The organism is Exiguobacterium sp. s161 (genome assembly GCF_018619045.1).
Lineage (GTDB): Bacteria > Bacillota > Bacilli > Exiguobacteriales > Exiguobacteriaceae > Exiguobacterium_A > Exiguobacterium_A indicum.
Genome location: NZ_JACSNH010000002.1, coordinates 55,838 through 111,345, shown reverse-complemented (window position 1 = coordinate 111,345; position 55,508 = coordinate 55,838). Strand labels below are relative to the sequence as shown.

The window sequence follows — 55,508 nt, the reverse complement described above, 5'->3', positions numbered from 1 at the left end:
CGTCAAAACGAAGAAACCAATCGCGAATGCCATCGGGAAGACGTATTTATGATCGTACGTCGCAGCGACCTGATAACTGAGTGTTGCCACTAAAAAGCCGAAGAACGTCAACGGTCCAATCAATGCCGTCGACATCGACATCAGGAGTGAAATCAAAATCAAGAAGTAGATGACACTGCCGCGATGATTGACACCGAACGATGTCGCGACCTCTTTTCCGAGTGCAACGACGTTGAGTCGTCCGGACGAAAAGTAGAGCAACAGACCAACGACGAGGACGACCGGAATGACGATCGGGAAGTAAGCTGCGTCGGCATTCGTGACCGAACCGAACAGGCGCGCTTGTAAGATGTCGAACTCGGACGGTGCAAGCATCTTTCGCATGAATGACGATAGCGAGTTGAGACCAGTACCGAGAATGATTCCGACGAGTAACATCAATTGCAAGTTCGCATACTTACCAGACAATAACCAGCCGTATAACAAGAGGCTCATCGCGAGCATGATCGCGACCTGTGTCAAAAAGGCGCTCGTGCCGGTAAAGCCAACGAGTGCTCCCGCACCGAAGAAAAAGATCATCGATGTCTGGATCGTCGAGTAAAGGGCATCAAAACCAAGCAGGGACGGTGTGATGATCCGGTTGCTCGTGATCGAATGAAAGGCGACGGTCGCGAGACTTTGGCAAATTGCTGCAATCGCCATCGTGATGACTGCCGTGATCCGGCGTTCGACGACCGGCCAAAAGGACGGAGAATCAACTGGAACCGGATTATTGTAGAGCAAGAGACCAATCGTGCTGAACACCCCGCCGCTAAGGAACAGGATGAGGAGAATCCAGTAGCGGCGCTCGAGTCGTTTCGACTGAAAGGCAGACGCCCGGCGATTGGTTTCACGTGTAACGTTCGGTTGAATTCGTGTATGTTCCTGTTGTCTAATCGCGGTACTCATCTGACACCTCCAGTCTTCCGTCGACGTAACAGAATGATGATGAAGACGGCTGCCCCGACCGTTCCGAGAATCAACGAGACCGGTAGTTCAAACGGACGGATGATCGTGCGTGAAATCAGATCACTGATTAAAATCGTTGCCATCCCAATCAGACAGACCCACGGCAAATTACTACGGAGATCGTCACCGCGAAACATCGAGACGATGTTCGGAACGATCAAGCCGAGGAAGGGCAGATTGCCAATGACAGTCGCGACGACACCGACGGATAGGGCAATCAGCCCGGTCGCGATCAGCATCAACCGATTGTAGTTGACGCCAAGACTCTTCGCAATGTCTTCGCCAAGCCCAACGAGCGTCAAGCGACTCGCAAGGAAGAAGATACAGACCGTGACTCCGATGATGATCCAGAGATACTCGTAGCGACCGATCTGAACGGATGCGAACGAGCCGACGAACCATCCTTCGATTGCTTGGCTGGCACGGAAAAACAACCCGAGGAACGTCGAAATCGCGGAGATGACGGCTCCGAGCATCAGACCGATGATTGGAACGATCAACGATGACCGTAATCGGACCGAACGGAGAAACCAGAAGAAGACCATCGTTCCGATGAATGCAAAAAGAATAGCACCGCTCATCCGCATCATCAACGACGGTGCCGGAACGAGTAAGTAAACGGCTAACAGTCCGAGTCCCGCCCATTCGATCGTTCCCGTCGTCGTCGGTTCAACGAGGCGGTTTTGCGTGATCAGTTGCATGACGAGTCCAGCCATTGCCATCGCAGCACCCGTCAGCATCAAGGCGAGTGTCCGTGGAACACGTGTGATCCAGAACATATCGAAATCGTTCACGGCACTCCGCAGTTCGTAGACGCCTGTGAAGAGGGACGCCGTCGCGAGCGCTAAGACGAGACATAAGGTTAAGACGAACGGCTTCGTCCAAACGACAGAAAAGGAAGGTCGAGCGGGTGGCTCAACTCTTCCATTCATTTGTTGCTGTGCGTGTGCCATTACTTTTCGAGCGCTTTCGCGATGTCAGTGAAGAATTCCGAGTACGTCTGAATCGATTCATTCAAGTACGTGTCTTTTGGTGCGTAAACGATGTTGTCGTCTTTGATTGCTTTTGTTTTCTGCAGGGCAGGCGCACGGTCGATGACATCTTGCGCCGGTACGGCACCTTCAGCGTTTCCAAGTGGTGCGTCGCGGTCAAGGACGAGTAACCAGTCCGGGTTACTTTGAGCGATCGCTTCGACCGAGACTTCATCACCTTGGTCGTTGCCCGATTTTTGTTTGACTTCGAGGGCTGGTTTCCAGTCGAACAGATCATACATCGGTCCGAAGACACGTCCACTCATCGGAGCTGAGAATCCGATATCGCCGCCTGAGGCGATGACCGACATGACGCTGTCCTGTCCGTTATACGATTTTTTAACGTCTTTGATCGATTGCTCAAGCGTCGTCACGAGCTGGTCCGCTTCTTGTTTTTTATCGAAGATCTGTCCGAGTGTCTCAGTCGTATCTTCAAGTCCTTTGACGAGTAACTCACCTGGCGTACCGGAGTCTTCCGGTAAAGCGATGTCAAGATCGATGACAGCGGCGTTCGGGACGAGTTTTTTGATGTCTTCGTAATGATCAGCGAAACGCTGGCCGACGATGACGACGTCTGGATTGACACCAGCAATCGCTTCGAGGTTCGGTTCGAAGTGCATGCCGACATCGACGATATCCTTGTCTTTTGCGTATGGTGATTCAGCCGGGAGCAGTCCGACTGGTGCTGCTGCGAGTTCGACGTTCCATGCGGCAAGCGTCTCGAACGTTCGGTTGTCGAGTGCGACGACCTTCTTCGGATCGACCGGGACGTTGACCGTTCCGTGTGCGTCCTTGATTTTGACTGTCTTCGGTGCTTCTGCGTCCTTCTTCGTGTCTGCTTCTCCTGCGTTCCCGCATGCCGCCAATAAGACAGCAAGCGAACTCACGACGAGTGGTGTTTTCCATTTCCCCATGATGATTCAGCTCCTCTTGTTCAATTTGATAAACATGGATCACGGATTGAGTAGCAGATGGATTATGTATACCTACGTGATTAATCTGTTCTCAATAAGTGATAATGATTATCATTGTCATGTTCACCGAGAATGATAGCAGACGATTTTGGAAGACGCAACGCTAATTTCCAGCCAAATGGCTGTCTGAATTTTTACCTTCTATAAACTATACGAAAATAAAAAAATGATAATCTTTCTCATTTAGGACTGGAAGTAGGAACATTGGACGCTTTTGACGAAAAGAGGTTTAGGTGACTGAAAAAAGAGAAAGTGGTAATAAATGTAACCTTTTCGTTTTTTAAATCAGAGACGCTACAGAAGATGACTTCGAAATGAGGTGCTGTATGAATCAACCATTTGAAGAATTGAAGATGTATCAAAATTTTGATGAATTGGCTGATGATGTCCTCGATTTCGCGAAAGAGATTCTACCCGAGCAGATGCTGTATTTATCAGCAATCGAAGCAGGACAACAACGGATGCTGAAGATTGCGAACGCTAAGGTGGATATCCCAATGGTCGAAGGCATGCAGATTGAATTGAACCAATCGTTATGTAAACTGATTGATTTCGAGACGAAACAGCCGGTCGTCCTCGAAGATATTCCGAACGCGGAACAACTCGGCGACTGGCGAAAAGGTCTGGAGGAGGCTCACGTCCGTTCCTACTTGGGTATTCCAATCGTCTTAACGAGCGGGGAGACGTTCGGTACGTTATGTGCGATCAATAATCGGGTTAGCTTGTATGACCAAAAGAACATCCAGTTATTGCAACGAATCGTCCGACTCTTCTTGTACTATTTGGAGCTCGAGCGTCATGCTTGGAAAGACGCGTTGACAGGACTGCACAATCGGAGGTACTTAACGAAACAGTTCGAGGAGCATCCCGGGCAGACAGGGGCCGTCTTCTTCCTTGATCTCGATGGCTTTAAGCAGGTCAACGACGTCTATGGACACGAGACGGGGGACATCGTCCTGCAAGAAGTCGCACAACGTTTGCGACAGTTCGTCCGCGAACAGGAGGATGCGATAGCCGTGCGACTAGGCGGCGATGAGTTCATTTTGCATTTCGGACATGCTGATTCGAGGGAGTGCTGGGAACGACTTGCGGAGCAGATCGTCACCGAGTTAAGTGAGTGGAAAACGGACTACCGGGTGTCGACGAGCATCGGGATCGTGATGTATGACGGTGAGTACCGTCCAGAGTTGCAAGCCTTGTTACAACAGGCAGATGCCGCGCTATATGCCGCTAAGTCGTTAGGAAAGAATACGTATCAGTTCTATGAGATGGCGAAGAAATGAACGAATATCAAAAGACCTGACGCTTCTGAATCTCTTCAGAAACGATCAGGTCTTTTTAGTTGCCATGAAGACGATAGACGATCCGAATGATGTCCTTTTTCGGAAGCTCGGGGTACTTGAGACATAACTGTTCGACACATGTCACAGGATCTTCCTCTTCTAACAAGCGGGTGGCTTCTTGGACGATTGGCTCATGTTGTGCGCTGACTTCAGAAGACGAAGCAGTCGAATCGCTCGATTGATGAATCAGGTAAAACAATACCGTATGTACAGATACCAGCACGACTTTTGTCGCAAGCGAGATTGTAATGGACTCCACGTATAGATCCATCCAAAGTAAGACGCTCAAACTGACGGAACCGTTCACGACAGCAAACAGTATGTTCGAGAAACGACGCTTGAACAGTCCGCCAAGCGCACGCATCATCCCGTCGAAGACGACGCTGACGACCAAGCTAGCGAGATAGAAACATACGAGAAATACTAGACAACCAACGAACGAGTCGTAGGACACATCTCCGACGTAGAAAATCAGTCCATCGATCATCAGTAAAGGGAACACTAAGAGCAGACTGAGCAAAATAAGCGAGACGGAGGAAACCAGTCGTGACATCCTATCATCCTTTCCGTGCAATTGATTTCGTTAGACAAGAAATGCAGCATACAAACTAGGATACCGTTTAACACAGTTGATTACAATTATTTACAAACAAGAGGCGTACACAGAATGTTACTCAGTTAAGCGTGGAAATCCTGTCAAAAAGCGCCTATACGTCCAGTTAACATCTGGATTATCCATTGACAATCCTTCCCTTTCCCTCATACAATTGAAAATGATTATCAATACAAGTTGGGAGTTCTGCCTACCATGAACGTTAACCGTAAAAAATTACTGATTTCTACCGTCTCGATCCTGTCTTTGACATCTTTATTGATCGGCTGCTCGAACCCGGGCGAGTCGACAGGAGAGCGAAAAGATAAAGATACATTGACGCTCGCGTGGCCACGCGACGTCGGAACGATGAACCCGCACGTTTATAACCCATCACAACTGTTCGCACAGTCAATGATCTATGAACCACTCGTCCACTACGGAGAAGGTGGAAAGCTCGAGCCATACTTAGCCTCGTCTTGGAAGATTTCTGAAGACGGAAAAACGTATACGTTCACGCTCCGTGACGGCATCAAGTTCTCGGACGGTTCGACATTCGACGCAGCGATCGTCAAAAAGAACTTTGACGCGATCCTCAAACAAAAAGCCTTACATAGCTGGCTTGGCTTCATCACGAAAATCGAGAAGACGGAAGCCGTCGATGCGAAGACGTTTCGCCTGACATTATCTGAAGCCTATTACCCGACGATTCAAGAGCTCGCGGTCGTCCGCCCGGTCCGTTTCCTCGGAGAAGCGGGATTCCCGGAAAACGGCGATACGTCGAAGGGTGTCAAAAAAGAAGTCGGAACAGGTCCATGGATGCTCGACGAATACAAACCGGATCAGTATGCGACGTTTAAGGTCAACAAGAACTACTGGGGTCCGAAACCGAACATCGATTACATCAAGGTCGACATCATCCCGGATGCAGAGACACGTGTCTTAGCACTCGAAAAAGGACAAGTTGATCTGATTTACGGTGAAGGGGCGATCAGCATCGATGCCTTCAATCAGTTGAAGACGGATAAATCCTACAAAACAGAGATGTCCGAACCAGTCGCGACGCGTCTCCTCGTCTTGAATACGAAAAATAAGCGTCTGTCTGACGAACGCGTCCGCCAGGCGCTCCAGCACGGGTTTGATAAAGCCGCTCTCGTCGAAGGGATCACGTCGGGAATAGAAGCACCGGCTGACTACCTGTTGCCACCGAACATGCCGTACACGTCGAACCTGAAAGTGAAGCAACGGGATTATGACGTCAAGGAAGCAAATCGTCTCCTTGATGAAGCAGGTTGGAAACTGCCGAAGGGTGAAACGATCCGCGTCAAGGATGGTCAACCGCTGCAAATCGGGATGATGTATGATGCGGCCGAGCAGGTCCAAAAGGCGATGGCCGAAACGTTGCAGTCGGAATGGTCGAAAATCGGCGTCGAGCTGAAGACGGAAGCTGTCGAACTGCCGGATCAAGTCCAGCGTTTCAAAGACAACCGATTTGACATCAACTTCTACAGTAACTTCGGTGCACCGTATGATCCACATACGTTCGTGAACCTGATTGATACGGATGGCTTCGGCTTCAAAGAAGCGATTTCGGCTTATCCGAATAAAAAACAACTCTTACAAGAAATCAAAGATGTCTTAAAAACGACAGACGAGACGAAACGTCAGAAGATGTACGCTGACATTCTGCCATCACTCCAAGATCAAGGGGCATTGATTCCGATTTCGTACTTGAAGAAGATGGCAATCTATCAGTCGGACGTGACGAACTTCCAGTTCCCGGCGAACCGGGATGAGAGTCCATTTGCTCGGATCGGCATTAAGTAAAGGAGGGATGACATGGGGGTCTTCCTCGTCAAACGCATATTATCCGTCATCCCGATTTTGTTACTGGCGGTCTTGATTCTGACAGTGTTGATTCATTTGTCACCGGTTGATCCGGCACAAGCCTATCTATCCGCTGCTCATATCCAACCGACGGATGAACTACTCGCTGCCAAACGAGCAGAATTCGGACTCGATCAACCGTTCTACAAACAATACTTCGATGCCGTCATCCGCTTGGCGCAGCTCGATTTCGGAACATCGTATCTTTCCGGAAAACCGGTCCTTGAAGATGTCTTGCTCCGCTTACCACCGACGGTCGAGTTGGCATTAACGAGTCTACTGCTCGCACTCGTCATCAGCATCCCGCTCGGGTTCCTTGCCGGGATCAAGAAGAATGGCTTCTTTGACCATCTCAGTCGGGCAATTGCCTTCATCGGGGCTTCGATTCCGTCGTTTTGGCTCGGGTATCTGTTCATCTTCTTCTTTGCCGTAAAGCTGGATTGGTTCCCGGTCGGGGGGACGGGAAGTGTGATGCACTTGATCTTACCGGCATTGACGCTCGCCTTTCCGTTGATTGCCTTGTATACACGATTGCTCCGTGGCAGTGTGATTGAAGCATTGAATGAACCGTACGTCTTGTTTGCCCGTACACGTGGCTTAAAGGAAGGACGAATTCTTGGGAAACACGTTCTCCGGATGGCGATTCCACCGATGATCACGGGTCTTGGGATGAACCTCGGGAAGTTGCTGACGGGAACGATCATCGTCGAGACCGTCTTCTCGTGGCCAGGCTTCGGTCGCTACTTCATCGAAGCGATCTTTGATCGGGATATGCCGGTCATCCAAGGCTACGTCTTTCTCGCGGCCCTCGTCTTCATCGGTAGCAGTTTGCTCGTCGACATCATTCAAGCCGTGCTCGATCCACGCCTAGCGAAAAAAGGAGGGACGGTATGAATACTCCACTTCCAGCAACGATGATCCGGTCGCGGTATACGCCGCTTCTTTATCTCTGTGCCCTCGTCTTAATCGGTATGGCAGGCATTACGTTATTCGCGCCATGGATCGCGCCGCATGATCCGAACCTCGTCGACTTGACGCAAAAGCTCCATGGTCCGTCGTCAGCCTATCCGCTCGGAACCGACCAGCTCGGACGCTGTCTCTTATCGCGCTTGATTTACGGTGCGCGGATTTCACTCGGCTGTGCCGTGTTGATTTTCATCGCCTCGCTCGCAATCGGACTGTTCGTCGGAACACTTGCCGGTTACCGTGGCGGCTGGGTCGACCAACTCTTGATGCGACTGTGTGACGGTGTGATGGCATTTCCGAGTTTGATTCTCGTCCTCGGGCTCGTCGGTATCTTCGGTCCAGGTCTTAAGCAAGTCATCATCGCCTTGATGCTCGTCCAGTGGGTCTACTACGCGCGGATGTTCCGCGGAATGGTCATGACGCTGAAGACGGAAGCGTTCATCGCTGCTGCTCGCGTCAACGGTTCGTCTTCGTGGAAAATCATCCGGACGCACATCCTGCCGAACATCTTACCACCGCTGCTCGTCATCGGAACGCTTGAGATGGGCTGGGCGATCATGGATATCTCGGCGATGTCGTTCCTCGGGCTTGGTGTTCAGTCACCAACTGCCGAGTGGGGAGCGATGATTCACGAAGGAAAATCGTACATCCGGACGAATCCGGAATTGATGATTTATCCGGGACTTGCGATCATGCTCGTCATCATCAGCTTTAACCTAGTAGGAGAACAGTTAGCAGAACGATTCGGTGTATCAAAAACGATGAAATGAGAGGAGGTGCCCGTATCGAACCGATCTTAGCTGTCGACGGTCTGACCGTCCGTACGAAACAACAAGTAACATTGATCGAAGGGGTGACGTTCTCAATTCAAGCTGGACAGATTCTTGGTCTTGTCGGAGAGAGTGGTTGCGGAAAAACGGTGACGAGTCTCGCCTTGATGCGTCTGCTTAATCCACAGACAACAGACGTCACTGGCGATATTCGACTGAACGGAACATCAATTCAATCCTTATCAGAACGCGCAGTGCGAACGATTCGGGGCGGTGAGGTTGCGTTCATCATGCAAAATCCGATGAGTGCCTTCACACCGGTCTACTCGATCGGGCACCAAATGATCGAGACGATTCAGACCCATACACGTTGTTCAAAACGTGAAGCAAAACAACAAGCGATGACGGCACTCGAAGAAGTCAATCTGACGGACGCCGCCCGGTTGCTCAAAGCTTATCCATTCGAACTGAGTGGGGGAATGTTGCAACTGATCATGATCGCCTTAGCCGTTGCCCTGCGCCCAAGCGTCTTGATTGCCGACGAACCGACGACGGCACTCGATGTCTTTAATCAAAAGACGGTTCTTGAATTACTCGAACGGATGCGGGCGACTTACGGAACGGCGATGTTACTCATCTCGCATGATCTCGGTGTGATCGCCGAACTCGCAGACGATGTCCTCGTCATGCAGCAAGGACGGATCGTTGAGCGAGCAGATGTTTTTGAATTGTTTGATCGACCGCAACATCCGTATACTCAGTCACTTCTTGCACAGCATCTAGGAAGGGAGGCGTTCGGATGAGTCTCTTGCAGATCGATCAAGTCTCACACGTCTATAAACGCCGGTTTCAACCTGCAAAGACCGTCTTACACGATGTCTCATTGACGCTTGAAGCGGGACGCTGTCTCGGATTGCTCGGGTCGAGTGGTGCCGGGAAAAGTACGCTCGGACGATTGTTGCTCGGACTCGAACGCCCAACGACCGGAACGATTTGGTTCAATGGTGTCGATCGCCACGCGACAAAACGACCATTTCAAGGTGACGTCCAAGTCGTCTTCCAGGACTCGTTTGCTGCGGTCAATCCGAAGCTGACAGCGGCTGATATCATTGCGGAACCGCTTGATAATTTCATTCGTTTAAAGGGTGAAGCACGGCAACAGCGTCTCGTCACGCTAATTGAACAAGTCGGGCTCAAGGCGACGGATCTGACGAAATATCCGGCGCAGTTCAGTGGCGGGCAACTTCAGCGAATCGCGATTGCGCGAGCGATTGCTGCTGAACCACGTCTGATCGTGTTAGACGAAGCAGTCAGTAGCCTCGACATGGTCAACAAACGATTGATTCTCGCATTGTTAGCTGACTTGAAGCGGCTACACGGGTTAACATATGTCTTCATCACCCATGACATTAAAGCTGCCGAGCAACTTTGCGACAGCTTCGCGATCTTAGAGCAAGGACGCCTCGTCGGGCATTACCCGAGTCTAGTTGCATTTGATGCTGCGACGGATCCTGCCGTCGAACGGATGCGCCAAGCAAAGCTTGCCGTGCATCCAAGGCAACGAACGATTCGCAAGACACAACCAAACAAAGGATAACGGACGGCTGAACGGCTCCGTTATCCTTTTTTGTTGTAGAGGAGGGTCAGTAAGCCGTTTTTCGGAACCGAAGTGCTGACCAGCCGAGTATGAGAAGAATCCAAATGAGACAAGAAATGATTCCGATTAGATGGGACGAAGAAAAAAACGACGTGTGCGATGGGAGCGACAGTAGCGCGCCAGGCGTGAAAAATAATACATCTGGCATTAATGAAGGAAGTGCAACAAGTAGTAAGGAAACGACGAGCGACAGGATACCAATCGGAACAGCACGTCGCAAGAAAGTGCTGATCAGTAGCGTCAGACTGACGACGAACAACGTCCAAAGACTAAAATCGAGAATGATACGTAGCGCAAGCAGCGGCGAAAGGGATCCGAACCAATAGACGGTCAAACAGTAGGACGTAAGGGCACCAATCAGCATCCCGAATAGACTGATCATCCCGTGACTGAACCATTTCGACAGGAGATAGACATTCCGAGAGACAGGACGCGTCAAAATGAAATCCTGCATGCCGGTTTGTCGGTCTGAAGCGAGCAGCCCCATGAAGCTCATGATCAGGACGATCAAGCCAAGCTGATTGAATTGCCCATAGATCGTTGCGCTGAAGACGTCAAGCGATTGTGGAACAGGACGATTCGGATCGACGATGATTCCGTCCGCACTTCCGACATGTGCAAGCAAGACATCCATATACATCAACAGCAATGGTTGCGTCACGCCGAGCGCAATGAAGAATAACGGTAGCCAGACGATCTTCCATTCTTTCCATGCTTCCAACCACTCGGTCCATGTCAGCGTATAAAACGTCCTCATACGTCTGCCACCATGTCGAGGAACCGTTCCTCGAGTCCGATCGGTTGATAGGCAATCGAAGCAATCGACCATCCTAGCTGAATCAGAGTGGTCGCTAACTGTGAGAGGTCAAGCGGCTGCTGTGCGGAGAACTGATAGCAGCATGGGTTGATTCGATCAATCTCGACTCGTGGAAATAGTGTAGCAGAAAACGAAGGGGCAGCTGTAAGTGTCTCGACTTGAATCCGATATTGATCCACGTTGCGTTGATTATCGAGCGGACCCAGCAATTTTCCGTGTTTAATGACGAGGAAGCGATCGCAACACGTCTTTGCGTCTTCTAAGAGGTGCGTTGAGACGATGATCGTCATCCGTTTCTTTAAGCGGAGGATCAATTGATTGATATCATGTCGACCACTCGGATCAAGGGCAGAAGCTGGTTCATCTAGAATCAAAAATGTCGGTTCATGTAAGATGGCTTGGGCGATTCCGAGACGTTGGCGCATGCCGCCGGACAGGCGTTCGATGATTTCTGTTTGTTGATCGTAGAGTCCAACTTCATGTAGAACGTCCGGAATCCGCTTATTTAACGTTGCGCGATCAAGCCCCGACAAGCGTCCGAAAAAACGTAATGATTGTTCGCACGTCATCCAAGGCTTAAAGTCGGTCTGTTGTGATAAGTAGCCGATTGATTGCTGCTGTTGACGGATGGAGCGCGAAGACATCGTGATCGAACCACGGTCACTCTCGATCATGCCGCTCAGACATTTCAGGAGTGTCGTCTTTCCGGCACCATTCGGACCAATCAGTCCAAGACATTCATGTTCGTGAATCGTAAAGGAAATATCGTCTAGGATAAGACGTCGTTGAAGTGAAAGCTGGAGATGAGAAATCTGAATCATGCTGTCATCCTCCTTCCGAGGACGAAGTAGAGAATCGAGCCGATCGGCTGGACGAGGAGAATGATCAATAACCAAGTAGTCGGTGTCGCGATCCGGTCCTTCCGTCTAAACCAATCGATACAGGCGCAGCTGAGTAGAATCAGGTTGATGGAGATGTAAATCAATAATAGGGGCAGGAATCGTTCCCAGTCGATTTGTGATAAGGCAGAGAAATCTGTGTTCATGAAAAACCCTCCTTTTCTATTACCATTATCAATAATGAAAATAGAAAAGTCAATGCCATAGACGAATCATCGTTAGTTCTCAATCAGTTAGAGCTATGATAAACTTCTCTTATCAAAATTTTCCAAATGCGATTTGAATCAAATCGTTTAGATGAAAGGCGAACTATCAAACGAATCATGATGTCGAGGAGGATTATATGCAGATTTATCAATTCAAAAAAGAGGTTGGTAAGAAGATCACGAAATTCGATTCGAACTTCGTGATGTCACGGATCATGCAGACGGAAAAAGTGACGCACATCGGATGCATTCATTTAGAAAAGGATGGCGTGGTCGGTTATCACCAGGCGGTCGTGCCGCAACTTTTGTTAATCGTAGAGGGTGAAGGATGGGTGAGAGGAGAAACGGATTATTACATAAATGTTCAGCGTGGGGAAGCCGTATTTTGGGATCAAGGAGAATGGCACGAAACGAAGACGGATACGGGTTTAACGGCGATTGTAATCGAAAGTGAAGAACTCGATACGTCAGCACTCGTTTCCAAATGACGAAACCAAGTGGGATACATAAAAAAAGCTATCTCAAAAGAAGAATGATTTGTTTTCTCACGCCCTTTCCTCAGGCGAGGCACAAGCCAGTTTTCCTGCTTCATTCAAGCAGGAAAGCGGGTCTTGTTTGTCTCTGACAGCGCAAAAATGCGCTTTTCCTATAGGAGTGGCGTGTAAAGCATCATTCTTTTATCTTTGTAGAGACTAAAGTTTACGTCAGCCTCTATTCTTATTCCATACACCATTTTTCTAATTCTTCGAGGCATAGATGTAACCGAGCAGTGATCATTTCTCGATTCCCCATCTGTTGCGTTGTTTTATGAGTGAGTTGAGGCTGATGTAGAATGTCGTAGTGCTCATACGCTTCTTGCAATATCCATAATGTATATTCATCCAGTAATCGTCGAGTTTGAATGGTGCGTTCGTCTCCAACCACGTTAAAGCAATATCCACTTATGAATCCGTCAGCGATTTCGTTTAGAACATTACTTTTTTCTTGATACGCTTGATTTATGTATCGTGGAGCATTTGAAAAGGCTGGTAACAAAAATTTGTAACAAAAAACGAAGTAAGCCGCATATTTCAAATCAAAGTCCAATCTTGGAAACGGGTCAATGATTGCAATGTGTTCATCACTTAAAATTAAATTTTCTGGTGTTACATCTTGATTCACGAGAGAGATGTTTTGAACCTGAGTTCGTCTATTCTCAATTAAAGCATGAATATGTTTATCGACTTTTTCTTTATCAAAGCAAAGACTAGAGTGAATGAGAGCATTTAAGGCGGTTAAGACGTGTTCATTTTCTTCCTGCCATAATTCATCCCTGTTTTTTGAATCGCTACCTCGTAAAGTTTCCCCTTGCCAGTGCAGTTCCCCGAAACCAACAATAGAGGTTTTCTGGTTGTGTATATTGTGATAAATTCTCCCTAATTTCTTACCGTAAGAATGGGCTTTATTCTGATCGAGTAACAATAAATCCGTTCCACGACCCATGAACGTTTCTACTGTAAATACTGTGTCATCTTCAATGAAATACTGATAAAAGTCAGGACAGACATTTTGATCACTTGTATTGGCGTGTAAATAGTAAGCTTTCGTAGACTCATACTCTGTAGTCAGCTCTTGTTCATTAATCTGTTGCAACTCCCCATAAGCTTCATTCTTTTTTATGCGAATCACAAGGTCTTGATCATCTACTCTCTTTAACTTATATACAGTGTGCCAAGCTCCTTCACCAATCTTTAGAATCTGTTCTGCTTTTACGTTCAACGTATCCAGCACAATTGCATCAAGATTTTCTTTGATCCGTTTCATGGGGTCTATTTTCTCTCCCTCGCAATGTTGTCTCGTTTCATTTTGGTGAAAATACGCTTCTAGAAACTGAGCGTGTTTACGGCAAGATGACGAGTGAGACGGTCCGTTCAGTTGCCTGGTCTTCTGTCTCTAGGTGATGATATTTTTCGAGCAGTGTCCGCATGTCCTGTTGAAAATCATTGAAGGTATCATCTGTCAGGTGCAATTTCGCGATTGAGAACGTCGAGTGGTCCTGACCTTGCGTTTGAACGGTCTGTTCGAAGTACGTCTGGTACTGCTGCAAGACGTACATGAAGTAGAACGAGACGAAGTTCACTTTTTCATCGTACGTCGCACTGTTCCAGTCTGCTTCGCTGATTTGATAGCCGCTTGTGTTCAAGGCATAGATCTTCTCTTCGACTTTTCCAACACGCTGGACGGCGACGACCTTCAACAACTGATCGTCCATCATCGCATTGACTTGCCGGTACAAAGTAGACTGCGGTACATCCGTTAAACGTTGATTCAGTTGCATGATTGATAAGCCGTCTTCGAGATCAATCAATTCGAGCGCAATCTTAAACCGGACATGATTTTTGAATAAGTTAAAGTTCACGTCGTGTCCCACTCCTTCATCCAATCGTTTCTAAAACTATCTTATCATGCTTTTGGAAACATTCTTAAAAATGATAATGAAAAAAGAGGAAATGTGATGCGTCTCTTGAATGATTTATACTAGAACATCATAAAGAAAGGAGTCATCATATGAAAAATACAAGTTATCGCTACGGTACATATGCACTCATTACAAGCTTTTTCTTATTCTTCGTCGTCCAGATGTTCCGAGCGTATATTGAATTATCTCCAGAATTTCTAGGAGAAAACCTTGGTGAGTATTACTTAACATATTTCCCGATGAGTGCATTGATCCTTGGACTCGTACTACTTATCCACGGCTGGTGGAATGAAGATGAGAAAAAACAGCGTGAAAAGCTAGCTTCAAAAAATCAGCAAGAATCGAATGAATCGGTGTGACATCATACCGTTGATAAAAAAAGACCGACAACGTATTTTCGTTGCCGGTCTTTTTTGTTTCATATGCCTTATTTCGTAAAACGTTTAATCGCGAACGGTCCGATTGGTTCAGTCGTCGATCGTTCCATGATCAATTCACTGAGTACTTTTCCGACTAAGCTGCTGAACTTGAATCCGTGACCGGAAAAGCCGGCGGCGATCGCGATGTGCGGATAGTCCGGATGCAAATCGATGATGAAGTCCTCATCTGGCGTCATCGTATAGAGACACGTTTTGCCGTGAGCTAAAGTATCGATTGAGGGCATGAACGTATTCGTGAACTGTCGTAAATCAGTCAGATCACCCGTCTCTTGACCGAATGGACGGCGTGGTTGATTCGGATCAACGGGAATCCCACCGTCGTGGCGTCCGATTTTCAGGCCGGTTTGAGCGATGCTTGGAAAACCGTAATAATAACCGGCGGGTGTATCAAAGGCGAAGGCAGGGAACACCGCGTCGTTAAATACCTCTTCCGCTGCTTCGAACCAGGCGAACGTCTTGCGGACCGGTCGCAGCGGTAAGGAGAGTCCAGTCTGTTCCAGTAACGGACCAGACCAGGCACCAGCTGCGACGATCAACGCGTCAGCCGAATAGGTGTCTGATCCGACGGTCACGTCAACGCCAGTGGCGTGGGCAGTGAGCGTCGTCACTTTCGCATTCGTCCGAATGTCGACGCCGTTCGCGACAGCAAGATCGCGATACGCTTCAATACAATCCTCGCACTTCAATACACCAGACGTCGGTTCAAAACAACCGATATACTCGTCGGGCATTGTTAAGCCGGACCAGCGCGTTCTCATTTCCTCAGCCGTCAGAATCTCAAGCGGTAGATTGTATTGCGCTGCACTCCTGATGATCGTCTGCATCGAACGGGACGAGCGGTGACCAGCGTTTAAGACTCCGGTGTTCAGAAACAGGCTCCGACCGCTGATCTGTTCCAACTCGTACCATAAGCGTTGTGCGGCTAACGCGAGCGGTACGTAGGCTTCACCTTCCCCGTACGCATGGCGAATAATTCGTGTCTCCCCGTGGTGGCTCGCTTGATCGTGCGGCGGATTGTGAGCATCTAATAGTAAGATGTTTTGATCGGTCCGTGAGAGATAGTAGCCGGCTGCCATTCCCATGGATCCGGCACCGACGATGATGACATCATAATGGGTCATGTGACTCGACTCCTTCATAATGTAAGTTCACACCAGTATAGAGTGATAACCAGAAAAGAACAAATGAAAGATTAAATCTCGAAGCGACGGGCTTCTTGTTCTAAGTGTTCTGTCCGCTCGTTCAAATCACCGACGAGCGTATGCAGCGTCGTGATCGTCGCGATCATCTGTTCAGATGCAGCGGCAACTTCCTCGTTACTCGCCGTATGTTCTTCCGCGACAGCGGCAATTTCCGTCAAGGCATTGCGAATGAACCGTTCTGCCTGCAAGACGTCTTCCATCTGTTGGGTCATCTGCTGTGTTGCCGTTGAGACGTGCGTGACTTGATCCGTCAACCGTTCGAACGTCGTATCTGTATCGAGAACGATCTGTTCACCGGCTGCAGTTGCTTCGACCGTCGTCTTGAAGCTATGTTGCATCTGCTGCGCACTGGCTTCAATCGACGTGACGATTGTTGCGATCTCACTGACACTGCTAGCGACATGGCTTGAGAGATTCTTGACCTCGGTCGCGACGACAGCGAATCCTTTTCCTTGTTCACCAGCTCGTGCCGCTTCAATCGCGGCATTAAGCGCGAGTAGATTCGTTTGCTCGGAGATACCGCGGATGATACCGACGAGCGTTTGGATATCCGATGATTGCTGTTTCAGTAGATCAATCTGTTCAGCAGACTGCGTGACGTGCTGATGAATGTGGCGCATCTGTTCGACGGAAGCGGACATTTGATCTCGTCCGACTCGTGTCAGTGTTGCCATCTGCTCCGTCGTTCCTTGAATTTCGACACCAGACTGATTGGTCGTTTCGATCAATGCTGCGAACCGATTCATCTCGTCATTCAACGAAAGCGTGACTTGGGTCTGACTTTCGGTCCCGGTCGCGATTTCCGACATCGTATGAGCGATTTGTTCGGAACCGTCGAGTACTTCCGACGTACTTTGGTCGATCGATTGACTCGTCGTCGAGACGAGAGTGGCCGTCTGTTTGATGTCGACAATCATCGTCCGCAGCATCTCGTTCATATCACGAATCGAGATCGCAAGTGCATAGATTTCGTCTCTCGAAGCAATCGTCAAATCGGTCAACGTCTGTTTTGCCTGATCCAGTCGCCCCTCGGCAATCAAGGCAGCGACTTTCTGTAACGTCTCGAGCGGACGTAATTTTCGACCGAGGACGAAGTAGAGCAAGACGAGTGTGATCGTTAACAGAAGAAGTAAAAGTCCAATGAAAATCGGTGCATTTTGTTTTAATAATTCTGTTGTGAGCGCATCGACTTCCTTCGCAGCGATGTCGACGCCAAGAATGCCGATGATTTGACCAGACGCATCCTTTAACGGAACGTAGACACTCATATACTGTCCATTTACAGGATCATCAATGATGTCCGTCGCGTGTGTTCCACCATTTAATACGTCCTTCATGTCAGTAACTTTTGCGCCACTCGCCGGTTCATTAATCTTTGCGGCATCTTTCTTAGGGAGACCGTCAATCAGCAAACGGACCTTATTTTGGTCGATGTGTGCTGTGTATGCATACAGGAGTCCGTTTTGCTTACGTAATGTATCAAGTTCATTTCGTAACGTTTCATATTGCTCAGACGTGATAGGCGATTGTAGAAATTCGCTGTAAGCCGCCGTGTCGAATGTCTTGCTGATGCGTAGCGCATCCTTTTCGGCGGTCGCTTTTAGCGTTGAGACTGCAGTTTGTTTCGTATTGAAGTATAAGGTCAGACTACTAAAAACAAAAAAGGCAATCAAAATCAAACTGATCATTACTAAAAGACGTGTTCGGATGGAATGGTTCTTGGTTGTGTTTTTCACATGCAACCGTCCTTTCAACTCATATTTTCTATCTGTAATTCATTTATCGGTCGTTAAAATACATATTAAACAGGACCTTTTGACGATTTTTTTATAAAAGGTCGTAAGAAAAACCGTTTTTTCTTAAAAAAGGATTTATTAAGAATGATTCAGGGCAAATAGTAGATAAAAAAATACAAGTTGAGGGAAGAGGGATTGAGATGGAAAGTGAAGTCGATCATCGAATCAAGGCAAGACATGTATATGAAAATGAATTACGAAGACACGCGGTCAGCACAAAAAAAACTACATTTCGATTGATGACATGTCTACGTTGCCAATCGAAGATTCTGTTGAAACAGGGACATCAGGATAGCCATCAATGTGACGCGAACTAAAAAATCCCGCTCTTAGGAGCGAGATTGAACAAAGTGTTAGGTAGGAAAAGCAACGGCTAGAATGACAAAAACAATCATGAGCACTTGTTTTTCGGTCGTTCACGTTAGGATTTCATAGGCAACACATAGCGTAATAATAATTGTTGGATACAGGCAAGTAGCGTTCCGATTGTCAACGGAGCAAGAATCAAACCGATTCCGATGATAATCAGACCAGGCGCGTCGTCAATCTGACCAATATAGAAAAAGACGGGAAAGAGACATGCCGTTAAAATGGCGACGATATAAAAAGACAATTTCATTGATTGAATGGAAGCTGTGATGAGCGGAAAAGCCGGAGGAGCCATCGACATATATCGAAGGATGCGGAGCGCATGGAATAAAATCAAAAGAGTCGGGATGAAGATAAGGTATGCGGTCAATAGAACACTGTAGCCAGGTCGCTCGAGTAACAAGTTTTTCGTGATACCATGCCAGACAAGTGGGATACCAAGACCAGCTAAACCGAACAGACTGAAGATGATACCAAAGACGATAAAGCGTAAAAACCGGACTTGCCAGACGAAATGATTCACGATATCAACTCCTTTCGAGGCAACAAACGTTTCTTTTAGTATACTGCATCCCCCGAGAGGCTAGTAGAAAATTCAAGTGAAGAGGCAACCGCACTTTAAAATAGTGTCATTAAGATGAAATAGATTAAGGAAATGGAGGTCACGTGATGAAACGAGAGCAACATGTCACGCCACATCCTAAAGGTGGCTATCAAGTGAAAGCTGCTGGTGCGACTCGAGCAACAAAGCGATTTGCTACACAGAAAGAAGCGATTGCAGAAGGGCGTCGGATTGCGAAAAAACAGAAGACGGAGCTTGTCATTCATAACAAAGAAGGGCAGATTCGCGAAAAAGATTCCTACGGACACGATCCATTTCCACCACGAGGTTGAGCTATCATATACGACACGTTCTGGTTATGAGAGCGTGTCTTTTTAATGATTTTTATGTCAAAAGTTTTTGACATAATGATGGAAGTTCATTACAGTAAATATGTAAAAAGAATTTGACACGTCGTGGAGGGATGAACGTGAGAAACCACATCAAGGAACGACGTCTAACGGCAAAATTATCGCAACAAGAACTGGCTGACCGTTGTCAGGTTAGTCGGCAGACGATTAATGCGATTGAAAACAACAAGTATGATCCGACTTTACAATTAGCGTTTAATATCGCCAAAGTCTTGCAGACACAAGTCGATCATCTGTTCATTTCAGAACAGGAGGAATGGGATGTCTAAGAAAAAAACGGTTTTATTTTTAGTAACGCTCGTGATACTTGCGAGTCTTACAGTCATCAGTATGATCATCGAAAATAATGTAACGTTCTTCTCGATTGTTCAATTGGCGATTCTATTGATCATGTTCTTCTCGTATTTTACGTGGGCACGATCAGGAGAAGACGAGCGTCCTGTGCCAGAAGATGAGCTCGGCAAAAAGATTACGACGGAAAGCGGCTTCGTTAGCTACAAAATCCTGATTGTCCTGATTTTTGGATTCATCTGTCTCGATTACTTTTTACATGAATCAGCGAATCTGTTATTGATCGTTTTGTTCGCAATCGGACTGACACTGTTGCCGATCATTGAATTTTTATAAGCAAGATCTTATCGATAAAACGGTATAAAAGTCGTTTAGACGGATTTACCCATCTAAACGACTTTTGATATTTCACAGATTATCTTTTTAAGACGACCAATCACTCCGCAAAATCGAGTACATATACAAATCATCGAACTGACCACGCGAGTTTTCATATTGACGAAGCAACCCTTCACGTTGGAATCCGAGCCGTTCAAGCAATCGTTGCGAAGCGGTGTTTGCTGGTAGGACAAGTGCTTCGATCCGGTTGAGCGAAAGTTCTGTAAAGCCATATTCGATGACCGCAAGCGCTGCTTCCTTCGCGATGCCTTGTCCCTGATAGGCAGGGCTCAACTCAAACCCAAGTTCTGCTCGCTGATGGCGTTCCGCTTGATTCAAGAAACCGCAACTGCCGATGATGACATCGTCTTCTTGTAACGCGATCCCGAACCGGATGCCCGTGCCATCGCGATGAATCGAAGCGTACCAGTCAATCTCTTCAAGCGCATCTGCTTCTGATTGAAAGGGGTCGAGCCCCATCTGTTTGACGACGTGTTCGTCTGATAAATAGGCGAGGACACTCGTAGCATCTTCGGGTAACACTTCGCGTAAGACGAGACGGTCCGTTTTAAGCGTTGGGAAAGTATGTAACATTCAAAAAAACTCCTTTGCAAGAAAATGTATAAAGCTGTTGTGCAGTCTTTAAGTCATATGGTAATATTCTCCACAACAAGAGCATATCATTTCGTTGACGAGAAAGAGTAATGATTGTCCCTCTGCCTTACAGAAAACCGGGATTGCTGAGAGCCGGTAGCCAGATCAATCATGAAGATCCTCTCTGAGAAGTCACGCTGAACCATTCAGTAAGCGTGACCGGGTGTCCACCGTTACATGGAATGCACATGATAGTGTGCAACTAAGTGCTGTCGAGAACGAGTATTCTCGACGGAATATGGGTGGTATCGCGGTGAAGTCCGTCCCTGTCAAAGGGGGCGGACTTTTTTGTATTCTCTTAGTTACTGACAAAGGAGCGAACAAGAGATGACGTCACAAAACCAAGCAGAAACCGTACAACAACGCGAGGAGCGTGTCCGAAACAGATGGAAACAAGACCAGGTCTTCGCACGATCGATTGAACAACGCACGGAAGCGGAATTCGTATTCTACGAAGGACCTCCGACTGCGAACGGATTACCCCACGTCGGTCATGCGCTCGGACGAACCGTCAAGGATACCGTCGCCCGCTATAAGACGATGAAAGGGTTTCGGGTCGAGCGAAAAGCAGGCTGGGATACACATGGACTACCGGTCGAACTCGGTGTCGAGAAACAACTCGGCATTTCCGGCAAACAAGCGATCGAAGACTATGGTGTTGAAGCATTCATCGCACGCTGTAAGGAAAGTGTCTTCTCCTATGAAACACAGTGGCGTGCCTTCACGGAAAAACTCGGCTACTGGGTCGACATGGATGACCCTTACGTGACGATGGAGGACGAGTATATCGAAAGCGTCTGGCATATTCTCGGGACGATCCATGACAAAGGATGGTTGACGAAGGGACATCGTGTATCACCGTATTGTCCGAGCTGTCAGACGTCACTCAGTTCCCATGAAGTCGCGCAAGGCTATCAGGACGTGACGGACTTATCGGCGACGGTCAAACTCCCGATCGTCGGCATGGAACAGACATTTCTACTAGCGTGGACGACGACACCGTGGACGTTACCGGCAAACGTCGCGGTGGCGGTTCATCCGGAATTGACGTATGTCACAGTAGCGTTCGAAGGCGAGCGATTCATTGTCGCTAAAGCGTTAGTCGCTGAACTGTTCTCGGAATCCGTCGAGGTCGTATCCGAACAGCTCGGTGCGGAACTCGTCGGTTTGCGTTATGAACCACCGTTTGATTTCGTGACGCCAGAGAATGGTCATACGGTCGTCGGGGCGTCCTTCGTCCAAGCAACGAGCGGAACCGGACTTGTCCATCTTGCTCCAGCATACGGGGAAGAAGATTACCGGGTCGTCCGGGAAAACGGTCTGTCGTTCGTTAACGTCGTCGATGCTGCTGGGTGTTACACGGATGCCGTTCCACCACTCATTGGTCGATTCGTCAAGGAGTCAGACGTCGCGATCATCCAGCTGCTCGCTGAACGGGGACGCTTGTTTGCGAAAAAACGCTATACGCACAGCTATCCGCATTGTTGGCGATGTGACTCACCACTGCTCTATTACGCACAAGACAACTGGTTCATCGAGACGACGCCCGTCAAGGAACAACTCCTTGCGAACAATGCTTCTGTGACGTGGTACCCCGATCACGTCAAGGAAGGGCGGTTCGGAAAGTTCCTCGAGCAACTCGTCGACTGGAACATCAGTCGTAATCGCTACTGGGGTACACCACTGAACGTCTGGGAGTGTGAAGCGTGTGACACGACGTTCGTTCCAAAAAACAAGGCTGACTTGTTGCACCGGACGACGACATCGACGGAATCCGTCGAGTTGCATAAACCATACGTTGATGCGTTATCGGTCTCGTGTCCGACGTGTCAGGGAGTGATGCACCGGACACCAGAAGTCATCGATGTCTGGTTTGATAGCGGAGCGATGCCGTTCGCGCAACAGCATTATCCGTCACGGACGCAGACGCTTAACCGCTATCCAGCCGATGTCGTCATCGAAGGCATCGATCAGACGCGGGGCTGGTTCTACAGCTTGCAAGCGATCTCGACACTCTTCACGGGACAGTCTGCCTATAAGCGTGTCCTCGCACTCGGGCACGTCCTCGCTGAGAACGGGCAGAAGATGTCGAAGAGTCGTGGAAATGCCCTCGATCCGGTGGCGTTAATCGAAGCATATGGTGCTGATAGCTTACGCTGGGCGCTACTCGTCGACAGCAGTCCGTGGAGTGCGAAACGGTTTGCTGAGCGGATCGTCCAAGAAGCAAAATCAAAACTAGTCGATACGCTGGATCATGCCGTCCAGTTTTATCTGACGTATGCCGAACTGGATGGATTTGATGGCTCACGTCCGCAAAAACGGACGCGTCTCGACGAATGGTTGCTCTCGCGTGTCCATCAGACGACGCAAGACGTGACGGATGCGATGGACGATTATCAATTGACTCAAGCAGCACGGAGTCTTGCGCAACTCGTCGATGAGATCAGTAACTGGTACATCCGCCGTTCTCGAGAACGTTTCTGGCAAGCTGATTGGTCGCAAGAGAAACAAGCCGCGTATACGACACTCCACTTCGCACTTTCGACGACGGCACGACTACTCGCTCCGTTCACGCCGTACCTTGCTGATGATGTTTATCAGCGATTAACAGGAATGAGCGTGCATGTAGCGGATTATCCGGTTGCCGATCGATCGATGCTCCGATCTGATCTGGAATACGAAATGGCACAGGTTGTCTCTGTCGTCGAGTTAGGACGACAAGTACGTAATACGCACGCCTTAAAAGTCAAACAACCGCTTGCTAGCCTAAGCGTCCAATCGAGCGAAACCTTTTCGTGGGCGGACTATACGGCAATCATTCAAGAGGAACTGAATGTAAAAGACGTCCAAATCGTTCCGACGACGCAAGCGACGACACGGTTCCGTCTGAAACTGAACTTCCGCGCAGCCGGAGCGAAATTCGCACAGCAAGCGAACGCGATCCACCAATGGCTACAACAATTGTCTGCACAGGAGACTTCCGACTTGCTCGAGACCGGAAAATTGATCTACCGGACCACATCAGGCGATGAAGTCGAAGTGCGTCAAGCGGACGTCATCGTCGAACCTATCGTCCAGACGGGCTTTGCTGCTGCGACGAATGGTGGACTCACCGTGACGCTCGATACGCGAATCACGGAAGCACTGGAGCAGGAACGCTGGATGCGGGAGCTCGTCCGCTATATCCAGTCGGAACGAAAGGCACAAGCGTTATCGCGGGACGCCCGAATCGATCTCGTCTTGTCGGTCGATGCGACGTTCCAACCGATCGTCGAGACGTTTGAGCCTTTGTTATTCAAACATCTTGCCTTATCCTCCGTGCGAACTGAACCGCTACAAGGAACAGTGGATGTTCAGCTAGGCGGACACGATGTCGGTGTCTCGTTCACATCAACGAAAGAATATTGTTAAGGAGAAGAACATGATTGCATTAGAAGCATTAAAAGGTCGACTCGTCGACGGTTTGTTACAGATCCAAAAAGAAGAAGGATATGTTGCCCGAGAACGTTTTATCTTTAACCGAGGAGCGACGGACGAACAGCTCGCGCTGTTACCTGCGTGGACGGCAGACGACTATCAGACGTTCTTACGTCAACATAACGGGGCGAAGCTGTCCAGCACGAAACGTTATCCTACAACGATGGATTCGAACTCTTTTCGATCGAGGATTGCCTGACGTATAGCGAGATGTGGGAATGTCCCGAAAACTTCTTAGCGATCGGTGCAGGACCAGACGGGGAGTGGATCGTCTACGAGATGAATCGCCCGGCAGGAAATCGGATCTGGAGTGGAGAATTTCTTAATTTCGAGGAATGGGAAGAAGACGCAATGCCGTTTGGCTTCGAGCGATGGCTCGACTACTTGATCGTCGCGCAAGGCACGCCATTTTGGGAATGGTTCCGGTAAGAGAGGAAGAGGTTCAGTGGATATTCAATTAAAGGTAGCGTCTCTTACAGACGCTCCGAAGCTTCACACGCTTCAACTCGAGGCGTTTTCAGAGACGCTCGAGCGGTATCAGGATTTTGCAACGAATCCGGCGAACGAATCGATCGATCGTGTCATTCACCGGATCACGCATCCAAGTATTACGTTTCATCAAATCATCGTCGACGATGTCGTCGTCGGCGGGATTTGTGTCGTTGCGAAAGCACCGAGTCGCTACGCGATCAGTCCGATGTTCTTAGATCCAGCCCGTCAAGGTGAAGGGATCGCCCAACGCGCATTACAGCTCGTTGAAGCAGCTTATCCGACTGCAACGATATGGGAACTGCGGACGATTCGCGAAGAGACACGTAACTGTTATTTCTATGAGAAGATGGGCTATCGATTGACCGGTGTCAGTCAACCGCTCAATGAACGGGCGACACTCGTTTCTTATCAAAAATTGGTTTCGGAATGAGCGGGTTTTGTCGGAAGGAAGAACCACCACAGATTCGTCAAAAAAGCGGCAAGAACGGCAAAATTAAACAGATAAAGGCAAAAGAAGAAGACGAACTCGCCGATGTCCTCAAGGTTAGCTAACGGATTATCGACCAGGTATGATTCGTGACTAACGCCTAAGATGAACAAAGGAAAGAAGACATAGAAGTATCGTTTCCAAAAGAATGACGCACGACCTGTTTGAGACATAAGAGCACCTCCTGAAGGAATAGCACGCTTCTTCCAGTCAGAAGAAGCGTGTGTTCGTTTACGATAAAGAGGGTGTACCGACGACTTCGACGTGACGCGTGACCGTATCAAACAGACGTGTCCGCGTATCGTTATGAGACAACAGCAACGGTTCACCGGTCTCGTCATAGATGAAGGCAATCGGAATCGAAAAACCACAGTTGCGGTACGAACCATCGGCATGACTCGTTCCGATCATGAGTGCTCGTTGCGCCTGACTGATGATACGCGCTTCACCGGACCACTCAACGTATTGTTCCTCGCTGAACATGCCGACGCCAATCGGGTTAAAGATGAGATCAAGTCCGGATTCCTCGCGTAGTCCGTCTTTTCCTAAGAAGATTTCACGGCAGAGGACGTATCCATAGCGGAACGACCCGTCGTTTGCTGTTGATGGTGTATAAAGCGGTCCAGCTTCTGGTGTTTTTGCGCGATCAAGAAGAATCGTACCAGTCGCATCAATAATGACGGCGCGATCGAGATTCGTCGTATCTTTGTAACCGAGGACAACGGCTGTCCTGAATTGTTTGGCAAGATGTTGTACGCGATCGAGTTCTGCGATCGTGCAGTATCCTTCCGGATAGACGATCAGATCGACTTCAGGATAAGCGGCAATCTCGCGTTCGAATTGTGCGAGCCCGGTCTCGCGTTTCGGTTGAGCGATTAGTAATTTCATCTAAACATCCTCTCATGTATAAAAATATCTGAAAAATCAGACTTTTATATCGTCATGATTTTACCATTAGTGGTAAAATAAAGCACATCACTTTTTGATAAATTTTACTGCAAATGAAGGAAGGTCATCAGCTTGAACATTTCAAAAACCATTCTTGTGACACGCCATCTACCGGCGATGAAGGCTTTTTACATAAACCAGATCGGATTTCCGCTCGTCTCGGAAACGAATGAGTCGTTTACGATGCAAATCGGTACCGATCAGCTGACATATCAACTGACGGACGATGTTGATACGCAGTACCATATGGCGTTCAACATTCCGGAAAACGTCTTCCAACAAGGTAAAGCGTGGCTCGTAGAGCGGACACCACTCTTGATCGAAGACGGACAGGATGAGATTTATTTTGACTTCACGGATTCGCATTCCTGCTATTTTTATGATTCAGATGAAAATGTCTTGGAACTGATCGCGCGGCATCAAATCAATCCATCTAAAGCGAAATTGACGTTTGATGTATACGACATCCTCGGAATCGGTGAGATGAGTCTGACGGTGAAAGATGTGCTTGAAGTGGGTGAGCAGTTAGCAGAAATCGGCGTTCTCGAGCGACGGGAACGTCCGCTCAATGGCGCGTCACTCAACTTCCTCGGACCGGTCGTGGATGGAACGCATATTTTGCTCGTCCCAGAAGGACGGAGATGGTTGTTCTCACCGAAGACGGCGAAGATCAGTCCGATCGAGATGGAACTCGACGGCAGACATCGGGTCCGGCTTGATGCAGCGGGTATTTGGCATCAAAGTACCGTTTCTTCATAATTCATTATTCTAAAAAGTGAGGGAAGTAAGATGAACAAAGCGGTGAATGCGAGTATCGCGTTCGGATTATTGTTGTTCGTATGTGGTTTCTTTTTTCTGTTTGGCTATTTGACCCGGTCGATGCCGATTCAGCAAGGCGGTGACCCGGTCATCTTACCGGTCGCAGCACTCCTCGTTCTCCTACCATTCGTGATCCGTGAAGGCATGCGCGTTTTGACGTATGTCTCACTGACACGTCGACAGGTCGGAGTACTCATCTTACTTGCAATCAGTGGAATCATACTAAGTAGTTGGATTGAGATGCAGCAGAATGTGGCACTGATCGATTTCCGTTCCATCTTTACGATTCATACGTACGTACTTTTTGTTTCGGGCATCATCTTGTTGTGTCTCCTATTGACGGGACTCAAACGGATGCGCGTCCGAACGAAAGTGATTTAAATGGAAAAGGACTGAATGACATGGGATATATCACAGAATTACGCAAACTCGTCGGCACACGACCACTCGTCATGGCAGGGGCGTGTGTCATCGTCGTCAACGATAAACAAGAAGTCTTATTACAACTTCGGCAAGATAATGGTTGCTGGGGACTCGCTGGTGGAGCGCTTGAGATCGGGGAGACGCTCGTAGAAACAGCAAAACGAGAATTAAGGGAAGAGACCGGTCTTGAAGCGGAGCATCTCAAATTATTGAACGTCTATTCGGGTGATGCGTTTTACTATAAGTATCCGCATGGGGATGAAGTCTATAATGTGATTTCGGCATTTCTGTGTACAGCTTATACGGGTGAAGTGGTTCGGGATCCGTCAGAAGTCGCAGAATTACGCTTTTTCGCTATGGATCAGCTACCAGAAAACCTCAATCCACCGGAACGACCGATCTTGATGGAGTATGTTCAAAAACAACGGACAGCACATCACCTCTCCATTGGAAGCAAAGGATAAAAAACAAAAAATCTTGAATGAACTGTTCATTCAAGATTTTTTGTTGCACTGGGACGCGTTTCAGCATGTAGCATCAAGAGGACACGAAAAGGGGGAAACGCGATGCGATGCTTTGCGATTGATTTAGATGGAACGTTATTGAATAAGGAATACGGGATTTCGGCGGGAAATCAGGTAGCCATCAAGAAACGGCAAGCCCAAGGAGATGTCGTCACCATCGTCACCGGACGAGCTGCCTTTGATGCGCGACGGATTCTAGCGCAACATGGACTGAATTGTCCGGTCATTGGTGCGAACGGGGCAGAGATCGAGGTGGGACAAGATAGACAGTATTTTTTGAACCGTTCCAGCAGTCGAACGATTTGGGAGATCGTACGATCTACAAACGTATTCATACATATTTATCTACAAGACAACATCTTGTTACCGCGCTTTTCGCTTGCTGCTCTTCAAGGCGGAGATCGTGCGTTTCAAGAAGCGATTCAGGCTCAATTAACGCAATACGGTGTTGAGGAAGTTGACGAAATCGCAATCGATCAACTGGACGTCATCAAATTCATGTTCGTCTCACCTGACAGATGGCGACTCGAACACCTCGAGCAACACCTCCTTCAGCTGAAGATCTGTTCCGTGACACGTTCAGGTGCCAATAACTTAGAAGTCATGGCAAACGGCGTGACGAAAGGGACCGCCCTTCAAGACATCGCGAGAGCATACGGGATGACACTCGAGGACATCATTGCGATCGGTGACAATCAAAACGATCTACCGATGTTCGAAGTGGCGGGAACATCGATTGCCATGGGAAACGCTGAAGCGTCTGTCAAAAGCAGAGCGACATACCTCACCAGTGATCATGACGAGGACGGTGTAGCGGAGGCATTAAACGACTTAGAACGATGGGAACAAACGAAGGAGGAACAGCATGGCGAACATCTCGGACATCGCTAAACAAGCGGGCGTCTCGAAATCGACGGTATCCCGTGTCTTAAACGGTCATAAGCATGTATCAAAAGAAAAGCGACGGATCATCTTAGACGTGATGGAGCGACTGGAATATAGTCCAAACGGAAATGCGATCAACCTCTCACGCGGTAAGACGAATACGATTGGTGTCCTCGTGCCGCGTGTCGGTCATCCGTTTTTTCATCAATTAATCGAGGGGATCGGTCAAGTGTGCATGGAACGAAACCATACACTCCTTGTCATCCAGACGGAACACGATCCAGCAAAAGAAGAAGTGAGTATGCAATACCTTCGCGATAAGCGGATTGACGGATTGATCATTGGCGCAATCAATCAGCCGCAGTTACTTAAAACGATGCGGACGCTTGGACCAGTCGTTGCATGCGAAGACCATCAGGGTATCGTGCCGTCGATCTCTTTTAATCATGGAAAAGCAATGACGATGTTGCTACAACATGTTGAAGAACGAGGAGCAAAAACAGTCGGTCTCTGTCTTGGAAATCCAGATAGCGGAGTCGGAAGAGTCAGACGGAAGACGTTCGATCAATATCTCAAGGCGTCTACGCTCCGTCATGAAATTCAATGGTACGCTGATCAGTGCTACTCTTTCGAAGACGGACAAGCACTGGCAGGTCAGCTTCTAACGATAGACTTGCCAGACGCCATCATCGTCGGGAACGACGAAGTCGCAGCGGGTCTCATCCATCAATTTCTCAAGGATGGCATTCGAGTACCAGAGGATATCGCGATTACGGGATTTGATGATGTACCAATTGCCAGAGCGCTTGAAATAACAACGATCCGACAACCGGTTGTAAAGCTTGGAAGACTGGCAGCAGAACAATTGTTGAATGACGCGCTGAATCAGAGTGAAAGCGCTAGTTCTTTACTGGAACCTTCTTTGATGATTCGACAAACGACATAAGAGATTGGGGTTATACAGATGAATAAGGAAAAAACCGGTGCGACCGCTAACGTGATGACGATCTCTGACGAACGAGTCCGTAAGTACTTTCAAGCATCGATTGAAAAACAACGGATCACTCAGGAATTTCGCATACTCGAAGAACTTGAGCGGACGGCCATCCCGACACCAAACGTATACACCGTTGCATTAGAAGATTCGCCGTTCATCGAGATGCAACGGATCGACGGTAGGGAAATGGTAGAGTTGTTTGACCCTTCCCGAATAACGGATTTACTTAATGCTTTCGCAACGTTACATCAAAAAATCCATCAGCAACAATCGCGTGTAGCTCCAGAATGGTACGATGTCACCGAGCACAAAATACTTCATCTATCACTAGAGTTACGCTTGAAGGCGGAACGATTACTCCAAACACTTTACGTTCCGCAACAGCAAGGATTGCTCCACGGGGACTTCCATTTCCAGAACATCCTCGTGACAGCAGATGACACGTTCGTCGTCATTGATTGGCATGATGCGACGATAGGACCACCGATCGCGGATGTCGCGCGGACATTGCTCTTACTGCGGACAGCGGGTGAAATAACTGTACCGGACGAGGTGCGACGATATGTCTGTCGCGAATGCCTCGCCCGCTATCAAGCTGTTTCGGCAATTCAGCTATCGAACCTTGCAGACTGGTTACGACTCATGGCCATTCTTAGGACGCTTGAGCAAATCCCGAGTGCAGAACAAAGGCAGTTAAAGGAATTGATCAGTCATCCAGACCTAGGCGCTTATTTTTTTAATACTTAAAGTATATACAAGTAGGAGGAACACCATTCATGAGAACCATCCTCTCGATCCAAGGCGGCATGGCATCAGAGAAGACGACATTAGCGCGAGCGCTTGAAGACGCTTACCCGGAGTTGCATGTCTATTATGAAAATCCATATCCGATCGTTCAAAAACGAAAAGAGCTCGGATTAGACATCCATACCGAAGACGGATTCGTTGAGAATCAGCGCCTGTTCATTCAAGCGGAAATCGAACGATTTCGCCACTTTCCAGATGGACACATCATATTAGATCGTGGTCCGGAGGATCTTGAATTCTACACGCTTCATTATCCACAGATACATGGGCATGACTGGGATATGGAATCTCGTTTAAAGACGGAACTTGAAGCATTAAGAGAATGTCGATCCGACCAGATTATTTATTTACAGGCATTAAACCATCTCTTACGAGAGCGGCGCGACGCTGATCAAGAAAGAACTCGTCAATCTTTTGAACAGCATCAACCGCTTTGGGCGCTCGAAGAGAAATGGTATGAACAATTTTCGGTATATCCGATTGATACGACAGCAAAAACGTCGGAACAAGTCCGACAAGCAGCGATGCAGTTACTTGCGTTTGGAAAATTCATATAAAAAAATTTGTTCACTAGGTAAAATCATCTTGGCGCTGCTCAAGATGGTTTTTTCGCTTTCCTGAAGCCGGTTGTTGTAAAATGAACTAACGACAGAGTTGATAAAGGGGCGAACCGACATGGGGAAGCGATCCATTCAAGATGCAGCCTTTCTAGGGAAGAAGAAGCAGGTCATGCGCTGTATCGAACGAGGGGATGATCTGAATGAGTGGGATGAAGAAGGATTCGCGGCACTACACTGGGCAATCCAGGAAGGACACATCGCGATCGTCGCATTGTTGCTCGACCACGGAGCAGACATCAATCTACCCAATCAAGATGGAATGACGCCGCTACACATCGCATTGTATGACCGGAAATCTGAGATTGCTTTATTATTAATGAAGCGCGGCGCCTATTTAGATTTAACAGGTGATGGATTTACAGCACTACATCTAATATCAGGTCGGTCTGGCAATAAAAAAATCCTGCGTCAATTGGCTCAGGATATGGAATTATTACACGAACGAACTGAAGAGGGTGAGGGAATGACGCCTCTACACATTGCTGCTCAGGCAGGGAAGGCAAAAAAAGTCACCTTATTGCTTGAAGCGGGAGCGGAAATCGAAGCAGAGGGACCAGAGGGCATCACACCACTGTATGTAGCAGTTGAAAATAATCATCCGAAAGCCGTTAAGGCGTTACTCAAAGCAGGAGCGGATCATGAGACAAGTCCATCAGAGGACGGGGAGACGGTATTGACGCTAGCTAGCGCGAAGGGATACGAACGCATCGTCCGCATATTACTTTCTTATGGAGCAAATCCGCTTCACCGCGACGCTGCAGGGAGTTCCGCACGCGATCTAGCTCTTGCGAACGAGCATCATCAAATTGCGGAGATTTTACGCCAAAAAGAGATCGATGCGTTGTCTGAGGAAAAGAATAAGTGAACGATGGACGATTAAACAGGAAACATCTGAGGATGCTTCCTGTTTTTATTTTTAAAGGATTTTCAAATTGCTTTGTCAAAATAGAGATTAAGAGAACACTTATTCGTCATTGAAAGGAAGGATGTATCGTGAACACAATCGATTGGACAGTATGGAATTTAAACGAAGTGAGAAGAAGAAGCGTCAAAGTCTGGCAGTCGATTCCTGAAGATAAACTGAACTGGAAACCGGATGAGAATGCCATGACGTGTTTCGAAATGATCCGTCATGTGTTAGATAGCGAGTATTATTATTACTTAGCGTTACAGAATCGAGGCAGTTTATCGTCGTATGAGTCCCCGTATGAAGCACGCGACTTCGTATCCGTGCAAGCGGAATTAGACTTTGCGGCGGTCTATCGTGAGGAATTCATGACATATGTCGAGCAACTACCGGAATCAGATTTAGCGACGGTTCAGATCAACCGTTCCGAATCGGGATATGTGCGTTCGCTTGGAGATATGTTGCTACGAATTGCTTATCATGAAGCGGTACATACGGGACAGTTACTCGATTACCTGAGAACAGCAGATATCGAGCGTGTACGAGTATGGGATTGATATGGATGGATACGAAAATAATGTTTCTGATAAAAAATAGAGGAGAACAATGAAATGATTGGAATCAGTATCGCAACCAAATGGGAGTTCGACGCAACACTTGCGTATTTTCGTGTCTCGCCCGAAGAAAGAATTGCCTATCCGTATGGTGAATATTTCACGCGAGAGATGAATGGAAAAACGCTCTTATTTTATAGCACCGGCGTTCGAAAAGTAAACGGTATCGGTGCGAATCAATATATGATCCTCCGCTTTCCATTGACGAAGGTCATCGTTGCTGGAACGTGTGCCGGGATTGATCCGAGGTACGACGTACTTGATATCATCGTTCCAGATCGTGCTGTTCAATATGATTGCACGGTTAAAGAGATTGAACCACTGATCAAACCCTCGTTCGTCGTCAATCTCGATGTATCGAAGTATGGTAACGACTTTCATCTCGGAACGATTGGAACGGCAGATCGGGCTGTCGTCATGTGGCGCGACTATATCGAACTGCGGGATAACGGATTGACGATTGCCGATACGGAAGCGGGGGCAATCGCGTACATCTGTCAGAAAAACGGAATCGAATGTATCATCATCAAAGGGATCTCCGATTTTCCGACCGAAGAGAAGGAAGAAAATGCTGTTGAGGCAAACGTTGAACAGATGCGGATTTACATCGCGAATACGCCGAAAGTCATGACAAAAATTTTTTCCGATTATATGGCACGATTCATCTAAAAAAACGCAGATTATCTGTTCGATGACGAACGAATAATCTGCGTTTTCACATGTAATGCTTTCGTTTGTACAGCTTATGTTTGATCCACGTCCAAATACGAGTTGCTAAATAGAGATCAGCAATTGCACCGATCGCCATTGTGATCAACATGAGGATGCCACTCATATCAAAAGTAAGTAAGGGTTCGAAATGCGTAAAGATGACAACTAACACAAGTGGAATCGTGGTACCGATTCAGATGGAAGTGCCTTCCACATCCGAATGATCCCTTCTTACAATGATTTGTTTAAGTATATTAAATAATAAGTAGGGAAAATGGAGATATAGAATAGAAAATGGAATGGATTGATGGAATTCGGAACAAAACGACGTTCATAAATCCGGACGTACGGTTAATCGACTATTTTTTTGCGCCACCTAATCCAATAAAGGTAATAAACAAACCAACTGTGAGAGCGATAGCAAGTACGATGTTTTGATATAGACCAGCTGGAAAAAAATCAACGATGAAGAGTAGTAAAAATAGTGATGCAACAATCAATCGCGCATCTCGTACGGAAGAATCTAACGTGCGCCATTTGATGAAAAGTAAGATGTACGCTAAAGGTGCAAATAAGTAAGAAATAATAAAGAAGGGGATTCTTCTTAGATAATAAGGTGATTTTTCTTCCTTATCTTCCATTTTTATCACTCCAAAAACGTATTTTTTTGACTTAACTATAGAATAGATCAATTAAAAGTCATGCAACGGAACGCTGCAGACTACTTACATCGGTTTCTAACGTAATCTTTCATCTGGGCACTTCTTTTCCGTATTTTCTAATCTTCTTGTGACAGTATAGTTCGATGACATCGTATTTTTGAAAAAGGGTCGATGATTCTCTTCTTTGAGGAGAGTCATCGACTCTTTTTGATATAAACAAGTAAAAATTGGGCTAGTCTGATGAAAGTTACTTGATTCCAATGTTCTCAAGGTATTTTTTTTCAGAGTCATCGATTTTACGGCTGATTTGTTTCGTGTATCTCTTCCGCGCGTAAGTTGATCCGTCTTTCTGATAAATGGCTCTTTCTCCTCTAGCTGATTGGTCGTAATAGATTTCAATGAGACCTTGATCCTCATAAACGATGGCGCCCGTTTCACCGGTGTTTCGCTTTAGTTGTCGATCAACCTGTTGCTTCTTCAAGTACTGATTTTCAGATTTGAAGACTTGATTGATAGCTACATCATATTTCTGTTTTGCTTTCTCGCTCGTCGTATTACCGTCTTGATCGTAATCACTACATCCTGCTAGGAAGACGATCGAAAAAAGGAGGAAAGCTGAACGTTTCATTTTCAAGTGCGAACACCTCCGAAGTACACGTTTTTATACTACCGATAGTGTACATCAAGGAAATACTTCATACGTAGCGTACTTGAGAAATAGGGAAGTGCCTTAGGACAGGTACATTATATTTCAACACCTAAGCGCCGCTTTTTAAAACGATATACTATGTAAATCTTCGATGAGAATCTCATCCTTGAATCTCGAATAATGACTGATCACTGTGTCCATTCGATTCCACCCATAAAGAAAGAATAAGTACCGTATAGAGCGTAATAACGCTGACATAAAAGATCTTAAATTTTGAATTGTAATCAAAATAGAATATATCAACTGTATTTGATTTAAATTAATAGCGATTACGCTGATAAGAATTAATTAGAAAGAAGAGGAGTTTAATGATAAATAAAAATTCCCATAAATGGTTATGACTTTTATAATGAAGTAGAGAAATTGATTTTTTAAGAAAACAGCTATTTAGGAGAAATTATAAATTTCATTGACTTATTACCTAAAGGATTGTGTGACAATATGCAACTCATCAAACCAATGAACGGTCAGAATCATTTTTGGCTGTTTGAAAAGGATGGACGGACACTCTACACGTTTCACGGCATCATGGGAGAGAGATTGACAGAACCAATGAGCGAGCAAAAGTTCTCGCGCTTTTTTAATCTGGATGCCTACATTCGAGAACTCGTAGCTGAGAAAGAAAAAGACGGATACTCCGTCGTTCAAGAAGCGGATTACTACGAAGTTGTCGTCGAGATCTTTTGTCAGGATACAGAGTATGATGTCATCTTTGAGCATCGTTTGAGCATTGAAGAAGACCTCAATGAATTTCTTTTTGAAATCGGCAATGGGTATTTTTTTGAAGATGAGTATGGTCCAGAAGCGATTGAATTCGTCCTTCATATCTTGGAGCCGTCTTATATCGTTGAACCCGTCATTGATTATTTTAAAAAGCAGTATGGCGTGACGCGGCTTCGGATGGGACAGGCAAAAGTTCATTATGGCAGACGATTGACCGGACTTTATCCCGCAGGAAAGAACTTTAACCGAAAAAATTAAAGACAAAAATGTATAAGAAGGAGTCACATAGATGACATATCAAATCGGTTTACCAGGCGTTACTGAAGAGAGATTACAAGAGGTAGAAGCAGAACTTGGCTTTAAGCTTCCGAAAGAACTACGAAATAGGTACAAGCACGAAAATAAATTCAGCATCGGCGAATGGGAGTTTCATCCGATCAAGGACGAGCAGTATATCAAGCGGACATGGGACGACCTTGTTCGTGTTAATACGACGGATGCGGAGGACTACCCATCCGGTTTCTTACGAATCGCACGTGACGGAACAGGTGACGAATTCGGATATCAGCTTCCGGACACAGAGACAATTGTCTTATGGGATCATGAGGAACAAGAGCTGTTTCCGATAGCACCGACACTTAAAATGTTTATAAATAAGGAACAGAGTGCGGAACAAGCAGAACTTTTCTTAGAGACGGTTCTTGAAACGGGAGCTGACTATGGTCTATCAAAATTTGAACAGTCGGGCTGGACCAATTGTCCGTCGAATCAAGAGGAATCGGATGTATTGTTATTCTTTTCGTCGAAATCAGCGGCGAAAGCGCTACAGACGAAGGAATGGGCGGACTATCACTTGATTCGCTTGGATTTAGATCTATTCATGGATGGCTGGTTACCGAACATGATTGACGACGGTCTGTATTGTGGCTTGGATTGGGGACCGGAGCTCGTCGGACTTGAGCTGGATCCAGAAGATGTCCTAGCAGATCTGGATGGTTCACATGATTCGGACGCTTCGTAAACAAGTCGATGGAATGACGTCCGTCTGGCTCATCTATCGCGATGGACGAAAATTGTATACGTATCACGGTGTTATGAACGAGATTCATCAGGACGATATGAAACAAGCGATGGAAGAGCGCTACTTGTTCCGATATCAAGCGAAACGTCGGATGGATACGTGGATTTCGGAAAAACAGGCAGAAGGATACATATTCGAGGACGTATTCAGACTGACACCGAACCGCAAGAAAAGACAGACGTTCAAGCGTCGAATGATAGGACTCGCGTCTCTGCTGATTAGTGTCGGTTTGTTTCTGGTAGTGATGCCTTTTCTCGTCTCTCCAATTATCATCGCAGTGCTTGCGTTACTTCAAATGGGAATGGTCTTTTTCAGTAAAGACTATTTACCGGGCTGGCTACGCACGGTTTGTTTCATCAGTTGCTGTGTCATGAACGTTGAATACCAAGAGGGACTATATGCTGGTCTCGCGATTGGAACGGGTACACTCCTGTTGTTTTATGTCCAAAACAGATACAATCAAACGGATTTTCTAGCGGAACAGCCGAACCATGCTTCTATTTAAAACCTCTACAGAAGACCAATTCAATTGATAAGGATGATAATTAAATGATTGTCACGCTCAGTAAACAAGTGGATGGCATCATCTATTTCTGGGTCATGTACCGGGATGGTCGAACAATCCAGATGTATCACGGTGTCACCGAACAATGGAAACTCGATCAGGATGTCAGTGATTCAATTGAAGAACGATATACATTTCGGCGTCAAGCTAAACGACGACTGAAGGAATTGATTGCTAAGAAACAGGCTGAAGGATACAGGCAGGATGATATTTACGGGATGCAACCCGGACGGAAAGAGCGTGAGAAATTTCGCCGCCGGACGTCGTGGCTCGCTTATCTTCTTCTGGGTCTCGGTCTGTTCCAGTTCGTGACACCGTTCACTATATTACCGTTTGTTGTATTAGGTATCGGTATCACTCTGATGTTCTTAGCGTTTATTAGTAAAAATCAGTTTCCGATGTGGCTACGTGTCATCTGTTTCGTCGATTATTTCTTAATGCATGTCAGTTTTCGGCAAGAGCAGTATATCCCGCATCTATTTCCGGTTCTGTCGATTGGAACGGGTTTACTCCTCTGGTTTCATCTTCGAAAAACGAGACAACAAATGAAAGTGGAGCAATGACATTTTATAAGGAGATGAAAGATGTCGCTTCTAGATAAGTTTCTACAAGAACCTGCCGTTTCTGAGGTACCACGTTTACATAGTGCTCTTCTTGCGAAAGAACGAGGCTTGCGCAAAGCGTGGTTGTTACATATGGAGGGGTTCATTGAAGAAGCGGATACATGGTACTTCGAACGACAGCGGACGTTTGTGAGTTGGTTATTGACTACCTGTGAAGGAGAGGCAGACGCTTCGGTCATCTTGATTCATCCACTAAAAGAACGCTTCCTAAAACCAATCTTGAATCAATGGATGAAAGAGTTGCCGGATGACGTCCGATCGTATCGCTGGTATGGTCTTTTCTTTGATGAAGATGACCGTTTCATCTACTTACAAGAGGCGATTACACGTGGAGGAAGACGGGAGCAGTTAGCGATCGAGACGATGATTGATCATCACTTGTATGGACTTTGGTATTCTTTCCACCATCTCGATGATGATTTGTATTTAGGAGAAATAGAAGAGGACGCAGCAACCTTATCAGTTGCTTGGTTACTAATCGAGCAACTCGAAGATGCGGTTTTGAAATCGGAATGTATTAACGAATGGCAGAAGATGAATCAAACCTTAACGGATTGGACTCGTTTCCGGCAAGAGCAAACCACCGGATTCATGGAGTGGCGCATGCAACAAGAATCAAGGGTTGAGTTTGATTAATCCAATGGCATTACCAAGTTAGAGATGTCCTCTCCGTTATATTTAAGAAAGAGGTATTTAACATGAAAAAACTAGGCACGTTTACAAGTCACAAAGGGAATCTGATTGTCTCGGATCCGGCTTTCCTTGAGTCGGATGTAGAATACAACGTGACAATTCCAGTTGAACAAGGTTCGATTTGGACGGTCTTCTATGACGAAGATGAGTTCGAATCAATCAATTTGCTTTACCTAACAATGAATGAAGAAACGAAGATGGCTCCATCCGATTTCGAGCCGTTATCCGATCTAGTCGTCGTCGATTCAGCGCAGCTCGTCGTCATGAACACAGCGGATTACGGGAGACGGGAAGCCATCGACTGGGAGATTCGAAATACGTTGGAGTTCGACGACGAGATCGACCCGTTCTATATCGCGATCTCAGACGAAATGATGGAAGACGAGATCTTTCTGTTTCCGTTCGGTGTCGCCGTTCAATTAATGGGGGATGGACACTATGAAGTCCTCATCCGGCGGGAAGACGATAACGTGACAGGGATTGCGATCGTCCTCTGAGAACATGAGGCTTTTGAAGAACACGATGACGAGGAAGACGTGTCACTAGAAGACGTTGAAGTTCCAAGACTGAATCATCAGAACACAGCTTTACCAGACGATGTCTTTCTTACGAATATCCTTCAGGCGATGCGACTCTTTTATGTGAACGATCAAAAATTCTTGAAATACAGCATTCCAATCGAAGGTGAGAAGGTGGAGCACAAGCTGTATTTGTATGATTATTCATCCTCCATCCAAAACTATCAAGTGTCCGTTGAGAGTCCTTGTCCGGAAACCCGTATTCAAGCATTCGAGACCGATCATTTCGCGATTCCGGAGTGGTATAAAAATATTTTGCGAGTCTGTAACGGTGTGCGTTTTACCGAAGAGTTGAACTTATACGGTATACCGCTGACGAGCTGGAATGGGTTATCGCATGAGATCCAATACAATCTCTCGGTTAGTCTTGATGAATACGCGTTAACCGAGTTCGATGCAATCCGCGACAAATACTTCTTTTTTGGTTCGTCGTTTAGACAGGACGAATACTATGCAGTATTAAAAGAGCGTCCAGACGAAGCTGTCTATTGTTTCGACTATAGAACGTTAAAACTCAAACCGAAGGCAACGACTTTCCAAGATATCGTCCGTGATGCGTGGCGCGCGTGTAATTTGAAAGCACTCCATAAAAGAATGTAAGGATGATCTCATGAAAATAATCTATTCCCGTGAAGACTTACTCGCACTCGAAGATCCCTTTGAATATGAGGTGGGATTGCCAATCCGCATCAGAGAACTGCCGGCTTCCGTCATCGAAGAGGAGGTGCCGGATAGCCGCGAACAATTGGATCGCTTTTTGAAAGAGGGTTATACCTTGGTCATTCAAAAACCGCGAATTCCAAACCCTCTCGTATTCGCAGGGTTATCCGTGATAGCGGAGAACACGGTCATGAAATTATATGTCTATGAGGCGAATCATTGTGAGGATGCGTTATGGGATGTTCTATCCGAGAATGAATACAATCAGCACTGGGCATCCTTTTTACTGAAAAAAATCGAAGGTGTCAGATTCGAATTGCCTTATACGTATGAAGCTCAAAGTTCGCTGAAACTGTCTAATCTCAAAACAAATGAACTCGTACATCTACGATTTGAAACCAATCAAAGCGTGACGTGTCAGTGGGAATGAAAAAGGAGATGCTCCATGAAAACGTATCTTGAAGAACATAGCGATGCGACACGCATCTTTCCATGGCTTGCGGATGCGAATTCATCGATTCGTTGTTTATGTGTAGTCGGTGAGATGCTTTTGTTTCAAGAAGAGATCGTCCAATTCAAACAAATCAGTAGTGAGATGTTCCGGGATGAGCTAGCGAAAAAGCATGCGCTGAGCACATATCGCTTTTATGTAGTAGTGTGTGTTAGAAATCAGTTTCAGTCCAAAAGAATCTTTGATTACTACAAGCTGTGGCGTCTAATCGAACGAGAAGAGATGCTCGAGGGCTTCACCACTCGAATGGAAGTACCGGTTCAAGTGGGCAAAGAACCGTACTACGTTGGGATTGCTGAATTTGGCATCGAACAGCTCACAACAGCCATCGAGATGATTAGTGATTCTCCAGCTATGTATACCATTATTTGTGCGAATCATGATCGACCGTCACACTGTCAGGAGTTACTTGATCAGGTGCTCGACATCGGCTTAACAGGATGTGGAGGTTTGCCAGTCGTCGAGATGGTCACGACACTGACCGCACAAGGTTATGCCATCTGCACATGGGGAAGTTCGAGTGAAGAACAGGAACTCCAGTGTTTTTATACGGCAGCCTTCTTATAACAATGTAGAAAGAAGGAATTCGATGAGTCTGCGTGGCGTATCGTTTGAAATCCCGAATGAACCGGGACGTGTCTTGCTCGACATATTAAGTGCGATCGAGATGAAGGCGTATGACTGGCTTCTTCGTAACTTTGATTTTCCGATCCAAACCATGGATGGGGACTTGTATGACAGTTTAGAAGAGTTTTCAATCGATCGGATAGCGACAGGACATGAACTAGCGAAATGGCTAAAAGGACCAAGCAATTACCTGATTTTTGCTGAATTGTTTGCATTTCAAAGTGGTCAGACTGAAGAAGTGGGAACGACGTATGAGTGGTTTCAGGAAAGCAATTGTCAAATCGCGATTTTGGTGTATGACTGCACGTACGTCGATATCTATTGTAAGGAGCAGCACGTATCTGAAGCGTTTTATGAGAATGCGATGAAACGTGGGTATACCGGAATCGAATGGGTGACCGATGACAATGATCCTCGGACCCGTTTGTCGGTATGGTCAGAATAAGTCACTGTTCAGACGAACAGATGTAAACGGCAAGCGTTCAAGATGAGAGATATGAACTACGAAGTGTTGATAAAAGGAGAGAAAAATCATGAATCAAGAGATGGAAGAATTCGTTCAAGCGGTCCATCGGACGGTCGTTCAGGACGGTATGGCAGATTATAAGGACATCTATGAAGAAGAAGTCGATCCAAACGTCAATGACTATACGGCCTGCATCGCGTTTTACCAACAGGCGAGCGAAGCGGATCAAAAACGAATTAGACAGATGATGGAACAGACGATCATCGATACGGTTTCCCATGTATTTAGTATCATCGATGGGAGTTCAGGACTAAATGGATCTGCGCTTGAAGCGAAACTGGCACTTGTCCGAGTCGACGAAGCAGGAGATCCGGTCGAGACCGTAGAGACAGATGGTGCATTGCAAGATACGTTTTTAGGATACATAGAAGATCATGACTTGAACGCATTGTGATGGAGGGAGCGGGAACCACTCATGATCCAACTGACAAAACAAAGCGGCTCGAATACACTCTACCAAACAATCTATACGGAGGAACGTCTCATCGTTCAACATCAAGGAATCGTTGGAGCGTGGGTGAAAGCAGAAAACGTAAAGCAAATGCGCGTTTCGCGCTTCAAACGATTAGGTGTACAGATTTTGCAGCTGATCGAGAAGTTTGAACGTCAAGGCTATCTCGAGCTGAACGAGACCGATTATACGGAACTGATCGTTCAATTTTCTTATGAGAAAGGTCAGGAAGAAGCAGCGCTCGAGCACCGTCACATGATGGAAGAAGTAATCAATGATGGTTTGCTTCATACGGGGAACGGCTACTGCGAAGGGGGAGATATCGGCAGTGGTACAACGAATATCTTTTATCGTGTCCTTGATGTCGAGGCAGCCGTTACACTAATTTTTGAAGAAATGAAAGCACGCGATGTACAAGACGCACCAAAAATTGCAGTACAAGAAGGAGCAGCGTACACCGTTCTATATCCTCAAGGAGCGACGTTCGATTTGATTGGTGAAGGTAAACCATGGAGTTGGATTCCGATGACGCAAGCGGAGGACGAGAAGATATGGCACGTCATTGATCAACAATTTCAATTCGCACCCAGTACGACAGTTTTCCCCTCATACTATGCCCCGAGTCCGTTCATTACATACGAAGTGGATTATGAGAAAAGCGAAGAAATCGAGCAAACGCTAAAGCATATTCTGACCGAGCTGACCGTTGAAGGAGAACGCGTCATGGCACTCGATTGGAATCATCAAGGATACTGGATCGACCCAAGACGCCCGTTTCTTCGAAATGAAGAAGGAGACTGGATGATTCCAGCAGTTCCAGATGGCGATTATTCCTTTTTCATCGCTCGTGATTTCCGTTGGGGGTACCTCGGTCACCCGTGGGAGGGTAGCATCACGTTATTTGGAGAAGATCTGATTTCTGCGTTCCAAGGGACTGAGAGTTTTTTGAATGAAATCCGAAGAGGATAAAAGGAGGACCGGAAGTGAGAAAACCATACGACGAGTATCACGGAACCGCATTATGGCAGGTCATCTCGGAGACAATCAATGAATTAGTCGACAATGATGATCTCGAAGAACGGACGACGCATGAACATACCGTGGGCTATCTCTGTAGCAAACTAGAAGGTTTGGTGAAAGATGAAAAATAAGAATAGGATGCTACTTGACCGAAACGAGTGGATCGATGTGTTCCGGGAACTGCTACCACGCGACGATTGGCAAGACCTCGTCCGTCTTCAAGTAAGTCAGTATTCGTATCCATTTGAAGTAAAGTTACTGGAACGACCACTCAAGCAGAATCTACACATCGACGATTTTTCAGATTGGACGGTCCGATCTCACCTGATTATGACCGACGACTCACAGCTTGAAAGATTTCTCGAACACCTTGTCATCGAACAGCAGGAAATGGCGACTGAAGCAGAAGTGACGCTTATCATCCAAAAACAAGGACAAGGAATCGTCCGAGTCACGAACGATTGTGTCTCGATGTATGGAGTCGCGTATGAGGAGCTTGATGACGTTGGAACAGAGTATGAGAACTTTTTCGATGCAGTTTTACCGAATGCCTCGTTTCCAGTCGAGGTCGTCTTTTGTGGTCGGGATGTTTTAGAAAATGACGATTCGATTCACGTGTTGACGTTGCACGACTCCAATTGGCAAGCGGTATTTGAAGAATGTTTATTGCATTTGCTGAATCGAAAAGAATTCACGCCAGGATTTTTTTCGAGAGATGCACGTCCCGCACGGCAAACGCTTGAAGACTTCATGTCTGAATTCTCGTTATTGATGCCCTATAACTTCATCGTGACCCGCGATGCAACGAATCGATTTGGCATGCTCGATCACTTTTGTACGAATGGAAAGATCGCTCATTTTGGAAAGATAGACAATGGAAAGACGTCTTTCAATTAATGATGTAAACATCACACAGAAGGAGGAAGCATAATGAGCTTAGCATCATATATTTGTATGGAGAGACAAATTCCTGAACAGTATCTCAATTTAGATGAAAAAGGTGAAACCGTTCCTTTATATATCGGCCCCTGTTTTGCGGATCAAGACTGTCTGTATGAAGTAAAAACGAAGCATTTTCATAAATGGTATGTATATGAAATTTCGAGTCACTGGGGCATCGAGATCGTTGAACCTTTTGATTCCGAAATTGCACTGGAATCGAAAGAAAAGCTGCGTTATTTGTTTACGCTCATGAGTGACTTCTTAGATGAGGGCGAATCGTTTGAATTGTATACCTGTTGGATTGGGGAAGAGTCCGATCCGCAAGTGAAAAGTATGACGGTATCATTGGCACTTGATCAGTTAGAAGACATTGAGATTCCTGAAAGAACGCATATTTTGATCACGAAACAGAGTGAAAACTAAGAAGCCGCTGATTCATAGCGGCTTTGGTTTAAAAGGTTCACTTTGAAGTTTGAAATGACAAAAGTAAGACGGTGGTTAATTAAAAAAAGAGAGTAGTGCCAGTAATCGAATAGAAGCACTGTTTCCAGAAGATGAAATCGAGCGGTAATAAAGTGATTGAGGGAGGAGTGGCATCGTGATATATGTCTATTTTGAGAAGCATATGAATCACGCACAAGTGTTTAAGGATAGATACTTGTACGTTGATCGACCAGAACGTATCGACTTCATCTATTCAATGGGTTGTCTACCGGATATGGAAACTAAAAGAGACTATCAAGGCGATTCAAATCAAGTCTTAAAACAATTTTTGACGCGTCTCAATCGCTACCCGATTTTCGTCACGTTCGGTGGAGGTTTTACGGACGAGGAGGTCGAGCCGTTTTTTCAAAAGCACGATCTATCGTATACAAAAGTTCGACCGTACAAGAACCTATACTATAGCGTTCATGTGCATGATGCGACCGAACTGGAGTTATTGTTAGATGAGACCTATTGGTATGGGGCTCTGAACGAAGACTTCTTTATATCGTTTACGAATCTCCTGACGTTTGAGCGGAGAATGGTCAAAGGATGGTTTTTCAAAAAAGAACGTACCGTTCCCGTCATTCGTGCGACGAAAGAGATGTCGTTCATCACGATGGAGCATGATTTCATGGGCTATTACCTGTTTTCGAATGAAGCCTGTTTTAATACCGAGGACAAGGTGAAAGCCATCTTTCCTGACGATGGTACCATTGAATTCTATTGATGAAACAAGCAGTTCAATTATGTAGATGGATCTAGCAGAATACGTGGAGGAATTTTTATGTTGTATATCTATCTCGATGAACATACGAATCATGCAAAAGTGGTCAAAGACCACTATCTCGATATTGATCCACAAGGTGCTGTTAAGTCGATTTATTCGATGGGATGTATTCCGAATGACGAGAAACGTGACTATCAACATGACTCCAATGAAGTACTGAAGCATTTTTTGACGCGTCTGAATCGCTTTCCACTATTCGTTACGTTCGGCGGTGGTTTTACCAATGAAGAGGTGGAACCATTTTTTCAGAAGGAAAACCTATACTATACAAAGGTTCAACCAGATAAGAGCAGTCCTTATTATAGCGTTCAGGTAAACTACATAAGCGAACTTGAGCGTCTGCTGGACGAAACGTATTGGTATGCAGCTGAAAACAATTTTTACTTCATATCTTTTACGAATCTCTTGACGTTTGAGCGGAAAATGGTCAAAGGATGGTTTTTCAAAAAAAAACGTATCGTTCCTGTCATTCGTGCGACAAAAGAGATGTCATTCATCACGATGGAGCATGATTTCATGGGCTACTATCTGTTTTCAAATGAAGCCTGTTTTGATAGTGAGGACAAGGTAAAAGCGTTTCTTCCAAAAGGAGAAAGCATCGATTACTATGAGTGATATCTGCACGGATGATATAAAGGAGGACGATCATGTTTGGGATTAGTACGAGTCTAAAAGAAGTGCCAGAAAACGAAAAGGAGATTCTCCTATTTCCGAGTAACGTCCAACGCTTTTTGAAAGAAGACTTCGCAAGGACATCTAATCGTTGCGATCTCTTAATTAATCTCGATCCTTACGGCGATAAGTTGTTCTCAGCAAGAGAAGTGAACGAGTTAATCGGAATTTGCGAGCTGCTTATTCAACGATATTGTATACCAAAGGAAGCGTGGATAATGAATCAAGCGAATCATAATGCGAATGAGCCGTGGATGATACATCAGTCAGATAAACGAATCATGGAACTACATCAATTTTTAGAATTGTTGAAGCGGATGTGCATCGCGTCTGTCAATCAGAATACGTTGGTTTGTTTTTGGGGCGATTGATTGAACGATTGAGGAGTCGCGCTAATAAAGTAAAAATGAGGGATTAAGAAGTGATTAAGAAACTGAAAATATTAGGAATTATACTAGGTACATGTCTTGCGTTATACGTAGCGTGGTATGTCTATCGTTTCATATTTGTCGAAGATATCAGTATGGTTCCAAAAGAAGAGTATATCTCGAAAAGTATTTCGCCAGATAAGGCGTATACGATTCGTTTTTACCGCGCAAATGGTGGGGCGACAGTAGATTTTGCTATGCTTGGCATCATGGAGAACAAGGACGGAGAAAAGCGTAGAATGTACTGGGAATATCCTTGTCGCGAAATAAAAGAAGTGAAGTGGACGAAGGATACAGTGACAATCAATGGCACAAAAATTAAGGTATGGAGTCAAGTGTATGACTTCAGAGAAGGGATATATGAGGCAGAATAGGGCTCCCGTCTCTTTGACGTGAACTATTCATGCAAAACGCGCTCCTGAACGCGTTTGATGAAGAATGATTTTTACTCTTTTGTTCTTTATCCATATTTTCATTTCTTTTGTACTCAATCTATCGTATATAGATCACTACATATATTCATGGAACGTATTTTTCCTGGTAAAGAGCCAAATCGTGAACTACCTCTCTGCAGGATATTTTCTCCTTCTGCCAACCTCCCGAAAAGAGTACTTGGATAGGACGGTTGTTCCAGAATCCATTCTATCTGTAAGTGAATGTATCTGTACTCACTATCCTGATACGAGTATCTTATGGGGAGATTCGGAAGAAAAGAAGCGCTATATAGAGCAACCCGGTCTTTCTCTTAACACATTTCAGTTTCTCAAACAATGGAACGTTAAATGCCGTTACCGTGACGATATTTGCATCCGTTCAACACTTTCTCGGATCGTCCCTTTGGTAACCTAGAACTTAATAAGAAGCTCACGATTAAAATGAGATTTATACCGAAGTAATTGCTTGTCTTCATTTATATACCTTGTCAACAACGATTAATATTCAAGCATCACGCGATCCAATTGATGCAAGTACAGTTTGGTAGTAAGAAAAATAACAAATGAAAAGCCGAACAGTAAATAAAGTGGTGATTGATATGTTAAGACACTCAATGTTGCTAGTAGAATAAATGAAAACAATAAAATGTATCCATAGCGTACTAGACTAAAAAGGGCTAGCTTAAGGGCATCCCTTTTTTTCAAGTCGTAATGCGAGAGAATCGGAAATAAGAAAACGGAAATAGCCAAGAAGAACAGACTGACGATTGACAGACTCGTAAATAAGAAGGTCTGTCCTGTCTCTAAGTGACGAATGATTAAAAAATCAAAAAGTAAAAACAGTAAGATGAAGGTCCACAAAATGCCGAATTTAAAATGGGATTGCATCGCTTCTTTAAAAAAACGAATGTAGGCTCGAAAAACACTGTAATCTTGATGAACTGACCACTGTCTTGTGACGGCAGTTAGTGCATAAAGAGCTGGGAAAATCGTGATGACTGGTAAAAGGGTGATAAAAAAAATGAAGTTCAACTGTACGAGTCCAGTAGTGAATTCAAGTAGCTGGAATAGTTTGTTTTGTTCATGTCTTAAGTTCATAAGTACCTCCCCCGAAGTTCTGCTCAAAAATTAACTAGATTTAGATTCGAGACGATTAAATGGTGCTGTTGAGTTACGAATAATTAATTCCGGTTCATAAATGTGAGATGGAGGGGCTTCTTTTTTTTCCACCGCTGCAATAATCCGTTCTGCTGCAGCGCGTCCAAGTTCTTGTTTCGGGTGAATGATCGAAGTCAATTTCACTTCCGTTGCCACTGCAAGTACGGAATCATCATAACCCACTAGAGAGACATCTCGAGGAACAGATAGATGTAGCTTCCGTAACTGATCCAAGACACTTAATGCCAATTGATCATTGTAACAAACCACAGCACTTGGTCGATGCTTTCCATTTTCAAAGAGACATCCAATCGAATCATAAAAACTTGGAATTAACTCTTCCGTTGTATAGGTAATGATTAATTCTGGCTCTAAAGGAATGTTGTATTCACGAAACGCACGAAGGAATCCACGCATTCGATAAACACCCTGTAAATCATCCGTCTTAAACAAGCCTATGATCCGTTCATGACCAAGGTTGATTAGATGTTCCGCTGCTAAAAATCCACCTCTTTCGTCATCCATCATAAGATGAGGAGGCATTAGTTGAGAGTAATATTGGTTGATCATCAAATAGGGAATGTTTTGCTGCTCAAGTTCTAGATAGTATTTGATGTTCGGATTATAGTTACTACTTTTCGTAGGTTCAACAATTAATCCATCAATTTGACGATCTAACATCATTTCGAGGCATTGACGTTCTTTGTCTACATCATTGTTTGTGCACGAAAGTGTCAGCGTGTACCCTTTTGAAGCTAAATGCGATTCAATTCCTCGAATGATAGATGGAAAGATGTAATCAGACATATACGTTGTAATGACACCGATGTTTTTTCCATTATTAGCACGTTCAGTTATCTCAGCTTCTAGTGTAGGAAGTACTTGGGAGCAGTAAGTTCCTGATCCTTGTTCGCGGTACAGGTATCCTTCATTTACAAGTTCTCCAACTGCTTGACGAATCGTGTGGCGACTAACTTTAAAGGATTGTACAAGCTCACTTTCAGGAGGAATTTTTTCGCCCGGACGTACTGTGCCATCTTTAATCCAATCGAGAATATGATCTTTAACGATACTATATTTTGTCCGTTGTGCCATGAGGCGTCCCTGCTTTCTTTCTTGTAACAGCAAACTTATCCGTACAAGATGTGATAGTACTTACATATTAGCAAATATTTGTCCGGTTTGCTATGGAATTAAGAGAAAACCAAAAGATATACTAATTAAATGTACGTACAAAAAAGAAATAAATGACAAAAAATCGAATTGACATGTCCGAATGTGTGTAATAGACTCAAATTGTGCAGAAAACGCTTTCATTGTTCATTTAACTCGTTTTAATTGTCTTTCTTATAGCGTTGTGTGGGCTTCGCTATAAAAAACATTGTTTTTACTTAAATAAATATGTACGTACATCTTAATTCCGCTTTGACACTGAAAACTAAATCAATGGAGGAATTCACAATGAACATTAAATCAAAGAAAATGTTTGCGCTAACCATGACTGCCTTGATGACTACATCGATAGCATTAGCTGGTTGTTCGGGAGATGGCAAAAGTGCTGACGGGAAAGTCGAACTCACATTCATGTTTCGCGGGAATCCTGAAGAATTAAAAGCGTACAAAGCAACAGTAAAACGATTTGAAGAAGCCAATAAAGACGTTAAAGTGACAATGGTACAAACAGCTCCAGATCAATATGATACGAAATTAAAATCTGCAATTGCAGGACGGAAAGTGCCAGATGTCTTCTTTTATAATCCGGCTCAAGTCAAAGCTTACGTGAACTCAGGTGTACTACTAGATATTACAAAGAACGTCGAAGGATCGAAAGACATCCAGTTAGAAGACATCTGGAAAAAAGGGGTCGATAAGTACCGCTATGATGGAAAGGTACTTGGCAAAGGGGCTATATATGGTCTACCCAAAGATTTAGGACCATTTGCGCTTGGCTATAATAAAACGATGTTCGAGAAAGCGAAGGTACCGCTTCCGGATAAGGACAAACCGTACACATGGGACGAATTCATTAAAGTAGCTAAAAAGTTAACGAAAGATACGAATGGCGATGGAAAAATGGATCAGTACGGTACAGGATTTAATGTGAACTGGGCATTGCAACCGTTCGTTTGGAGCAACGGAGCAGATTGGATCAACGAAGAGGGAACGAAAGTAACGATTGACGATCCAAAATTCATCGAAGCTCTCCAATTTTTCGTAGACCAGCAATTAAAGCATAAAATCACTCCATCAATCGGAGAATCTCAAACACTCGATACCTATCAACGCTGGATGAAAGGACAACTTGCGTTTTTCCCTGTTGGTCCTTGGGATATGGCAGCTTTTAAAGATCAATTGAAGTTTGAGTATGACCTTCTTCCGTGGCCAGCGGGATCAACAGGTAAACCAGCAGGGTGGGTCGGCTCACTCGGGATTGGTGTAGGATCAACGACGCAACATCAAAAAGAAGCAACAGAACTAGCCATGTACTTATCTGCTAACCAAGAAGGGCAACAAGCTTTAGTGGATGCGCAAGTTCAGTTACCAAACAGCATGGAAATCGCAAAAACTTGGGTGGAGGACACATCAATCAAGCCTGCCAACAAACAGGAATTCCTTGATTTGATTAATGATTATGGACGTGGTCTCCCGGCAGAAAAAACGTATACTGCTGAATGGTATGACGAGTTTTTCAAAAACATCCAGCCTGTACTCGATGGAAAAACATCAGTTGAAGACTATGTAAAAAAAGAGCAACCGAAAATGCAAAAGTTGCTAGATGATGCCATCGCACAAGAGAAACAGGCGAACTAACTAGAGATGATGATTTAGGTGGCGTAAGTTGCCACCTGAATCTCTAGCGTAGAAAGGATGGAATACAATGAAGACAAAACCAATTTCCAAGTTATATCGTACGGAGCAACGGTATGCCTATCTATTCGTTGCGGCTCCGGTGATTGGGTTCTTTCTATTTGCGTTAATTCCGTTAATGTATTCCTTCTATGGTGCATTTACGAACTGGAACGGACTCGGACAAATGAAGTTCATCGGACTAGAAAATTTTATTAATGTGTTTCAAGATGAGTATTTTTATAAAGCCATGTACAACACGCTGTTCATGATGATCGGAATTCCAATTGGCATCGTATTAGCACTTCTCCTTGCCCTCGCGTTGAATCGAGGGATTTTTGGTACTAATACGTTCCGCGTCATCTATTACATTCCCGTTATCTCTTCCATCGCGGCTGTCTCGATTTTGTGGCAGTGGGCATATAACGGTGATTATGGTTTGGTGAATCAGTTCTTGGACTTGATTGGTATTGATGGTCCGAACTGGCTCCAAAATGCCAATACCGTTAAGCCGGCATTGATCGTTATGGCGATTTGGAAAGGTCTTGGCTATACGATGCTCTTGTATTTGGCAGCCTTGCAGAGTGTACCGCGTTCGTATTATGAAGCAGCAAAATTAGATGGGGCGAATGCGTGGCACTGTTTTTGGTATATTACGCTCCCAATGGTTAAACCGGTCACCTTCTTCATCATCGTGACGAATATTATTGGTGGGGCGCAAATCTTTACGGAAATCAACGTCATGACACCAACAGGGGGACCGGAGTATTCCTCTGCTTCTGCCGTCTTCTACATTTGGCAAAAATCCTTCGGGAACTTCCAGCTGGGCTACGCTTCAGCAATGGCGCTCGTTCTCGGTCTTTTCATTTTCATCGTTACCTTGTTCCAATTCCGTATGAACGAAAAATCATCATTTGACTTGGATTGAGACATTCATACCTTAGAAAGGAGAATGACCATGCAGTTAGCCCTTACCCGTAAAAAAGAAAAAGTAGAGACGATGTCCGTGAAGAAAAAAGATCGAATTACTGATATATTCGTCTTCATCTTTCTGACGATGGGTGCAATCGTCATGATCGCACCCTTATTGTGGATGGTATCGACCTCTCTGAAGTCAAAAGATGAAGTGTTTTCCCTTCCACCGGTTTGGATTCCCACAGACATATCGTTCAATAAGTATATGGAGATTTGGAATATGGGTCCGCTGTTGTCTGGTATATCAAACAGTCTGATCGTCGCGTTATCTGTAACGATCGTTGGAACGTTCACCTCGAGTCTTGCGGCATTCGCGTTCGCTAAGTTGAATTTCAGAGGAAAAAATAAAATCTTTCTTCTTTTGTTCGCATCTGTCATGATTCCGTATCCTGTCCTGATGATTCCGCAGTTTATGATGTTCTCGGAAATCGGGTGGGTCGATACCCTTCTTCCGTTGATCGTACCTGGTTTGTTCGGGAATATCTTCATGATTTTCTTCTTACGTCAATTTTTGAACAGTATTCCGAATTCGATCATCGAAGCGGCTAAAATTGACGGTTGTTCCTATTTTCAAATCTTTTATAAAATCGTCTTTCCATTGATCAAGCCCGCTGTAGCTGCACAATTGATTTTATGGTTCATGGCGATTTGGAACGATTATCTCGGTCCGATTCTTTATCTCAATTCTCCCGAAAAACAAACCCTGCAATTGGTCATCGCCAACTTTAATGCATCCTATGCTATTCAAAGTGATTATCCATTAATCATGGCTGCGTCTGTTGTCGCCTTATTACCAATGCTGATCGTCTTCATGATCTTTCAAAAACAAATCATCGAATCGATTGCCATTTCTGGCGTTAAAGGTTGATTTGTAACGAAAAAATGAAACACCCGTCTTAAGTAAAGGCGGGTGTTTGTGATTAAAGGAGGAAAAAACAATATGAAAAATATCAGTATGGGAATCATTGTCTTGTTCATCGCAGGGTGCTCTTTTTTTTGGTGGTCGACGAATGCGTCTCTCGAAGATTTGGATTTACCGAAAGCGCCATTCGATAAGGAAGTAGCAGACGTACAACCTGATATTTTGAATCAAGAAAAGAAATGGACTACAAACTTTGCGCATGACGGAGCGATTATAAAAGAAGGTAATACCTATTATGTGTTCTCGACAGATTATATGGTAGGAGGTCCACCGACACCGGGCATTCAGATTCGAAAATCAAACGATCTCATTAACTGGCAATTTACAGGACGTGTATTTGACGAAGTCTCTCAAGAAGCATTCAAATGGACAGGAGGAAATACGTTTTGGGCCCCTTCTATTACGAAGATCAAGGATACATTCTACCTTTACTATTCTGTCTCAAAAGTCGGGAGTCGTACCTCGTATATTGGAATGGCGAGCGCTTCAAATATTGAGGGTCCATGGCACGATCAGGGAGTCGTCATCGCCTCAAAAGAAGGAGATGGAAAATCATTCAACGCGATTGATCCTCATGTGCTCCAAGATAAAACGGGGAAATGGTGGATGACGTATGGTTCCTATTTTGGCGGTATCTTCTTGACGGAAATCAATCCGAATACAGGAAAGCTGATGAAAAAGTCATCAGAAGGGGAGTTACTGGCTAAGCGAAAAGATATGACGATGGGAATTGAAGGCCCAGAAATTCTTTTTAACGCAAAGACAGGTTACTACTACTTGATGGTTTCATACGGTTGGCTAGAAGATTCGTATAATGTAAGGATTGGGCGCTCGAAATCAATCAATGGACCTTATGTTGATTCACGTGGTCGTGATTTGCGTGATACTTCAAATGAATCTTTTGATACTGGTGTAAAAATTGTTGGCTCCTATCGTTTTGAAGGAGACGAGGGATATGTGGGGACTGGTCATTCTGCATTTTTACAGGATGGAAAAGATACCTTTATTATTCATCAAGCTCGACCAAGCGAAGATATCTACTGGTCGCAATTGCAGGTGAGGAAAGTGTATTGGACAAAAGATGGATGGCCAGTGGTTTCGCCCGAACGCTACGCAGGTGAAAAGAAAATCAATGTTCAAAAAGAGCAGATCGTTGGAGAATGGGAGATCATTGCTTTCCCGCGCTTTGATGACGGTCAGCAACAATCAAGAAAGCTAAAGTTGCAAAAGGATGGCAGTCTTTTGGGTAAGAAGGGTTCATGGCAACTAAAGGGAAGCATCCTTGAATTACGCATAGGACAGGAGACATACGAGTTACAGGTTGGTGCAGCATGGGATTGGGAAAATTGGAAATCAACGATCATCATGACAGGTCTAAGTAAGGATGGAACAGCAGTTTGGGCAAAAAGACGTTGAACCCATCATTTGTACGGACAAATGAATGTATTAAAGAAGGTTGATCATCTGATAGATAGAAAAAAACGTCAAAAAATGCGTATTTTTCTGAAAAATGATTGCATATTCCTAAATAATTGATACAATCATAGTGTAAGTTATACGTACAAATTTATTGTTTATTTAAATTTTCTGCATGGATTTTGATTATTTGTCCGGATGAAAACAAGAGAGTGCCCACACACTTTATTTTTTCTTCTGAAATGTAAGCGTATTCTTTTTGGGAGTAGGGTGATGAAATGTCGAAATATACAATCGGAATTGATTATGGCACGCAATCAGGTAGAGCCGTCTTGATTGACGTCGAAACAGGTCACGAAGTGGCGACTGCAGTCAAACCATACACACATGGAGTGATGGATCAATTTTTGCCTGATGGAAAAACACGGCTTGAACATGACTGGGCACTCCAACATCCGCGTGATTATTTAGAGGTCCTGGAAATGACGATCCCGGCAGTTGTCAAAGAGGCAGGTATCACGAAAGAACAAGTCATCGGGCTCGGCATCGATTTTACAGCTTGTACGATTCTACCGATCGATGCCGATTTAAATCCGTTGTGCTTCCATGAAGAGTATCAACATAATCCGCATAGCTATGTGAAGTTGTGGAAGCATCATGCGGCTCAAGACGAGGCAGACGCTTTGAACCGTATTGCGACTGAACGCGAAGAACCTTTTTTAAAGCGTTACGGCGGGAAAATCTCATCCGAATGGATGATTCCAAAAGTCTGGCAAATTCTAAACGAAGCACCCTCCATTTACGAGGCTGCTCACGAAATTTTAGAGGCGACGGATTGGGTCGTTTCTCAATTGACTGGAAAAGTGGTACGCAATAGTTGTACGGCTGGCTATAAAGCGATCTGGCACAAACAGGAAGGCTATCCTTCAAATGAGTTTTTTAAAGCGTTAGATCCACGACTTGAGAACGTAGTTGAAGAGAAGCTTTCCAATGACATCGAACCAATCGGGGCCAAAGCAGGAGAATTAACGATATCCTTTGCAGAACGAATCGGTCTCCTTCCGGGAACTGCCGTTGCAGTAGGAAATGTTGATGCGCATGTTGCAGTACCTGCCGTTGGAATCACGGAACCCGGTAAGTTGTTGATGGTGATGGGAACCTCTACTTGTCATATCCTGCTTGGTGAAGAGGAGCAGGTCGTACCCGGTATGTGCGGAATCGTCGAAGACGGAGTCTTACCAGGGTATATGGGGTACGAAGCTGGTCAGTCCTGTGTCGGAGATCATTTTGAATGGTTCATCGAAAACTGTGTACCAAGTGACTATTTGCAAGAAGCAACTCTTCAAGGAGTTAGTACGCATCAATTATTGACCGATAAGGCAACAATGCAACGCGTCGGTGAACATGGATTGATCGCCCTTGATTGGTGGAACGGAAATCGTTCTACACTAGTGGATACAAATCTGACGGGTGTACTTCTAGGTGCAACATTACTGACAAAACCAGAAGATATCTACCGCGCATTGATTGAAGCGACGGCCTATGGCACGCGAACGATTGTCGAAGCGTTCCGCACAAGCGGTGTTCCCGT

68 protein-coding genes and 1 other annotated feature (2 of these 69 running past the window's edge) are annotated in these 55,508 nt (G+C 45.6%); of the genes, 49 read left to right on the top strand and 19 right to left on the bottom strand.

Annotated features, from left to right (window positions below):
* The 3 genes in view from KNQ14_RS08120 to KNQ14_RS08110 are tightly spaced (at most 20 nt apart) and all read right to left on the bottom strand, a layout consistent with a single transcriptional unit that may run on beyond the window.
* Positions 1-948: the 5' portion of an iron chelate uptake ABC transporter family permease subunit gene (locus KNQ14_RS08120; RefSeq protein WP_214748099.1), read on the bottom strand. The gene continues 117 nt to the left of window position 1, outside the view; 948 of the gene's 1,065 nt are visible here — the first part of the coding sequence; the start codon lies at positions 946-948; its stop codon lies off the left edge, out of view.
* Positions 945-1,940, bottom strand: coding sequence for an ABC transporter permease (locus tag KNQ14_RS08115; protein ID WP_214748102.1), 996 nt, complete (start codon positions 1,938-1,940; stop codon positions 945-947). Before KNQ14_RS08115 ends, KNQ14_RS08120 begins: the two co-directional genes overlap by 4 nt.
* Positions 1,941-1,960: 20 nt before the next feature.
* On the bottom strand, positions 1,961-2,953 hold the full coding sequence (locus KNQ14_RS08110; RefSeq protein WP_214748105.1) for a siderophore ABC transporter substrate-binding protein: 993 nt from the start codon (positions 2,951-2,953) through the stop codon (positions 1,961-1,963).
* Between the two features lie 386 nt (positions 2,954-3,339).
* Between KNQ14_RS08110 and KNQ14_RS08105 the strand changes: the two genes are divergently transcribed.
* A complete protein-coding gene (locus KNQ14_RS08105; RefSeq protein ID WP_214860583.1) occupies positions 3,340-4,296 on the top strand; it encodes a sensor domain-containing diguanylate cyclase in 957 nt (318 codons plus the stop codon).
* 55 nt (positions 4,297-4,351) lie between these two features.
* Here KNQ14_RS08105 and KNQ14_RS08100 read toward each other — a convergent pair whose 3' ends face one another.
* Positions 4,352-4,909 (bottom strand): hypothetical protein, encoded by a 558-nt coding sequence (locus tag KNQ14_RS08100; protein WP_214748108.1) that lies wholly within the window; start codon positions 4,907-4,909, stop codon positions 4,352-4,354.
* A 255-nt stretch (positions 4,910-5,164) separates the two neighbouring features.
* Between KNQ14_RS08100 and nikA the strand changes: the two genes are divergently transcribed.
* The 5 genes from nikA to KNQ14_RS08075 are packed head-to-tail and all read left to right on the top strand — an operon-like array spanning position 5,165 to position 10,168.
* Complete coding sequence (gene nikA, locus KNQ14_RS08095) at positions 5,165-6,775, top strand: nickel ABC transporter substrate-binding protein (protein ID WP_214860581.1); 1,611 nt, start codon at positions 5,165-5,167, stop codon at positions 6,773-6,775.
* 12 nt (positions 6,776-6,787) lie between these two features.
* A complete protein-coding gene (gene nikB, locus KNQ14_RS08090; RefSeq protein ID WP_214860579.1) occupies positions 6,788-7,729 on the top strand; it encodes a nickel ABC transporter permease in 942 nt (313 codons plus the stop codon).
* A complete protein-coding gene (gene nikC, locus KNQ14_RS08085) occupies positions 7,726-8,571 on the top strand; it encodes a nickel ABC transporter permease subunit NikC (RefSeq protein WP_371743341.1) in 846 nt (281 codons plus the stop codon). Before nikB ends, nikC begins: the two co-directional genes overlap by 4 nt.
* The gene (locus KNQ14_RS08080) at positions 8,568-9,374 is read left to right on the top strand and encodes an ABC transporter ATP-binding protein (RefSeq protein ID WP_214860576.1); all 807 of its coding nucleotides are present in this window, start codon (positions 8,568-8,570) and stop codon (positions 9,372-9,374) included. The genes nikC and KNQ14_RS08080 overlap by 4 nt, the downstream gene beginning before the upstream one ends.
* Positions 9,371-10,168 (top strand): ATP-binding cassette domain-containing protein, encoded by a 798-nt coding sequence (locus tag KNQ14_RS08075; protein ID WP_214748121.1) that lies wholly within the window; start codon positions 9,371-9,373, stop codon positions 10,166-10,168. Before KNQ14_RS08080 ends, KNQ14_RS08075 begins: the two co-directional genes overlap by 4 nt.
* A 46-nt stretch (positions 10,169-10,214) precedes the next feature.
* Here the strand turns inward: KNQ14_RS08075 and KNQ14_RS08070 are convergent, their stop codons facing one another.
* The 3 genes from KNQ14_RS08070 to KNQ14_RS08060 are packed head-to-tail and all read right to left on the bottom strand — an operon-like array spanning position 10,215 to position 12,090.
* Positions 10,215-10,985, bottom strand: a complete 771-nt coding sequence (locus tag KNQ14_RS08070) for an ABC transporter permease (protein WP_214748123.1) — start codon at positions 10,983-10,985, stop codon at positions 10,215-10,217.
* A complete protein-coding gene (locus tag KNQ14_RS08065; protein WP_214748127.1) occupies positions 10,982-11,866 on the bottom strand; it encodes an ABC transporter ATP-binding protein in 885 nt (294 codons plus the stop codon). The genes KNQ14_RS08070 and KNQ14_RS08065 overlap by 4 nt, the downstream gene beginning before the upstream one ends.
* The gene (locus KNQ14_RS08060) at positions 11,863-12,090 is read right to left on the bottom strand and encodes a PLDc N-terminal domain-containing protein (protein ID WP_058713575.1); all 228 of its coding nucleotides are present in this window, start codon (positions 12,088-12,090) and stop codon (positions 11,863-11,865) included. Before KNQ14_RS08060 ends, KNQ14_RS08065 begins: the two co-directional genes overlap by 4 nt.
* A gap of 197 nt (positions 12,091-12,287) precedes the next feature.
* On the opposite strand from KNQ14_RS08060, the gene KNQ14_RS08055 reads away from it, so the two are divergent.
* On the top strand, positions 12,288-12,638 hold the full coding sequence (locus tag KNQ14_RS08055; protein WP_214748130.1) for a cupin: 351 nt from the start codon (positions 12,288-12,290) through the stop codon (positions 12,636-12,638).
* A 229-nt stretch (positions 12,639-12,867) separates the two neighbouring features.
* Here the strand turns inward: KNQ14_RS08055 and KNQ14_RS08050 are convergent, their stop codons facing one another.
* Entirely contained in the window at positions 12,868-13,953 is a 1,086-nt protein-coding gene (locus KNQ14_RS08050; RefSeq protein ID WP_214860575.1) for a hypothetical protein, read from the bottom strand.
* A gap of 76 nt (positions 13,954-14,029) precedes the next feature.
* Entirely contained in the window at positions 14,030-14,548 is a 519-nt protein-coding gene (locus tag KNQ14_RS08045; protein WP_133208168.1) for a transcriptional regulator, read from the bottom strand.
* Between the two features lie 149 nt (positions 14,549-14,697).
* Here KNQ14_RS08045 and KNQ14_RS08040 point away from each other — a divergent pair, with 149 nt between their 5' ends.
* Positions 14,698-14,967 carry a hypothetical protein gene (locus tag KNQ14_RS08040; RefSeq protein WP_034785960.1) on the top strand — a complete coding sequence of 90 codons (270 nt, stop codon included), beginning with the start codon at positions 14,698-14,700 and terminating at the stop codon, positions 14,965-14,967.
* A 68-nt stretch (positions 14,968-15,035) separates the two neighbouring features.
* On the opposite strand, the gene solA is transcribed toward KNQ14_RS08040, so the two are convergent.
* From solA to KNQ14_RS16755, 3 genes are all read right to left on the bottom strand, one after another.
* Complete coding sequence (solA, locus tag KNQ14_RS08035; RefSeq protein WP_214860572.1) at positions 15,036-16,169, bottom strand: N-methyl-L-tryptophan oxidase; 1,134 nt, start codon at positions 16,167-16,169, stop codon at positions 15,036-15,038.
* Between the two features lie 71 nt (positions 16,170-16,240).
* Positions 16,241-17,986 (bottom strand): methyl-accepting chemotaxis protein, encoded by a 1,746-nt coding sequence (locus tag KNQ14_RS08030; RefSeq protein WP_371743340.1) that lies wholly within the window; start codon positions 17,984-17,986, stop codon positions 16,241-16,243.
* A 481-nt stretch (positions 17,987-18,467) separates the two neighbouring features.
* Positions 18,468-18,938 carry a DUF2975 domain-containing protein gene (locus tag KNQ14_RS16755; RefSeq protein WP_133208171.1) on the bottom strand — a complete coding sequence of 157 codons (471 nt, stop codon included), beginning with the start codon at positions 18,936-18,938 and terminating at the stop codon, positions 18,468-18,470.
* A 146-nt stretch (positions 18,939-19,084) separates the two neighbouring features.
* Here KNQ14_RS16755 and KNQ14_RS08020 point away from each other — a divergent pair, with 146 nt between their 5' ends.
* The 3 genes from KNQ14_RS08020 to KNQ14_RS08010 all read left to right on the top strand — a co-directional run bounded on the left by KNQ14_RS08020 (position 19,085) and on the right by KNQ14_RS08010 (position 20,014).
* The gene (locus KNQ14_RS08020; protein ID WP_058265324.1) at positions 19,085-19,309 is read left to right on the top strand and encodes a DUF2188 domain-containing protein; all 225 of its coding nucleotides are present in this window, start codon (positions 19,085-19,087) and stop codon (positions 19,307-19,309) included.
* Between the two features lie 137 nt (positions 19,310-19,446).
* Positions 19,447-19,656: a helix-turn-helix transcriptional regulator gene (locus tag KNQ14_RS08015; RefSeq protein WP_290757080.1), complete on the top strand. Its 210-nt coding sequence runs from the start codon at positions 19,447-19,449 to the stop codon at positions 19,654-19,656.
* A complete protein-coding gene (locus tag KNQ14_RS08010) occupies positions 19,649-20,014 on the top strand; it encodes a hypothetical protein (protein WP_214860570.1) in 366 nt (121 codons plus the stop codon). Before KNQ14_RS08015 ends, KNQ14_RS08010 begins: the two co-directional genes overlap by 8 nt.
* 87 nt (positions 20,015-20,101) lie before the next feature.
* Here KNQ14_RS08010 and KNQ14_RS08005 read toward each other — a convergent pair whose 3' ends face one another.
* Positions 20,102-20,650: a GNAT family N-acetyltransferase gene (locus tag KNQ14_RS08005; RefSeq protein WP_214860568.1), complete on the bottom strand. Its 549-nt coding sequence runs from the start codon at positions 20,648-20,650 to the stop codon at positions 20,102-20,104.
* Between the two features lie 85 nt (positions 20,651-20,735).
* Positions 20,736-20,981 (top strand) — a binding site (T-box leader).
* Between the two features lie 56 nt (positions 20,982-21,037).
* Between KNQ14_RS08005 and ileS the strand changes: the two genes are divergently transcribed.
* From ileS to KNQ14_RS16740, 4 genes are read left to right on the top strand one after another with little or no spacing between them, the layout of a single operon-like run.
* On the top strand, positions 21,038-24,121 hold the full coding sequence (ileS, locus tag KNQ14_RS08000; RefSeq protein WP_214860566.1) for an isoleucine--tRNA ligase: 3,084 nt from the start codon (positions 21,038-21,040) through the stop codon (positions 24,119-24,121).
* A 10-nt stretch (positions 24,122-24,131) separates the two neighbouring features.
* Positions 24,132-24,386, top strand: a complete 255-nt coding sequence (locus tag KNQ14_RS16750; RefSeq protein WP_251138339.1) for a hypothetical protein — start codon at positions 24,132-24,134, stop codon at positions 24,384-24,386.
* Between the two features lie 11 nt (positions 24,387-24,397).
* Positions 24,398-24,616: a hypothetical protein gene (locus KNQ14_RS16745; protein WP_251055794.1), complete on the top strand. Its 219-nt coding sequence runs from the start codon at positions 24,398-24,400 to the stop codon at positions 24,614-24,616.
* 16 nt (positions 24,617-24,632) lie between these two features.
* Positions 24,633-25,109, top strand: coding sequence for a GNAT family N-acetyltransferase (locus tag KNQ14_RS16740; protein ID WP_214748152.1), 477 nt, complete (start codon positions 24,633-24,635; stop codon positions 25,107-25,109).
* On the opposite strand, the gene KNQ14_RS07985 is transcribed toward KNQ14_RS16740, so the two are convergent.
* Together KNQ14_RS07985 and KNQ14_RS07980 are read right to left on the bottom strand one after the other, a co-directional pair.
* The gene (locus tag KNQ14_RS07985; protein WP_214748156.1) at positions 25,088-25,339 is read right to left on the bottom strand and encodes a hypothetical protein; all 252 of its coding nucleotides are present in this window, start codon (positions 25,337-25,339) and stop codon (positions 25,088-25,090) included. The two genes, KNQ14_RS16740 and KNQ14_RS07985, sit on opposite strands and share 22 nt — an antisense overlap.
* A gap of 58 nt (positions 25,340-25,397) precedes the next feature.
* Entirely contained in the window at positions 25,398-26,054 is a 657-nt protein-coding gene (locus tag KNQ14_RS07980) for a carbon-nitrogen hydrolase family protein (protein ID WP_069940478.1), read from the bottom strand.
* A gap of 132 nt (positions 26,055-26,186) precedes the next feature.
* Between KNQ14_RS07980 and KNQ14_RS07975 the strand changes: the two genes are divergently transcribed.
* The 10 genes from KNQ14_RS07975 to KNQ14_RS07930 all read left to right on the top strand — a co-directional run bounded on the left by KNQ14_RS07975 (position 26,187) and on the right by KNQ14_RS07930 (position 33,379).
* Complete coding sequence (locus KNQ14_RS07975) at positions 26,187-26,873, top strand: glyoxalase (protein ID WP_251138338.1); 687 nt, start codon at positions 26,187-26,189, stop codon at positions 26,871-26,873.
* Positions 26,874-26,903: 30 nt separating this feature from the next.
* Entirely contained in the window at positions 26,904-27,314 is a 411-nt protein-coding gene (locus KNQ14_RS07970) for a hypothetical protein (protein ID WP_214748159.1), read from the top strand.
* A 20-nt stretch (positions 27,315-27,334) separates the two neighbouring features.
* The gene (locus KNQ14_RS07965; protein WP_214860561.1) at positions 27,335-27,820 is read left to right on the top strand and encodes an NUDIX hydrolase; all 486 of its coding nucleotides are present in this window, start codon (positions 27,335-27,337) and stop codon (positions 27,818-27,820) included.
* A gap of 102 nt (positions 27,821-27,922) precedes the next feature.
* A complete protein-coding gene (locus KNQ14_RS07960) occupies positions 27,923-28,771 on the top strand; it encodes a Cof-type HAD-IIB family hydrolase (protein WP_214860560.1) in 849 nt (282 codons plus the stop codon).
* A complete protein-coding gene (locus KNQ14_RS07955) occupies positions 28,746-29,711 on the top strand; it encodes a LacI family DNA-binding transcriptional regulator (RefSeq protein ID WP_214860554.1) in 966 nt (321 codons plus the stop codon). The genes KNQ14_RS07960 and KNQ14_RS07955 overlap by 26 nt, the downstream gene beginning before the upstream one ends.
* An 18-nt stretch (positions 29,712-29,729) precedes the next feature.
* Positions 29,730-30,509 (top strand): phosphotransferase family protein, encoded by a 780-nt coding sequence (locus tag KNQ14_RS07950; RefSeq protein WP_214860552.1) that lies wholly within the window; start codon positions 29,730-29,732, stop codon positions 30,507-30,509.
* Between the two features lie 29 nt (positions 30,510-30,538).
* Positions 30,539-31,126 carry a CpaF/VirB11 family protein gene (locus tag KNQ14_RS07945; protein WP_214860551.1) on the top strand — a complete coding sequence of 196 codons (588 nt, stop codon included), beginning with the start codon at positions 30,539-30,541 and terminating at the stop codon, positions 31,124-31,126.
* A 118-nt stretch (positions 31,127-31,244) separates the two neighbouring features.
* Positions 31,245-32,054, top strand: coding sequence for an ankyrin repeat domain-containing protein (locus KNQ14_RS07940; protein ID WP_214860550.1), 810 nt, complete (start codon positions 31,245-31,247; stop codon positions 32,052-32,054).
* A 128-nt stretch (positions 32,055-32,182) separates the two neighbouring features.
* The gene (locus tag KNQ14_RS07935; protein WP_023468044.1) at positions 32,183-32,653 is read left to right on the top strand and encodes a DinB family protein; all 471 of its coding nucleotides are present in this window, start codon (positions 32,183-32,185) and stop codon (positions 32,651-32,653) included.
* Between the two features lie 54 nt (positions 32,654-32,707).
* Positions 32,708-33,379: a 5'-methylthioadenosine/S-adenosylhomocysteine nucleosidase family protein gene (locus KNQ14_RS07930; protein WP_214860549.1), complete on the top strand. Its 672-nt coding sequence runs from the start codon at positions 32,708-32,710 to the stop codon at positions 33,377-33,379.
* A gap of 401 nt (positions 33,380-33,780) precedes the next feature.
* On the opposite strand, the gene KNQ14_RS07925 is transcribed toward KNQ14_RS07930, so the two are convergent.
* Both KNQ14_RS07925 and KNQ14_RS07920 read right to left on the bottom strand, forming a co-directional pair.
* Positions 33,781-34,062, bottom strand: coding sequence for a hypothetical protein (locus KNQ14_RS07925; protein WP_214860548.1), 282 nt, complete (start codon positions 34,060-34,062; stop codon positions 33,781-33,783).
* Between the two features lie 268 nt (positions 34,063-34,330).
* Positions 34,331-34,717 carry a hypothetical protein gene (locus KNQ14_RS07920; RefSeq protein WP_214748194.1) on the bottom strand — a complete coding sequence of 129 codons (387 nt, stop codon included), beginning with the start codon at positions 34,715-34,717 and terminating at the stop codon, positions 34,331-34,333.
* Positions 34,718-35,233: 516 nt separating this feature from the next.
* On the opposite strand from KNQ14_RS07920, the gene KNQ14_RS07915 reads away from it, so the two are divergent.
* The 19 genes from KNQ14_RS07915 (at position 35,234) to KNQ14_RS07825 (ending at position 46,539) form a co-directional block, all read left to right on the top strand.
* Positions 35,234-35,773, top strand: a complete 540-nt coding sequence (locus tag KNQ14_RS07915) for a hypothetical protein (RefSeq protein ID WP_214860547.1) — start codon at positions 35,234-35,236, stop codon at positions 35,771-35,773.
* A gap of 31 nt (positions 35,774-35,804) precedes the next feature.
* A complete protein-coding gene (locus KNQ14_RS07910; protein WP_214860546.1) occupies positions 35,805-36,536 on the top strand; it encodes a DUF2750 domain-containing protein in 732 nt (243 codons plus the stop codon).
* On the top strand, positions 36,517-37,101 hold the full coding sequence (locus KNQ14_RS07905; RefSeq protein WP_214860545.1) for a hypothetical protein: 585 nt from the start codon (positions 36,517-36,519) through the stop codon (positions 37,099-37,101). The genes KNQ14_RS07910 and KNQ14_RS07905 overlap by 20 nt, the downstream gene beginning before the upstream one ends.
* Positions 37,102-37,145: 44 nt before the next feature.
* A complete protein-coding gene (locus KNQ14_RS07900; RefSeq protein WP_214860543.1) occupies positions 37,146-37,724 on the top strand; it encodes a hypothetical protein in 579 nt (192 codons plus the stop codon).
* Between the two features lie 21 nt (positions 37,725-37,745).
* On the top strand, positions 37,746-38,420 hold the full coding sequence (locus KNQ14_RS07895; protein ID WP_214860542.1) for a hypothetical protein: 675 nt from the start codon (positions 37,746-37,748) through the stop codon (positions 38,418-38,420).
* A gap of 62 nt (positions 38,421-38,482) precedes the next feature.
* A complete protein-coding gene (locus tag KNQ14_RS07890; protein ID WP_214860541.1) occupies positions 38,483-38,974 on the top strand; it encodes a hypothetical protein in 492 nt (163 codons plus the stop codon).
* A gap of 39 nt (positions 38,975-39,013) precedes the next feature.
* Positions 39,014-39,655 (top strand): SMI1/KNR4 family protein, encoded by a 642-nt coding sequence (locus KNQ14_RS07885; protein WP_214860540.1) that lies wholly within the window; start codon positions 39,014-39,016, stop codon positions 39,653-39,655.
* Positions 39,656-39,665: 10 nt separating this feature from the next.
* Complete coding sequence (locus tag KNQ14_RS07880) at positions 39,666-40,145, top strand: hypothetical protein (RefSeq protein WP_214860539.1); 480 nt, start codon at positions 39,666-39,668, stop codon at positions 40,143-40,145.
* 15 nt (positions 40,146-40,160) lie between these two features.
* Positions 40,161-40,793, top strand: coding sequence for a hypothetical protein (locus KNQ14_RS07875; RefSeq protein ID WP_214860538.1), 633 nt, complete (start codon positions 40,161-40,163; stop codon positions 40,791-40,793).
* 22 nt (positions 40,794-40,815) lie between these two features.
* Positions 40,816-41,298 (top strand): DUF2691 family protein, encoded by a 483-nt coding sequence (locus KNQ14_RS07870; protein ID WP_214860535.1) that lies wholly within the window; start codon positions 40,816-40,818, stop codon positions 41,296-41,298.
* An 88-nt stretch (positions 41,299-41,386) separates the two neighbouring features.
* Positions 41,387-41,773, top strand: a complete 387-nt coding sequence (locus KNQ14_RS07865; protein ID WP_214860533.1) for a hypothetical protein — start codon at positions 41,387-41,389, stop codon at positions 41,771-41,773.
* Between the two features lie 21 nt (positions 41,774-41,794).
* On the top strand, positions 41,795-42,799 hold the full coding sequence (locus tag KNQ14_RS16735; RefSeq protein WP_251138337.1) for a DUF2716 domain-containing protein: 1,005 nt from the start codon (positions 41,795-41,797) through the stop codon (positions 42,797-42,799).
* Positions 42,800-42,813: 14 nt separating this feature from the next.
* Positions 42,814-42,981 carry a hypothetical protein gene (locus tag KNQ14_RS07855; protein ID WP_214748219.1) on the top strand — a complete coding sequence of 56 codons (168 nt, stop codon included), beginning with the start codon at positions 42,814-42,816 and terminating at the stop codon, positions 42,979-42,981.
* Between the two features lie 7 nt (positions 42,982-42,988).
* Complete coding sequence (locus KNQ14_RS07850; protein ID WP_214860532.1) at positions 42,989-43,747, top strand: hypothetical protein; 759 nt, start codon at positions 42,989-42,991, stop codon at positions 43,745-43,747.
* A gap of 33 nt (positions 43,748-43,780) precedes the next feature.
* Positions 43,781-44,215: a hypothetical protein gene (locus tag KNQ14_RS07845; RefSeq protein WP_214860531.1), complete on the top strand. Its 435-nt coding sequence runs from the start codon at positions 43,781-43,783 to the stop codon at positions 44,213-44,215.
* Between the two features lie 175 nt (positions 44,216-44,390).
* Positions 44,391-45,005: a hypothetical protein gene (locus KNQ14_RS07840; protein ID WP_214860530.1), complete on the top strand. Its 615-nt coding sequence runs from the start codon at positions 44,391-44,393 to the stop codon at positions 45,003-45,005.
* A gap of 57 nt (positions 45,006-45,062) precedes the next feature.
* A complete protein-coding gene (locus KNQ14_RS07835) occupies positions 45,063-45,680 on the top strand; it encodes a hypothetical protein (protein WP_214860525.1) in 618 nt (205 codons plus the stop codon).
* A gap of 275 nt (positions 45,681-45,955) precedes the next feature.
* The gene (locus KNQ14_RS07830) at positions 45,956-46,108 is read left to right on the top strand and encodes a hypothetical protein (protein WP_214860523.1); all 153 of its coding nucleotides are present in this window, start codon (positions 45,956-45,958) and stop codon (positions 46,106-46,108) included.
* A gap of 50 nt (positions 46,109-46,158) precedes the next feature.
* Positions 46,159-46,539: a DUF5412 family protein gene (locus KNQ14_RS07825; protein WP_214860521.1), complete on the top strand. Its 381-nt coding sequence runs from the start codon at positions 46,159-46,161 to the stop codon at positions 46,537-46,539.
* A gap of 558 nt (positions 46,540-47,097) precedes the next feature.
* Here the strand turns inward: KNQ14_RS07825 and KNQ14_RS07820 are convergent.
* Positions 47,098-47,697, bottom strand: a complete 600-nt coding sequence (locus KNQ14_RS07820) for a DUF624 domain-containing protein (RefSeq protein WP_214860519.1) — start codon at positions 47,695-47,697, stop codon at positions 47,098-47,100.
* Positions 47,698-47,727: 30 nt separating this feature from the next.
* Positions 47,728-48,852: a GntR family transcriptional regulator gene (locus KNQ14_RS07815; RefSeq protein ID WP_214860518.1), complete on the bottom strand. Its 1,125-nt coding sequence runs from the start codon at positions 48,850-48,852 to the stop codon at positions 47,728-47,730.
* A gap of 372 nt (positions 48,853-49,224) precedes the next feature.
* On the opposite strand from KNQ14_RS07815, the gene KNQ14_RS07810 reads away from it, so the two are divergent.
* The 5 genes from KNQ14_RS07810 to araB form a co-directional block, all read left to right on the top strand.
* Positions 49,225-50,568, top strand: coding sequence for an ABC transporter substrate-binding protein (locus tag KNQ14_RS07810; protein WP_214860851.1), 1,344 nt, complete (start codon positions 49,225-49,227; stop codon positions 50,566-50,568).
* A gap of 67 nt (positions 50,569-50,635) precedes the next feature.
* Positions 50,636-51,532, top strand: coding sequence for a carbohydrate ABC transporter permease (locus tag KNQ14_RS07805; protein ID WP_214804756.1), 897 nt, complete (start codon positions 50,636-50,638; stop codon positions 51,530-51,532).
* A 72-nt stretch (positions 51,533-51,604) separates the two neighbouring features.
* Positions 51,605-52,447, top strand: a complete 843-nt coding sequence (locus KNQ14_RS07800) for a carbohydrate ABC transporter permease (RefSeq protein WP_082478680.1) — start codon at positions 51,605-51,607, stop codon at positions 52,445-52,447.
* Between the two features lie 72 nt (positions 52,448-52,519).
* Positions 52,520-53,917, top strand: coding sequence for an arabinan endo-1,5-alpha-L-arabinosidase (locus tag KNQ14_RS07795; RefSeq protein WP_214860516.1), 1,398 nt, complete (start codon positions 52,520-52,522; stop codon positions 53,915-53,917).
* 278 nt (positions 53,918-54,195) lie between these two features.
* A protein-coding gene (gene araB, locus KNQ14_RS07790) for a ribulokinase (RefSeq protein ID WP_214860514.1) crosses the window boundary here: on the top strand, positions 54,196-55,508 show its 5' portion. The gene runs 379 nt beyond the window's last position; the window shows 1,313 of its 1,692 coding nt (coding positions 1-1,313); the start codon lies at positions 54,196-54,198; the stop codon falls past the right edge of the window.

What these genes read in the sequence shown, in the direction of transcription:
- KNQ14_RS08115 (WP_214748102.1), bottom strand. Translation starts at nt 1,940, where the DNA reads ATGAATGGAAGAGTTGAGCCACCCGCTCGACCTTCCTTTTCTGTCGTT.
- KNQ14_RS08110 (WP_214748105.1), bottom strand. Translation starts at nt 2,953, where the DNA reads ATGGGGAAATGGAAAACACCACTCGTCGTGAGTTCGCTTGCTGTCTTA.
- KNQ14_RS08105 (WP_214860583.1), top strand. Translation starts at nt 3,340, where the DNA reads ATGAATCAACCATTTGAAGAATTGAAGATGTATCAAAATTTTGATGAA.
- KNQ14_RS08100 (WP_214748108.1), bottom strand. Translation starts at nt 4,909, where the DNA reads ATGTCACGACTGGTTTCCTCCGTCTCGCTTATTTTGCTCAGTCTGCTC.
- nikA (WP_214860581.1), top strand. Translation starts at nt 5,165, where the DNA reads ATGAACGTTAACCGTAAAAAATTACTGATTTCTACCGTCTCGATCCTG.
- nikB (WP_214860579.1), top strand. Translation starts at nt 6,788, where the DNA reads ATGGGGGTCTTCCTCGTCAAACGCATATTATCCGTCATCCCGATTTTG.
- nikC (WP_371743341.1), top strand. Translation starts at nt 7,726, where the DNA reads ATGAATACTCCACTTCCAGCAACGATGATCCGGTCGCGGTATACGCCG.
- KNQ14_RS08080 (WP_214860576.1), top strand. Translation starts at nt 8,568, where the DNA reads ATGAGAGGAGGTGCCCGTATCGAACCGATCTTAGCTGTCGACGGTCTG.
- KNQ14_RS08075 (WP_214748121.1), top strand. Translation starts at nt 9,371, where the DNA reads ATGAGTCTCTTGCAGATCGATCAAGTCTCACACGTCTATAAACGCCGG.
- KNQ14_RS08070 (WP_214748123.1), bottom strand. Translation starts at nt 10,985, where the DNA reads ATGAGGACGTTTTATACGCTGACATGGACCGAGTGGTTGGAAGCATGG.
- KNQ14_RS08065 (WP_214748127.1), bottom strand. Translation starts at nt 11,866, where the DNA reads ATGATTCAGATTTCTCATCTCCAGCTTTCACTTCAACGACGTCTTATC.
- KNQ14_RS08060 (WP_058713575.1), bottom strand. Translation starts at nt 12,090, where the DNA reads ATGAACACAGATTTCTCTGCCTTATCACAAATCGACTGGGAACGATTC.
- KNQ14_RS08055 (WP_214748130.1), top strand. Translation starts at nt 12,288, where the DNA reads ATGCAGATTTATCAATTCAAAAAAGAGGTTGGTAAGAAGATCACGAAA.
- KNQ14_RS08050 (WP_214860575.1), bottom strand. Translation starts at nt 13,953, where the DNA reads ATGAAACGGATCAAAGAAAATCTTGATGCAATTGTGCTGGATACGTTG.
- KNQ14_RS08040 (WP_034785960.1), top strand. Translation starts at nt 14,698, where the DNA reads ATGAAAAATACAAGTTATCGCTACGGTACATATGCACTCATTACAAGC.
- solA (WP_214860572.1), bottom strand. Translation starts at nt 16,169, where the DNA reads ATGACCCATTATGATGTCATCATCGTCGGTGCCGGATCCATGGGAATG.
- KNQ14_RS08020 (WP_058265324.1), top strand. Translation starts at nt 19,085, where the DNA reads ATGAAACGAGAGCAACATGTCACGCCACATCCTAAAGGTGGCTATCAA.
- KNQ14_RS08010 (WP_214860570.1), top strand. Translation starts at nt 19,649, where the DNA reads ATGTCTAAGAAAAAAACGGTTTTATTTTTAGTAACGCTCGTGATACTT.
- KNQ14_RS08005 (WP_214860568.1), bottom strand. Translation starts at nt 20,650, where the DNA reads ATGTTACATACTTTCCCAACGCTTAAAACGGACCGTCTCGTCTTACGC.
- ileS (WP_214860566.1), top strand. Translation starts at nt 21,038, where the DNA reads ATGACGTCACAAAACCAAGCAGAAACCGTACAACAACGCGAGGAGCGT.
- KNQ14_RS16750 (WP_251138339.1), top strand. Translation starts at nt 24,132, where the DNA reads ATGATTGCATTAGAAGCATTAAAAGGTCGACTCGTCGACGGTTTGTTA.
- KNQ14_RS16745 (WP_251055794.1), top strand. Translation starts at nt 24,398, where the DNA reads ATGTGGGAATGTCCCGAAAACTTCTTAGCGATCGGTGCAGGACCAGAC.
- KNQ14_RS07985 (WP_214748156.1), bottom strand. Translation starts at nt 25,339, where the DNA reads ATGTCTCAAACAGGTCGTGCGTCATTCTTTTGGAAACGATACTTCTAT.
- KNQ14_RS07980 (WP_069940478.1), bottom strand. Translation starts at nt 26,054, where the DNA reads ATGAAATTACTAATCGCTCAACCGAAACGCGAGACCGGGCTCGCACAA.
- KNQ14_RS07970 (WP_214748159.1), top strand. Translation starts at nt 26,904, where the DNA reads ATGAACAAAGCGGTGAATGCGAGTATCGCGTTCGGATTATTGTTGTTC.
- KNQ14_RS07965 (WP_214860561.1), top strand. Translation starts at nt 27,335, where the DNA reads ATGGGATATATCACAGAATTACGCAAACTCGTCGGCACACGACCACTC.
- KNQ14_RS07960 (WP_214860560.1), top strand. Translation starts at nt 27,923, where the DNA reads ATGCGATGCTTTGCGATTGATTTAGATGGAACGTTATTGAATAAGGAA.
- KNQ14_RS07955 (WP_214860554.1), top strand. Translation starts at nt 28,746, where the DNA reads ATGGCGAACATCTCGGACATCGCTAAACAAGCGGGCGTCTCGAAATCG.
- KNQ14_RS07950 (WP_214860552.1), top strand. Translation starts at nt 29,730, where the DNA reads ATGAATAAGGAAAAAACCGGTGCGACCGCTAACGTGATGACGATCTCT.
- KNQ14_RS07945 (WP_214860551.1), top strand. Translation starts at nt 30,539, where the DNA reads ATGAGAACCATCCTCTCGATCCAAGGCGGCATGGCATCAGAGAAGACG.
- KNQ14_RS07940 (WP_214860550.1), top strand. Translation starts at nt 31,245, where the DNA reads ATGGGGAAGCGATCCATTCAAGATGCAGCCTTTCTAGGGAAGAAGAAG.
- KNQ14_RS07930 (WP_214860549.1), top strand. Translation starts at nt 32,708, where the DNA reads ATGATTGGAATCAGTATCGCAACCAAATGGGAGTTCGACGCAACACTT.
- KNQ14_RS07925 (WP_214860548.1), bottom strand. Translation starts at nt 34,062, where the DNA reads ATGGAAGATAAGGAAGAAAAATCACCTTATTATCTAAGAAGAATCCCC.
- KNQ14_RS07915 (WP_214860547.1), top strand. Translation starts at nt 35,234, where the DNA reads ATGCAACTCATCAAACCAATGAACGGTCAGAATCATTTTTGGCTGTTT.
- KNQ14_RS07910 (WP_214860546.1), top strand. Translation starts at nt 35,805, where the DNA reads ATGACATATCAAATCGGTTTACCAGGCGTTACTGAAGAGAGATTACAA.
- KNQ14_RS07905 (WP_214860545.1), top strand. Translation starts at nt 36,517, where the DNA reads ATGATTCGGACGCTTCGTAAACAAGTCGATGGAATGACGTCCGTCTGG.
- KNQ14_RS07900 (WP_214860543.1), top strand. Translation starts at nt 37,146, where the DNA reads ATGATTGTCACGCTCAGTAAACAAGTGGATGGCATCATCTATTTCTGG.
- KNQ14_RS07895 (WP_214860542.1), top strand. Translation starts at nt 37,746, where the DNA reads ATGTCGCTTCTAGATAAGTTTCTACAAGAACCTGCCGTTTCTGAGGTA.
- KNQ14_RS07890 (WP_214860541.1), top strand. Translation starts at nt 38,483, where the DNA reads ATGAAAAAACTAGGCACGTTTACAAGTCACAAAGGGAATCTGATTGTC.
- KNQ14_RS07880 (WP_214860539.1), top strand. Translation starts at nt 39,666, where the DNA reads ATGAAAATAATCTATTCCCGTGAAGACTTACTCGCACTCGAAGATCCC.
- KNQ14_RS07875 (WP_214860538.1), top strand. Translation starts at nt 40,161, where the DNA reads ATGAAAACGTATCTTGAAGAACATAGCGATGCGACACGCATCTTTCCA.
- KNQ14_RS07870 (WP_214860535.1), top strand. Translation starts at nt 40,816, where the DNA reads ATGAGTCTGCGTGGCGTATCGTTTGAAATCCCGAATGAACCGGGACGT.
- KNQ14_RS07865 (WP_214860533.1), top strand. Translation starts at nt 41,387, where the DNA reads ATGAATCAAGAGATGGAAGAATTCGTTCAAGCGGTCCATCGGACGGTC.
- KNQ14_RS16735 (WP_251138337.1), top strand. Translation starts at nt 41,795, where the DNA reads ATGATCCAACTGACAAAACAAAGCGGCTCGAATACACTCTACCAAACA.
- KNQ14_RS07850 (WP_214860532.1), top strand. Translation starts at nt 42,989, where the DNA reads ATGCTACTTGACCGAAACGAGTGGATCGATGTGTTCCGGGAACTGCTA.
- KNQ14_RS07845 (WP_214860531.1), top strand. Translation starts at nt 43,781, where the DNA reads ATGAGCTTAGCATCATATATTTGTATGGAGAGACAAATTCCTGAACAG.
- KNQ14_RS07835 (WP_214860525.1), top strand. Translation starts at nt 45,063, where the DNA reads ATGTTGTATATCTATCTCGATGAACATACGAATCATGCAAAAGTGGTC.
- KNQ14_RS07830 (WP_214860523.1), top strand. Translation starts at nt 45,956, where the DNA reads ATGAATCAAGCGAATCATAATGCGAATGAGCCGTGGATGATACATCAG.
- KNQ14_RS07820 (WP_214860519.1), bottom strand. Translation starts at nt 47,697, where the DNA reads ATGAACTTAAGACATGAACAAAACAAACTATTCCAGCTACTTGAATTC.
- KNQ14_RS07815 (WP_214860518.1), bottom strand. Translation starts at nt 48,852, where the DNA reads ATGGCACAACGGACAAAATATAGTATCGTTAAAGATCATATTCTCGAT.
- KNQ14_RS07805 (WP_214804756.1), top strand. Translation starts at nt 50,636, where the DNA reads ATGAAGACAAAACCAATTTCCAAGTTATATCGTACGGAGCAACGGTAT.
- KNQ14_RS07800 (WP_082478680.1), top strand. Translation starts at nt 51,605, where the DNA reads ATGTCCGTGAAGAAAAAAGATCGAATTACTGATATATTCGTCTTCATC.
- KNQ14_RS07795 (WP_214860516.1), top strand. Translation starts at nt 52,520, where the DNA reads ATGAAAAATATCAGTATGGGAATCATTGTCTTGTTCATCGCAGGGTGC.